The sequence below is a fragment of the Corynebacterium tuberculostearicum genome (assembly GCF_016894265.1).
GTDB lineage: Bacteria > Actinomycetota > Actinomycetes > Mycobacteriales > Mycobacteriaceae > Corynebacterium > Corynebacterium tuberculostearicum_D.
This window is the reverse complement of record NZ_CP069791.1, coordinates 223084-278521: the sequence shown is the minus strand read 5'-3', so window position 1 is coordinate 278521 and position 55438 is coordinate 223084. Positions and strand designations below refer to the sequence as shown.

The window sequence follows — 55438 nt, the reverse complement described above, 5'->3', positions numbered from 1 at the left end:
CTCAAGCAGCCGGGGGCCGCCGACGCGGACCTCCTGGCCGGCGACAGTCGCGGTGACTCCGACGGCGGGCGAGGATGAGAAGCCGCTGGCCTGCTGAAGGGCGAGGCCCTTGTCCTTGGCGGCGGCGACGATGGCCTTGGCGAGCGGGTGCTCGCTGTCGGCCTCGGCCGAGGCCGCGAGGGCGAGGACCTGGTCGGCGTCGAGGTCGCCGGTCGGTTCGACGCCGGTGACGGTGGGCTCGCCCTTGGTCAGTGTGCCGGTCTTGTCGAAGAGCACTGCGTCGACCTGCCGCATCGACTCCAGGGCGAGGCGGTCCTTGACCAGCACGCCGCCGCGGGCGGCGCGCTCGGTGGCGATGGAGACCACGAGCGGGATCGCCAGGCCGAGGGCGTGGGGGCAGGCGATGACGAGTACGGTGATGGTACGGACCACGGCCTCGTCGGGCATGCCGATGAGCGTCCAGACGACAGCGGTGACCAGCGCCGCGCCGAGAGCGAACCAGAACAGCCAGGCCGCGGCCTTGTCGGCGATCCGCTGGGCGCGGGAGGAGGAGTTCTGGGCCTCGGTGACGAGCCGGTTGATCCCGGCCAGGGCGGTGTCGTCGCCGGTGGCGGTGATTTTCACCCGCAGGCCGGAGTCGGTGGCGACGGTGCCGGCGGTAGCTGTCTCGCCCTCGCCCCGAGAGACCGGGCGGGACTCGCCGGTGATCATGGACTCGTCCATGTCGGCGCGGCCGTCGACGATGGTGCCGTCGGCCGGAACGCTGCCGCCGGGGCGCACGATCACGACGTCACCCACAACGAGGTCGGCTGGGGCCACCTTAACGACGTTCTCGCCCTCGACGCGCTCGGCCTCGTCGGGCAGCAGTGCAGCCAACGAGTCGAGCGCCGAGGTGGTCTGGGCCAGGGAGCGCATCTCGATCCAGTGGCCCAGCAGCATGATCACGATCAGCAGCGCCAGCTCCCACCAGAACTCCAGCTCGTGATGGACAAGCCCGAGGGTCGCGGCCCAGGAGGCGAAGAAGGCCACCGTGATCGCCAGAGCGATGAGCAGCATCATCCCGGGCTTGCGGGACTTCAACTCGCTGACGGCGCCGGTGAGGAAGGGCCTGCCGCCCCAGACGTACATGACGGTGCCCAGTACCGCGGCGACCCAGCCCGCCCAGCCGGGGACCTCGTAGCCCAGCAGCATGGAGAACATCGGCGAGAGGGTGACCGCGGGGATGGCGATGACGAGGTTGATCCAAAACAGCCGGCGGAACTGGCCAACGTGGTCCCCGTGGCCGCCATGGCCGCTGTGATCTCCGTGGCCGCCATGGCCGCTGTGATCTCCGTGGACACCGTTCTCATCGAGGCCCGTGTGGTCTGAGTGCTGCCCGTGGTTCATGGCGTGGCCCTGGTGTCCAGTGTGCTGGCCCTCGTGCGTGCCGTGCGCCTCCGCCGAGGCGTGTGCGGACACAGACCCGTGGTGATGCTCGCCGTGAGCGGGTGCATCGGTTCCGTGACCGTGGTGCTGGTGTGAGTTCGGGTCCGTCATCGTTCTTCTCCTTCGTCATCGAGCCATGCCGCTCACCCGGTCGCCGGGCAAGCGAACGTCGGCTCAGGGCGCTGGTTGGATCTCGCTCTCGACGACCCACTTGTGGTTCGTCATCTTCATGCCGTCCGTCTCGTAGTCGACCATGTAGACCGTCTCATCGGTGGACGAAGCGATGGTGGCCCTCGCGCCCTCCATGCCCTCCATGTGCTTGGCGAGCAGCGTCACCGCTGTGCCATCGGTCAGGCGCTCGTCGCCGGCATCCTCGATTTCTTCCTGCACGACCCACTTGTGGTCCGTGACGGGGTCGCCGCCACCTGCGTTAGTGTAGTTCACGGAGTACGTGTACGTGTCGAATGCGCCGGAGATCGTCGCTGTCGCACCGTCCATGCCTTCCATGTGGTCGGCCGTGAGCTGTACCTCTGTGCCGACCGGGTATGTGGGGTCACTGGCTTCGGCGATACCCTCGGGTGCCGGTCCGCCGTCCATCGGGTGCTCCATCGAGTGATCCATTTCCTCATCTCCGCTTTCTGCATTGTCGCCGCCGTGGCCCTGCTCCTCAGTAGCCGAAGGGTCGGTCTGCTGGTCTTCGTCTGCTCCGCTGCTGCAACCGGCGAGCACGAGTGTCACTCCGAGCACTCCTGCTGCCAGCCCTGCTCGCAGTCTCCTCTGCATGTCAGCTCCTTTCATCATGACACCTACCCTATACCCCCCAGGGGTACTAGTCAAGGATTGCGCGTTGTACCGGCGTGAATCGATCGAATTGTCCTTCTCAGAGGGACTGCTCATGTTGGATGGGCAATGCGGCGATGAGGGGATGGTCGAAGCCCGCCGGTCCGATCTTCGCGGCTCCACCGGGAGAACCAAATTCGTCGAAGAACTCGACGTTGGCCTTGTAGTAGTCAGACCATTCGTCGGGCAGGTCGTCTTCGTAGTAGATGGCCTCGACGGGACAAACCGGTTCGCAGGCTCCGCAGTCAACGCATTCGTCGGGATGGATGTAGAGCGAGCGTTCGCCCTCGTAGATGCAGTCGACAGGACATTCGTCGATGCAGGCGCGGTCCTTGACGTCCGCGCAGGGAAGCGCGATCGCATAGGTCATGGCTGCTCTTCTTGGTCGGGTGCGGTTCGGCGGCGAGAGTCGGTGGGGAGTTCGGAGAAGTCGTCAGTCTCTGCCGGATCTGCGGCCGGCTAAGGAATGCGCAGGCGTAGGACGGTGGCTGCAAGGCTGAGGGCGATGATGATCGCACCGAGGACTGTCATCGTTCCTGACAGGGTGAGTACCGGCACGAGCAACCCGGCGACGATGGTGGGCACGCCGAATGCCAGGTAGGCGACCGTGTAGATCACAGCCATCACGGCGGCGCGTTCCGACGATGCCGTGTGGGGCATGAGTGTGCGCAGCACCCCGAGGAACGCTGTGCCGAACCCGGAACCGACGATCGCGACCGACACGACGTAGGCCGGGTAGGAACCGAGTGCGAGGGCGACGATGCTCGCTGCGGTGCCGAATGCCAGGGCGCTGGTCGCATACAGGCTGATGGTGCGGGCGGAACGCCGCTGCAGGACGGACGAGGCGGTGATTCCGGAGATCGCCAGTGCGAAGATGACGATGCCCGCGTGGGTGTGCGTGGAGCCCCCGAGCTCACTGCCGACGAGGCCGGCTCCGAGCGCGAGGAAGAGTCCGTTGGTCGCCCACCCGGCGATAATCGCGGGCACACCGGCGGTGAACATGCGGCGCAGGTGCAGTGGCACCATAAACCGCGGGCGGAGGTCGCCACGTCGTATCCGGGTCTTGGGGACCAGTTCCGGTGTGCTCCACACCGTCGCTGCCACGGTGAGGAAGGCGAGCACGAGCGGGCCGAAGACCGCAGCTGTCGGTTCGGGGGTGAGATCGAGGAGCAGCGCAGCACCGAGTGCCCCGGTCCCGAGACCGATCATCGGCCCGATCGTGTTCCACAGGGCTGCGATGTTCGGATGCGACGGCGGCTCGAAGTCGATCATCATCGCCGACAGGGCCGGGATGAGCAGACCCGCTGCGAGTCCTTGCAGAGCGCGGGCGACCAGGAGTGTCGCGAGGCTGTCGGCGAACCAGAACATGGCCAGGCTGAGTGCCAGCGCCAGGGAACCGGCGGTTACGACCGGACGTCGGCCGATGTGATCGGAGAGCGGTCCGAGGTAGAGCAGCGCGGCCAGGAGGGTGAAGGTGTAGACCGCGAATACGAGTGTGGTGGCGACGGGGACGAGTCCGAGCTGTTCTGCGATCTGGGGGTAGAACAACGACGGCGCGCTGGCAGCCGCCATCATGAGAATGGTCGCTGCCATCGCGAGCGCGAAACCCCGCCGCGGGATCTGCCTCGTATAGTCGCCCGCCATCGTCTATGCCTGCAGGCCGTGGAGCTGCTGACCCCACTGGTAGACGGTGCCGACCGCGTCGATGCCGGTGACGCCGACGACGGTGCCGTCGGTCTCGTGGCGCACGATGAACTCCTCGCCGGCTTCCACCTGGGCGTCTGCACCAGCGGTGTACCCGACTCCGGAGATCATCTGACCGTAGACCAGCGCCATGTAGGGGCTGCGCGGCAGGTAGGTGCCCGGATCGTCGCTGATGTCGAGGTCGTGCAGTGCGGCCTGTGCGGCGTGCGTGCCCTGCGCGGCGGCGTCTTCCCAATGGTCGATGCGCCAGACGCCCAGTGCTTCGTCGTGATGCGTAGCTACACCTCCGGCGGCGTAGACGTGGTCTGCTGCGGCACGGAGGCGATCATCGACGTCGATGCCGTTCGTCCACGGCGACGGGGCTGCGGGCGTCGTGCCGAGCGCAACGAGGAGTAAGTCGGCCACGATGCGTTGATCGTCGTCGAGGGTGATGGCAACACCGGATTCTGTTTCGTCGACATGCTGGAGAGTGCGACCGAATCGAGTCTGCACCTTGGCGGCATGGTCAGCGGCGAGGCGCTCAGCCACCGGCGCCCCAAACGCTCCGATGCCGGGAACAGAACTGCGAGAGACCAGCATGACCATGTGTCCGTCGGCTTGCAGCGACGAAGCGGTCTCGGCTGCGATGATTCCGCCGCCATAGATCGTCACTCGCGCCGGCCGTGCCAGGCTGGTCAGCAGATCGCGGATACCCATGGCATCTTCCAAGGAGTGCAGAGCAGTGACCCGGCCTTGTCCGACGTCGTCGCCTTCGAGTACACCCGCGGGCAGAGAGCGGGGCACGCTCCCTGTCGCGACAATGAGCGCGTCGTAGGAGACCTGCGCGCCGGAGGTCAGTTGGACCCGCTTCGCCGTAGTATCGACATCGAGCACGGTGTCGGCGATGACCTCAATCTGAGGTAGCGGGAGCTTGATCATCTCCGGCGGGGTCGGGCCGAACGCGATTCCTTTGATGAGCATTCGCGTGTAAGGCGTCTCCCCGGTGCGGGTCACCATCGTCACCCGGACGTCGTCACGTGTGGCGAGAGTGCGGGCGGCTGCGGCTCCGGCTGCTCCTGAACCGAGGATGAGGACGTGTTGTGTGGTCATAGGGAAACTCCTGGGCTGCAGGTCGTGATCGATTTGGTGTGCGGGCGTCAGGAGCGAACGAGACGGGCGATGGCCTCGGATGCCTCGCCGAGCCTCTGCTCGCTGACTGGTCCACCGGCGAGGGCGGCGTCGAGGACGCAATGCTTGAGGTGATCGTCGAGCAGTCCGAGGGCGACGTTTTCGAGTGCCCTGGTGGCTGCGGAGATCTGGGTGAAGATGTCGATGCAGTAGCGGTCCTCATCGATCATCCGATCGATGCCGCGGATTTGGCCTTCGAGGCGCCGCAGGCGATTGCGGTACGTCGCCTTGTCGCTGATGTATCCGTGGACGGACGGATCGCCGTCGCCTCCCGCCGGGCAGGTGTCGATGTGAGGTTCGGTCATTGAGGTCGGGGTGGTCATGTCGGTTCGCTCCGATCAGGTGCCGGGGTGCCGCAGCGGTGCCGCGGCACCCCGGCACGCTGGTGGATTACGCCATGTTGGCGGCGTATTTGGCGGGGTCCGAATCAAATGCGGGGCCGCAGCCGGCGCAGCAGAAGTAGTAGCGCTCGCCCTTGAAGTCGCGGTAGAGGCCGGCGGCCTCGGCGGTCTTCTTGCTGACCGGGGTGCCGACCATGACCGGGCAGGTGGTCATGTCATCGGCGCCCCCGCCGAGCAGGTTCTCGCGTCCACCGTTCTCGGCGGCGGGGTTAGTCTCGTTCGTGCTACAGCAGTTGCTCATTTTCTGGTGTTCCTTCTGTATCGGATTCGTATGGATGGGTGGGTTCTGTATCGGATTGGTATGGATGGGTGGGTTCTCGTTCGTCACTTCGTGGCGACGCTCTTGAACCCGCGCAGGCGGAGGCTGTTGCCGACGACGAAGACGCTGGAGAACGCCATCGCCGCGCCTGCGAGCATGGGGTTGAGCATGCCCAGCGCTGCGACTGGGATCGCGGCGGTGTTATAGGCGAATGCCCAGAACAGGTTGGTCTTGATCGTCGAAAGTGTCTTCCGAGACAGACGGATCGCGTCGACCGCGGCCCGCAGGTCGCCGCGGACCAGGGTGATGTCGGAGGCCTCGATCGCGACGTCCGTGCCGGTGCCCATCGCCAGGCCCAGATCGGCCTGCGCGAGCGCGGGGGCGTCGTTGACGCCGTCGCCGACCATCGCGACGATCTTGCCCTCGCCCTGGAGACGGGTGACGACGTCGACCTTGTCCTTGGGCAGCACCTCGGCGATGACCTCCTCGATGCCGACCTCGGCGGCGATCTGGCGGGCCACGGCCTCATTGTCACCGGTGAGCAGCACCGGGGTCAGGCCGATCTCCTTGAGCCCGCGGATCGCCTCCGCGCTCGTGGGCTTGACGGTGTCGGCGACGACGAGGATGCCGCGCGCAGCACCGTCCCAGCCGATCGCGACGACCGTCTTGCCTTCACCCTCAGCTTGAGCCTTCGCCCGTGCGACCTCCGGAGAGAGCTTCTGTGACCAGTCGGCCAGCAGCGACTCGCGTCCGACGACGACCGGGGTGCCCTCGACGATGCCCTGCACGCCCTTGCCTTCAACATTGGCGAAGTCCTCGGGCGTGGGCAACTGGCCGACTTCCTGGGTGGCGCCCTTGGCGATCGCCTGCGCGATCGGGTGCTCCGAGGAGTCCTCCAACGCACCCGCGAAGCGCAGCAGCTCGGCACGGTCCACACCGGATTCGGTGATCACATCTGTCAGGGTCATCTTGCCGCTGGTGACGGTACCGGTCTTGTCGAGCACGACGGTATCGACCTTGCGGGTGGACTCCAGCACCTCTGGGCCCTTGATGAGGATGCCCATCTGCGCCCCGCGGCCGGTGCCGACCAGCAGCGCGGTCGGAGTCGCGAGTCCCAGCGCGCAGGGGCAGGCGATAACGAGCACGGCGACCGCTGCGGTGAACGCGGCGGCGACGGGGAATCCGGCTCCCAGCCAGGCGCCGAGGGTGATGAACGCGACGACGATGACGATCGGCACGAACACGCCGGAGATCGTGTCAGCCAGACGCTGCACCTCGGCCTTGCCAGTCTGCGCATCCTCGACGAGCTTCGCCATCTGCGCAAGCTGCGTGTCCGAACCGACACGGGTCGCCCGCACGACAAGGCGGCCGCCCGCGTTGACGGTGGCACCGGTGACCGAGTCGCCCTCGCGGACCTCGACCGGTACGGACTCGCCGGTGAGCATGGAGGCGTCCACCGCGGAGGAGCCGGAGACCACGATGCCGTCGGTGGCGATCTTCTCACCCGGACGAACGATGAACTCGTCGCCGACCTGGAGGTCAGAGGTGGGGATCTTCACCTCAACGCCGTCGCGGAGCACGGCGACTTCCTTCGCGCCGAGCTCCAGGAGGGCGCGCAGCGCGGCCCCGGCCTGGCGTTTGGAGCGCTTCTCGAAGTAGCGGCCGGCGAGGATGAACATCGTCACGCCCGCGCCAACTTCGAGATAGATGTTCGCCGCGCCATCCGAGGGAGCGATCGTGAACTCGAACGGGTGCGTCATCCCGGGTGTGCCAGCGGTTCCGAAGAATAGTGCGTAGACGGACCACAGCAGTGCGACCGAGGTGCCCATCGAGATGAGTGTGTCCATCGTCGCGGTACCGTGCTTGAGGTTCGTCCATGCGGCCTTATGGAACGGCCAGGCTGCCCAGATGATCACCGGGGCGGCAAGCGCGAGTGAGGCCCACTGCCAATATACGAACTGCAGTGCGGGGATCATGGCCATGGCGATCACGGGAACCGTGAGCACAATGGCGCCGACTAGCCGATGGCGCAGCGAGGTGAGCTCAGTGTCTTCCTCCTCCCCGGCCTCGGTCTCCGACGTGTTCGCCGTGGTGCCCTTGGGCTTGGGCAGCGCAGCCGTGTAGCCGGTCTTCTCGACCTCGGCGACCAGCAGGCCCGGATCGTAGCCGGCAGGCACGGTGACCTTGGCCTTCTCGGTGGCGTAGTTGACCGTGGCCGCGACGCCCTCGAGCTTGTTCAGCTTCTTCTCGATCCGGTTCGCACAGGAGGCGCAGGTCATCCCGCCGATCTCCAGCTCGATGTCCGGCCCACCGATGGGGGGCGCTAATGTACTCATCCTCTTCCTTCTCTCTTCATCTCTCGTGCGACGCCAGGCCCTGCGGGTCAGTGGCCGCCGGTATGCGAATCGTCTGTCTGCGAGCCGTCACCATGCTCGGCGTCGATCACGAACTCGGCGGTGTGCACCTGCCCATCGACCTGGAAGTCCAGGTAGAGCAGGTAACGGTCGGCGGTCGGGGCCTCCGCTGCGAATCCGATCTCGGGTCCGGCCGTGTCCCTGGCCTGGGGCTCGTCGCCCTCGGCGTGGACGTGCAAGTAGGCGAGGTCGCCTTCGCGCAGCGCCACCAGGTGGCCAAACGCGCCCAGGTAGGGCTCCAGCGTGGTCACCGGCTGACCGTCGCGCTCGACCGAGATGGTGAGCTCGCTTGAGGTGCCGGCGGTAAGGTCGCCATTCAGGGAGACGGTGTATCCGTCGACCTCGTCGGTGGTCTGTGACTCGGTCTCAACAGGGGCGAAGTCGCCCGCCACCTCGACGGCGCGAGTCAGGGTGATCCCTTCGGCTCCCTCGCCCTCGGGTGTGAAGTCGGCGTACACGCGGTAGGTGCCCGCCTCGTCCCAGGTCCACGGCACCGACCAAGTGCCTGTGCTCGTGTCAAGCTCGGGGTGCACGTGCTGGAAACCAGTACCATCGGTGCGAACGGCGATCAGATGCAGGTCCTTCTCGTGCGCGGTAGTGTACTCGGTCACCGCTTCGCCGGACTCGTCGAGGATCTGGAAACTCAGGTCTCCATCCTCGCCTGCAGCCGTGGGAGCCTGGACTGGGGAAAGTACGAAGCCGTCCGCGCTTGCGGAGACCCCGTTCAGAGTGGGCTCCGCAGTTTCTTGCGCAGCGCCGCCGTGTCCTTCACCGTGTGTGTTCACGTCACTTCCTTCTGCCCATGCTGCTACGAAGCTGTCAGGAATGACGGCGCCGGCAAGGCCGAAGGCCCCGCCGAACGCCACCACCAGCCCGGCCCCGTAGAGCGCAAGCCGTCCTCCGGCCTTCATCAGACACGCACCGCCGAGTAGCCGGCCTCCTCGACCGCCGCGAGGACCTTGGCATCGTCAATCTCGCCCTCGGCGGTGACGTTAAGCTTGCCGGTCTGCGCGCTGACCTGGATGTCCTGGACGCCGGGGATCTCACCGACTTCCTCGCGGACCGACATCTCGCAGTGCCCGCAGGTCATGCCCGTCACCTGGTAATTGTTCGAAGCCATTATGTATCCTCCTTGTGTCTCTGTAGTACCCCTACCGGGTACCTGTACAAGTCAACAGTATACCCCTGGCAGGTATTCCGCAAGAAGGGGGTGGTCGTATGAGCCACATCGCACGCGTGCTGCAGACGATGGCTGGAGCGTCCGACATGCGCCTCGTGGCGAAACGATGCTGCGGGGCGACCCGCTGGACGGTGTCGCTGCGCGTCGGAGAGTAGTGGTCCCGGTCTAATGAGAACCGTGGACTTCCTTGCCACGTCGGCGAAGGCAGTGACGACCGGTACGGGCCGGACACCACCAAACACCGATCAGTCGCTGGTGCTCATGGTACGAAGCCGGCCATGTCAACTGGATTCGCAGGCGTTCGAGATTGGTGAGTGGAACAGACGAATCCCAGCTGGAGTGCTCAGTTACGCCGGAGACAGTTAGCAGCCCCTGTGCAGGCATTAGTCAGGAAAAATAACCCCTCACAGGTTGCTGGCACTGACGCTTTTAAAAACAAAGGGTTCGGCGCACTCGTGCAGGCGGCCCGGGAGTCTCAGGAAGTCTTCGAAACCATCACGGCAGATCCAGGCAACCTCAATAAGTTCCTGGAGGTGCTAGCGCACATGATTGTCGCCGCCAAGGACGAGCAGCAGTCAAAGTAATCATCACGATAGGCACCCTGTATTAGTGATTACCGGTAGGGGTGCCCTCATCTAGTAGTTACGTGGCGAGAACGGATGATTACCGTAGGAGTTGCACTCTTAGTACTCTGAAGTGTTCGTATTCGATTGACTCAGAAATCATTAACGAGTTCTAGCCCTGCCTGAGGGGCGAGAGGCAGGGCTAGAACTTATACATAGTGGCCGTTCGGGGGGAAGCAGCCTATAACCATTGTGCGGAGCTTCGACAAAAGTCACAAGGGATTGTTCACTCCAGTGAGCATTGGCAGTGAGGAAGAAAGTACTGGGGTTTATCTATGTGGTTTCTCTTTAAAGGCTCTTTGGTTATCTGTAGTCCTGGAGGCTGTGGTGCTTGGAGTAGTCCTGGTTGCCTCGGTGACAACCAAGCCTTTGATTTGGACGGCAGTACACATGAGTACCGCTAACCCCTATGATCCATAGTCGATGTCTTGTATCTATGCAGGATACTCTGCGGTTTTAGCATTTGTTGCAATATATTTCAAACACTGTTACTGCAGGTAAAACATATCTTTATGTGTGTCTCGCACAAAATGACAGTCATGTGTTTTACAGTTGAGAGATACTAAAGACGAAAGAAGGCCACTCGGCGGCAACCAAGTGACCTTCGCTTATCACCCAGTAGTAGCTGGGGGAAAGCATGTGCATGATTCTATCTAATGATTCCTCTCCGGGCACTTTGACCGGTGCGCGTGTTGGTACGCCATCTAGAGTGCGCCAGGATTGCGCAGGTCTAGATGATACTCCGGCAAGTCAGCTTGACCGGGAAAAACTTCTCCAGCATCTTGGGCGTGATGCGCTACACGGTTCTATCAGCCGTGACTTTCAAAGTGCTTACCGTGTCGTGGTAGATGAAGAAACCGGTAAGAAGCGCAGCGTTCCGAGACTTTATCGCACTGATTCGGAGAAACTCGGTCGATGTGAATACGTCATGCTGACGAATAAGCAATATTCTGCGGTTATGGTTATTGATGTTGACCAGCCCGGAGAATCTGGAGGCCATCCAGTTCATCTCAATGCTTATGTTAAAAGCGTTATCTTCGCCCTTGTCCAGCGAGGCATTGGGCCAGCATGGGCCGGGATTAATCCGCTAAGTGGTAAAGCTCAGTTTATTTGGCTGATTGACCCGGTGTATACCGGCAAAAATAAGCATTCCAGCAATATGGAGCTGCTAAAAGCTACGAGCCAGGAGTTAGGCGCTCTTCTCGCACATGACCCGCACTTTGCGCACCGTTTTAGTCGTAGTCCTTTTTATACTGGTAAGTCAGTAGAGGCATATCGCTGGTATCACCAACACGATCGCGTCATTCGCCTCCAGGACTTTCTAAGGCAGGTGCGTGAGATGGCTGGACACCCTCAGTACGGTAAAAACATGCGTCAGCAATTTAGCTCTGGTCGTGAACTCATCAATGCAGTGAAGGCTCGTCGAGAAGAAGCCCAAGCCTTCAAAGCTCTTGCAGAAGATGTTGAAAACGAAATAGGCGCAGGACTTGATCAATATGACCCAGAACTGATCGACGGCGTCCGTGTCCTTTGGATTAGTCAAGGGTGCGCGGCCCGTGATGAAAGAGAGTGTCTGATGGTTTGTGTGTGGGTTCCCAACCTGCATGAGGAGATGGACCAGAATGACTACTGTGGCACGACGAGATCCGGCCGATAAGGCCAAGATTGATGCGATTGAAAAGAAGCTGCTTGCTAACCCTGAAATCGCGAAACTGATTGACGACCTAGGCACGTCCACAACGGATGCCAATGACCTGGTTCGCGGCATGCTGCAAGCCTCGATTACTAGGGGTTTGAATGCCGAGATGGATGCCCACCTCGGCTACGAGTCTGGTGATAGGAGCGGCAAAGCTGCAGCTGGGACAGACAATCACCGCAACGGGTCGTACACAAAGACCGTGGATTCTAACTACGGGCCGGTCACCGTGGATATCCCCAGAGACAGGACTGGGACGTTTATCCCAACTATGGTCCCTAAAGGCTCGAGACGTTTAACTGATGTCGATGACATGATTGTCAGCTTGTACGCCGGTGGGATGACAATCAGGGATATCCAGCACCACATGGCAACGGCGATGCGGGTTGATATCTCCCATGAGACGATTTCAGCGGTTACTGACGCCGTCTTGGATGAGGTTATGGTCTGGCAAAACCGCCAGCTAGATGAGTTCTACCCGGTCATTTTCCTGGACGCGCTGCGCATTAAAGTCCGCGATGGCGGCCGGGTAGTCAACAAGAGTGCGTACATGGCAATCGGTGTGGACCTTGACGGCATCAAACACATTTTAGGATTGTGGATTGCCAAAGAAGAAGGCGCTTCATTTTGGGCGCAGGTATGCGCCAATCTTTCTAACCGTGGTGTCAAAGACGTCTTTATCGTCTGCTGTGACGGGCTGAAAGGCCTACCAGAAGCAGTCGAGGCAACCTGGCCGAACTCTATGGTGCAAACCTGTATCGTGCACCTGATACGTGCCGCGAACCGGTGGGTAGCCTACGGGGATCGCCGGGCTGTATCAGCCGCGTTGAAGAAGGTCTACACCGCCACAGACGAGTCCACAGCTAGGGCTGCTTTAGCCGAATTCGAGGCTTCCGAGCTGGGTGAGAAGTATCCCCGCTCAGTCAAGGTCTGGCAGGACGCGTGGGCGCGGTTTGTCCCGTTTCTGCAGTTCCCACCAGCAGCTAGGAAGGTGATCTATACGACGAACTCCATTGAATCTTTTAACAATGAGCTGCGTAAAGCTACTCGCAACAGGGTGCAGTTCACCAACGATGAATCAGCCCTAAAGACGCTGTGGTTGATGATCTGCAATATTGAAGACAAGCGAGCCGCCAAGAGAGCAAAGCAAGGTAAACGAGTCTCAAGAACAGCCGGCAGACTCATGGAAGGAGCCCGAGTATCCGGCTGGAAACAAGCCATCAACCAAATGGCCGTGGCCTACCCCGACCGCTTCGACAAATACCTATAAACCCAGCCCCACACACAAACAACTTGACACGCTCGGCAGCCTAACGAGCCGTTAGGCCAGGCCCAATAATTGCTTGGCAAGGTCAATGGCGTCAATGAACGGGAAGAACTCGTCCGTGGCATCGTCGACACCGGACGTGCGGGCTGTTTCCGTGAGGATCAATTTTGAACTCGAAGAGGGCATTGACAGGCGTCCATAATTAATGAACCGAGTTCTAGCGAAAATGTGGTTTCCTGAACCCCTAGGTACTCTAAGACGCCTTCCAAGGAACCTGACTTCAGGATGATGCTCACATTCTTCGTTCATAAACTTAACTACTGAAGGCAGAGGTCGAGTGCTTTTAAGTACGCACTAGGCTTAATAGCCGAAATCCGAATACACCTTCCCAACCCAAGGAGAACTCATGACGCACCGCGCGGACGAAGGCCTCGAATCGGCAGCCGCATCGGCACTGGAGCCGGCATCGTCGGGTGCTGCTCCCGTTCCGCAGGCTGGCAACCAGGAGGCGCGGCGGGCGGATCTGCGCCGTTGGAAAGCGATTGCGCTGTCGTTCCTGATTGGTGCGGCGGTGATCTTTTTGGGGTGTTCGTGGTGGCAGGCGTCGGAAAGCGGGGCTCCCGTCTGGGTGGGCTACGTGCGCGCAGCGGCGGAGGCCGGCATGGTGGGCGGTCTGGCGGACTGGTTTGCGGTGACCGCGCTATTCCGCCGGCCGTTGGGGCTGCCCATCCCGCATACGGCGCTGATTCCGAATAATAAGGACCGCGTGGGCGATGCCTTAAGTGACTTTGTGGAGGAGAACTTCCTTACCGCGGATGCGCTTAGCGCCAAGGTGCGGGAGGCGGAGCTGCCGCTATGGCTGGCACGCCAGGGTGTGGAGCCCGGCAAGGCGGAGGAGGTCTCCGCGTGGATTGGCGAGCGCGCCGCCAGCGTGGTGGAGGATCTCGACCCCGAAGAGGCAGAGCAATTCATCCGCACCCAAGTCATGGACCGCCTGGCCGAACCAGAGTGGGGCCCACCGCTGGGTAGGTTGCTGGAGGGCTATATTGCTGACGGCAAGGCTCGTCCGCTGGAAGACGACCTCATTGAGTGGGCGCACGGCAAGATTCTGAGCATGGAGCCCACCGTGGTCACCGCCATCGACGAGCGCATGCCGGGATGGGCGCCGCGCTTTGCCCGCGAGATGGTGGGGGAGAAGGTCTATACCGAGCTCGTAGAATTCGCCGATGAGGTGCGCCGCAATGGCAACCACGAGGCCCGCCTGGCCATTCGCCGCAACCTGTCCAAGCTGGCCTCGGATCTGCAGTGGGACGAGGACATGCGCGGGCGCATTGAGGGCATCAAGCAAGAGATGCTCGCCTCCGACCAAGCCCAGCAGGCACCGGCGGCCATGTGGCGCACGGTATCCACCACGCTTATTGACCAGCTCAATGACCCAGAGTCCTTCCTGCGCCAGAAGATTACGGCGAAGGTAAAGGAGTTGGCGCACCGCCTGCTCGAGGACTCCGAGTTCTTGGCCCAGGCCAATGCGCTCGTGGACAAGGCCGCGCGCTACGCGGTGGAGAAATTCGCGCCGGAAATTATCGCGATTATCCCGGAGACCATCAAGCGTTGGGATGCGGAGGAAGCCTCCCACAATATCGAGCTCATGGTGGGCAAGGACCTGCAGTTTATTCGTTTAAACGGCACTATCGTCGGTTCCCTGGCAGGATTGGTGATATTCGCGATCAACCACCTTATCTTTGGTGCTTAGACACAAGGAGTAATGAGCAATGAGTGATAATAAGAAGATTTTCGATTCCCTGAAGGATGCCGGCAGCGCTGCTTTTGAGGTAGCCAAGGACTTCGGCGGCCGCCTGCAAGAAGAGCGCACCCAGCACGCTCATGGCGCGCAGGCACAAAGCCCCTACGGCGCCACCGGCAAGGATGGCCTAGTGGACAAGGCCACCGCCACCGCGAAGGAATTTGGTGCTTCCTTGAAGAAGGCCGCGGACGGCACCCGCGAGTCCGCGTCTTTCGCTGACGCCAAGGGCAAGTTCTCCACCGCCTATCAGGAGACCCGTGGGGGCGTTATGGATGCCTATAATTCCGCCCAGGCCCGTCGCGCGGAAAAGAAGAACGGCGCGCGCCCCGGCCAGAATTCGGCTCCTTCGCAGGGCGATAATATTATCGATGGCGAAGTAATCGATACCGACGACCCGAAGAATTAATCTGCATGGATATCCTTCTATATCTCGCATTCCGCTTTGATGCCATCATTTTCCAAATCCTCACCCTGACCGCCATCGTCGGTGCGGTGCTTGCCGCCGCCACGCGCGAGGATGCCTTCCGCGCCGGCGACCGTCAGGGCAAGTGGGTGTGGGTTGGCCTCCTGGCGGGCTCGGCCGTAGCGATGGCCACCGGCATGCCATTCCTGTCCTGGATCGGCACGGTCATTACCGGCGTGTACTGGTTTGATGTGCGCCCGCAGCTCAAGGCCATCATCAACGGCGATTACAGCTACTAATGCTTAACCTGCTTGCTGCCCCGGCCGCGTTGGTCAAGGACCGCGCCGCCGATAACACCGTCGTGGTCTCCCCGCACCATGTTTCCCTCGCCGCGGGGGCCGGCGCGGCCGATATCATCTCCGTCGCCGGTTATCCCACCGGCCGCCACCACACGCTCATCAAGGCCTCTGAGGCGCGCTTGGCCATCCAATCCGGCGCCAGCGAGGTGTGGGTCAGCCTCGATGAGACCGTGACGGATGCCAATGCCGTGCTCTCCGAGCTCATCGCCATCCGCGAGGCCTGCCCGGATCCGGCCCGCTTGGGCCTCATCGTGCCGGAGGCTGTGGGCGCAGATGCGGCCGAAGCCGCGGATGCCGCGGTTACGGCTGCACAGCAGGCCGGCTATCAGCGCCTCATTGTGCGCAGCTCTGCGGCCGGGGACCGCGCGGAATCCGGTGCCGGTGAAGAAGGCATGAAAAAAGGACCGGCGTTGGCCGCTGCCACGCTTCCGGTCCTCGAATTTCCCGTTGCTTTGGTTTAGGCGGCTTCCTTCTGCGCGTCCTGCTGCGGCGCGCCATTGTTGGCCCCACCATTGCCGGTGGTGCCCTCGCCGCCGGCCAGCTTATCCATGTCGTTCATCGGAACATCAGTGCCGGTGATGGTGAGCTTGAGCTCGCCATCGAGCACCTCCACGGAATCGACGTTCATGTCCGAGCCTACGAACTGATCCGACATGCCGTTTTGCAGCGCGGAGGAGATGGCTTCGGTGGCCTGGTCCGGCAGCTCGAGGCCGAAGATGGAGGCCTCGGTGGCGCGGATCTCCAGTTTTCCATCGTGGGCAGTGGGCTCCAGCGAAAGGTTGGCTAGGCCGCCGGCGAACTTCACGTCCAGCGCATGGTCCTGTTCATTGGCGGTGATCTCTGTAACCACCATATTGCCTATCTTCTCGCTGCCTGCCTGCTCGGAAATGCCCTTCTGGAAGGACGCCAGCAGGTAGTCATCCGGCACGGTGGTAGAAGCGCGCAGCTTGCCGGCCACCGGGTTGTCCTGGTCCGTGCTCATATCTTCCACGTGGATCTCGGAGGCAGGCTGGCCCTTGATCTCGGTGCCGTCGATTTGCAGGGTGGACGGCGTGGTCATATCCATCTGGGAAATGGAGCCCTGAAACAGCCCCAACAGGAGCGGGCTGCCGCCGAAGCTGACGGAGGGGTCCTCTTTGACCTGGATGCCCTCTTGCTCAGCGGCCTCGTTGAACTGCGAGGTCATCTGGTGGCCGATGAACCAGCGCAGGCCAAACTCGGCCAGCAAGATGAGCACGAGGAGTGCTACGAGGATGCCAATGATGATTTTCCAGGCGAGTGAACCCGCCGATTTCTTCGAAGCCATGCGTACCAGTGTGGCGCATGAGACGGCGCGGGGCAAAGTCTGCGGCGAAGTTAGCAGGACATTTTTAAGCTTGCGGCGCCACCGATTCCCAGTCCACGGTGAGCACATTATCGCGCAGGCGTCGGCGGACGGGGTGGATGTTAAAGGGGACGTCGGCAAGCATGGCGCGTGCCCTACGCCAGCGCACGCGCGGTCCGTAAGGCGCCCAGCCGGCCGCACGGTCCCAGGCCTCGTCGGCGGCCTGAAGTAGCTCGTGGATGGGCTCGCCGGGCACATTGCGGTGGATGAGGATTTTGGGCAGGCGCTCGGCAATATCGGAGGGGCGCGCCACATCGAACGGGTCCCACGCCAGGGTGAGCGTCCGCGGACCGTGGGCATCCAGGAGCAACCAGGCCGCGCGCCGGCCGAGCTCATCGCAGGTGCCCTCCACAAAGAAGCCGCCTGGGGCGAGGCGGGAGCACACCGTCTGCCAGGCCTCTTCCACCTGGTCCACGTCATACTGGCGCAGTACATTAAACGCGCGCACCAGCTGCGGCCGGTAGCCTGCCAGCTCAAAACCGCCCAGCTCGAAGCGCACGCCATCGCGCGGCGGCAGCACCCGGTCCGGGTGGATTTCCAACCCGCGCACGTCTACCTGCGGATTCGCCCGGCGCAGCCAGCCTGCCCACTCCACGGTGGTGGCATGCGAGGCCCCGTAGCCCACATCGAGCGCCAGCGGCGTATCCACATGCCGCAGCAGCGCGGAAATCTCCGGGTGCGCGAGCATCCACCTATCGCAGCGCCGCAGCCGGTTGTGGTTGGTGGTGCCGCGGGTAATAACGCCAAAAGGCCGACCCGCAGCTGCGCTGGCGCGCAGATTATGTGCGTGGTCGGCCATAGATTTTGGGTCTTTAGAACTTAGGCGTTCTCAGAGATCCACTGTTCGGTCAGCTTGCCCTCGTTATCGAAGAGCTCGCCCAGGGACTCGCCCACCTTCGGCTCGATGGCGGCGCCCATCATCGGGATATTGACGGAAATCTCGTTGACGTAGGACAGCTTGGTCACTTCGCCCTCGCCGGCCAGGGAGATATCGCCCTTGAAATCAACCGGGGTGCCCTTGACATCCGCGGTGTAGTTGACGTCAGCAGCCTCGCCGTTGAGCTCGCCCACGGTAACCACGCGCTTGACCTTCAGGTCCTGGGAGACCATGGCGCGCACTGCCTCTGGCAGCAGGGTGGTCGGCAGAACCTCGAAGAGGGTGGCTACGTTATCGCTGAAGTCGTGCACCTGGCCCGCCTCAGGGGAGAGGTTGGCCACGATGTACTCCCAGTATTCCTTGGTGAGCAGCGCCTTGTGAACCTTTTCGATGGGCTGATTGATGGTTACGGTGTTTTCACTACGGGTTGACATGCCTAACAGACTACCTTGGTAGGCGTGCTTGATAAATCTTTGACGCAACAGCTCACAGCGATCGACGGCGTGGAACTGGACCCCGCCGCCACCTTCGCGGACCTGACTACGCTGCGTGTAGGCGGAAAACCGCAGGCCGCACTGCGCTGCTCGCAGCCGGAGGCCGCCGTTGCCGTGGTGCGTGCCCTTGATCACGCCGAAGTGAAATTCATCGTCGTTGGCGGCGGCTCCAACCTCTTGGTGGCCGATGGCGCCGTGGATCTCGTCGCGGTCGTCCTCGACTTCGACGAGGTCTCCATGGACACCGAAACCGGCGTGGTGCGCGCGCAAGCCGGCGCCGTCTGGGATGACGTAGTGGCCCGCTCCGTGCAGCTCGGCCTGGGCGGCATCGAGTGCCTTTCCGGCATCCCCGGCACCGTGGGCGCGGTCCCCGTGCAGAATGTGGGTGCCTATGGCGCGGAGATCTCCGAGGTCCTTACCCGCGTGCGCCTTTATAACCGCCGCACCGATACCGATGAGTGGGTCCCCGCCTCCGACCTGGAGCTGGCCTATCGCTATTCCAACCTGAAATTCACCGGCCGCGCCGTGGTGTTGGAGGTGGAGCTGCAGCTCGATAACGAGGGCCTTTCCCGCCCGCTGCGCTTTGGCCAGCTCACCCAGAATCCCGGCGAGCGCCGCCCCGTGGCCGAGGTCCGCGAGGAGGTCTTAAAGCTCCGCCGCGGCAAGGGTATGGTGCTCGACCCCACCGACCATGACACCTGGTCCGCCGGCTCCTTCTTCACCAACCCGGTGGTGGACTCCGCGCTTGCCGACGCCGTCCAGGCCAAGGTCCGTGCCTCGCTTGGCGACGCCACCGCGGACTCCATGCCCCGCCACCCCTCTGCCGAGACCGGCCGGGAAAAGCTCTCCGCCGCCTGGCTCATTGACCGCGCCGGGTTTGCCAAGGGCTACCCGGGCTCCGGCCGGGCCACGCTCTCGACGAAGCACACGCTGGCGCTGACCAACCGCGGCGAGGCCACAGCCGCCGATATTGTGAACCTCGCCCGCACCATCCGTGACGGCGTCCACGAGACCTTCGGCGTGGAACTCGTGCCAGAACCCGTGTGGATAGGCCTTTCCCTCGACGAGTAGCGCGCGAGCGCGCTTTCGCCCCGAGTCTCTGGGGAATAAAACCTACAAAGCAGCCACGATAGCGCCCTTAACCACGCGGTTTTCGGGTCTATCGTGGCTGCTCTTTCAGTTCGGCGCCTCTCGCGCCGGCGACTCGCTTAGGCCGCCATGACCTGGAGCCACTCATCCTTAGCGCCCAGGAATGCGCGGGCCGCCTCCTGCGCGCCCTCCAAGCTGTGGTGCGCACCCCAACCGCACTGCTCTTCGTTGGCGGCCGGTACCTCGGTAGCGTTAAGAATATCGTTGAGCGCGCCTTCCACCGCGCGCAGCAGCTCGTCCTGTTCCATGCCGTTGGTGATGGCGTAGAAGCCGGTGCGGCAGCCCATCGGGGCGAAACCGATGAGCTTATCGGTGTAATTGCGCATGAAGTTTGCCATCATGTGCTCCACCGAGTGCAGCGCCTTGGTGTCCAGGTGGTCCTGGTTAGGCTGGCAAAAGCGCAGGTCATACTTGATGATTTCGACGCCGCCGCCCAAATCCGTGCGGTCGGCCACGCGGATATATGGCGCGCTGACTAGGCGGTGGTCGAGTTCGAAGGACTTAACGTTGAGCTTCTTTTCATTCTGGTCAGTCATGCTTCTCCAGTGTAATCACGGCTGAGTGTCACTTCCTGAAATAGATTCTTTACCGCATACGCTGGGATAATATGAGCACTCTCGACGACGCCGCCGAGGCCCCCGGCGCCGCACGCACCCCTGGGGACTTGCCTTCTGCCGAACAGCCTGAAGGTAAGCAGCCCGCCGGCGAACAGCCTGCCGGCCGCCCGCCTGCCGGCACTCCGTCGAGCGCCGCGGCCACTCCGGTGAGCGAATCCGAGTACGAGGGGGCGGATAAGATCGTGCCCAGCACCGCGCCCACCGTGGTCAAGATTGCGGGCCATACCGAGGAAGTAGATCCCCTGGCCCGCGGCAACCGCTTGCGTAAGGAAAGCTGGGGGCTGGTGGTGCGCCGCGTGTGGGCCGATTTCTTTCATGATGCCTTGATGGATCGTGCGGCCACGATGACGTACTTCACGCTCATGGCCTTTGCCCCCACGGTGCTGGCTGCCTATTCCATCGCCACGCTTATTTTCTCCTCGCGACGTGCCGAGGTGCACGAATTAACCTCGCAATTCATTGCGGACTACGTGCCCAGTTCCATGACGGAGCAGGCCGAAAAACTGGTGGGCTCCATCATTGGTTCCACGGCGCAAGGCACCTTCGCTCTGGTGGTATCCGTGCTGATTTCACTCTTTGCGGCCTCGGCCTATGTGCGCGCCTTCTCGCGCACGGCCAATACCGTCTATGGGCGAGTGGAAGGCCGTGGAATCATCCGCACCTGGGCGCTGATGTGGGGGCTGACCATTGTTCTCGTCATCGGTGCGGTCATCGTGCTCTTTGCTAACCTGCTGCGCGATACCATCGTGAGCAGCGTTATCGATCCCCTCGCGGGCAAGTTGGAGATGCAGGGCACCGCGGACTTTTTGGGTGGGATCTTCATGCCAGTGTGGAATTGGCTGCGCTTCCCGCTCACCGTGGTGATCGTGCTGAGCTTGATCGCCATCTTGTATCACTTTTCCCCGAACGTGCGGCCGGCGCGCTTTCGGTGGATAACCCTAGGCTCCGTCGTAGCACTGAGCACCAATGTTGTGGTGTGGGGAGCATTTGCGCTGTATACCCAGCGCTTTGCCGGAGCCAGCGTCTATGGCGCCTTCAGCCTCATCATGGCCGTATTCATGGCCGTGTGGCTTTCAAATACGATGCTCATTCTGGGCATCAAGCTCGATGCGGAGATCCTGCGCGCCAAGGAGCTGCAATTGGGCCTGCACGCCGCGCGGCATATCCAGGCCCCGCCGCGTTCCGACGCCGCCGCTAAGTCCCAAGCCCGCGCCCAGCACGACCTTGAGAAGCGTTCTGAGCGCATCTACCAACAGGCGGTGCGCCGGGGAGAGCGGGAAGAAGGCTAGCCCTGGCTGAGCAGGGCGAGGAGATCGCGCTGGACATCGCGGCGGCGCAGCTTGCCCAGCTGATCGCCGGCGAGCTCATCCATGGCAAAGAAGCGCTGCGGGACCTTATAGCGCGCCACCAACCCGCGGCAATGGTCGCGCAAGGCGGATTCGTCGAGCTGCGCGCCGGGGGCAAGGACTACGCAGGCGGCTACATCCTCAGAACCATCGGAGCGAGGAAGGCCCACGACCGCGGCCTGGGCAATATCGGGATGAGAGGTTAAAGCCTCCTCGACCTCGCCGGGATAGACATTGAAACCACCGGTGATGATGATTTCCTTGATGCGGCCCACCAAGCGTATATGGCCATCAGGCTCGCGCACGCCCATGTCCCCGGTGCGGAACCAGCCGTCGTGGAAGGCGGCGGTGGCGGGGGCGTCGGCAAGGTAGCCGCTAAAGACTTGCGGGCCGCGGGCGAGGATTTCGCCGGGCTCGCCATCCGGCTGGGTGCGGCTGAGATCGTGAGGATCGCCTATGCGCAGCTGCGTATCCGGCAGCGGCAGGCCGATGGTGCCGGCGCGCCGGGTGTCATCGAGGGGGTTGATAGTCAGCACGGGAGAGGTCTCCGTAAGCCCGTAGCCTTCCACCAGCATGCCGCCGGTGCGCGCCTCCCATGGCTCGATGATGCGCGAGGGGAGCGAGGCCGCGCCCGAGATGGAGTAGCGTACCCCGCCGAGGTCCGTGGAAGCGTCAGAAGCGGCTGTGTCTGCGGCCGCGGGAGTGGCCGCCATGGCGCGCTCGTAGATGGTGGGCACGCCCGGCATCCAAGTGGGGCGGCGGGCGGCAAGCGCCTTGGTCACCGCGTCGGTGTGTGGGGCAGGAAGCAGGATGATCTCGGCCGCGCAGCGCACCGCGAGGAGCACGCTCATAGTCAGGCCATAGGAATGGAACATGGGCAGCGCGGCCAGGAAGCGCTCGTGTCCGGGGCGCAGCGGGGCTTGGGTTTCTAGCTGCAGGCAGTTGGCCGCGAGGTTGCCGTGGGTTAAGACCACGCCCTTGGGGCGGGCGGTGGTGCCGGAGGTGTAGAGGATAAGGGCGGCGTCGGCAAGCGCGGCAGGATGCGGCTCCACCGGGGAGCCGCTGAGGGGAAGCGGCTCGCTGAGGGAAACGGGAATGGTGGTCTCTACCTGCGTGGAGATGGTGGGGGCGATGTCCTCCCAGGCAATCGCCACGCGGGCGCCATGGTGGGCAAGCAGCGGGGTAAGCTCGTGCGCGGTATAGCGCGGATTGTGCTCCACCACCACTGCGCCCAGGCGCAGGATGGCGAAGAATGCCACCACGTGCTGCGGGCAATTGGGCAGCAGGAGCGCCACGCGGTCGCCGGGGCGCACACCCATCTCGCGCAGGGCACCGGCCGCGGCCGCCACCTGGGCGTCGAGCTCGCCATAGGTGAGGGTGTGGCCAGCGAAGTGGGTGGCGGGGCGCTGGGGAAACCTGGCGACGGCGGACGCGAGGAAATCCGTCAAGGTAGCGCCATAATGAATATCTGCCATAGCCGCTAAGTTTAGGCCTTTGCCTCCAGCAGCTCGAGCAGGTCCTTGCGCACTTGGTGGCGGCGAATCTTGCCCAGATTGTCGCGCGCTAGATCCTCAAAGTGATAGAACGTGCGCGGGACCTTATAGCGAGTCAGCCGCTCGCGGCAGAATTCCTTTAAACCCTCGGGATCGAGCACGGCGCCATCGCGCAGGGTGACGCAGCCGACGACATCCTCGGAGCCATCCTGGCGCGGGCGGCCCACGGCGGCGACATCCACGACGTCGGGATGCTGGGCAATCGCCTCTTCCACCTCGGCGGGATAGACGTTGAAGCCGCCGGTGATGATGATTTCCTTGATGCGGCTGACCAGCTTGATATAGCCATCCGGTTCCATGAGTGCCATATCGCCGGTGCGGAACCAGCCATTGTGGAAGGTCTTTTCGGTAGCGGCGGCATTGCCAAAGTAACCCTGGAAAATCTGCGGGCCGCGCGCGAGCATCTCGCCCGGCTGGCCATCGGGTTGGGTTTCATCCAGATTCTCAGGGTTGGCAATGCGCACCTCCGTATCCGGGAAGGGTACGCCTACATAGCCGGGGCGGTGCTTGCCGTTCATGGGATTGGCCGTAAGAACCGGGGAAGTCTCCGTCATGCCGAAGCCCTCCACCAGCCGGCCGCCGGTCATGGCCTCCCAGCGCTCCACAATCTCTACCGGCAGCGTGGCGGCGCCGGAGAAGGCATTGCGGATGCCGCTTAAGTCGACGTCCTTTTCTTCCGCCGCGTCCATGATCTTCTGATACAGCGTGGGCACGCCCGGCAGCCAGGTAGGCGTGCGCTTTTTCACTATGTCCATAATCAGCGGCATCTGCGGGGAGGGCACCAAGATGAGCTCGGCGCCGAGGTAGATGCTGAAGATGCACAACGTGGTCATGCCGTAGGCGTGGAAGATGGGCAGTGCCGCGAGGAAGCGCTCTTGTTGCTTGCCCATCTGTGGCACCCAGGCCTTACCTTGGATGGCATTGGCAATGAGGTTGCCATGCGAAAGTAGGGCACCCTTGGGCTTTCCGGTGGTGCCGGAGGTATAGAGGATGAGCGCGATATCCTCCTGGGAGATTTCAGGGATATCGAGGTCCGAGCCATCGCCGCCAATGGCCGCGCCGATGAGGGTGGACCATTCCACGGTATTGGGTGCGGGGCTGGTGAGCTGCTCGCGCTTGGCGGCCAGTGGTGGGATTGGCAGGCGCAGCGCGAGGCGCTTGAGCGGTGGCATGGCATCGACCATGTTGACGGAGACGATGGTCTCCAGCGGGGTGGTCGAGCGCAGCCTTTCTAGCGTGGAGGCGGTTTTATCCCAGGAGATGGCCACGCGCGCGCCGTGGTCATTGAGCAAGCCTTCTAGCTCCGGGGCGGTATAGAGCGGGTTGTGTTCGACCACGGTGGCACCAAGCAGCTGCACCGCGTAGAAGGCCGCGACGTGCTGGGGGCAGTTAGGCAGCACGATGGCTACCTTGTCGCCGGGGCGAATGCCAAAAGCCTTGAGCCCGGCCGCAGCGGCGCGCACCTGGGTATCGAGCTCCGCGTAGGTCTGCGTCTTTCCAAAGAAGTAGGTGGCGGATTTATTGGCGTTGACCCGCAGGTTATTGCGGTAGTAGTCGACGATGGTTTTATCGCCATAGTCCAGCGTGTGTGGGGTCCAATCGCTGTAGTGCTCGAGCCAGGCTCGGGAGGGGGAAGCGGACACGCGGAAAACCTTTCGTTTGGCTACAAAAACTATTTCTGAGGGGATAGCATATCCAAATATGAGGAATCCCTCTAGTTTTCTTCTAGTGTCAGCAAAAAACGTTTGGCATCCAGACCACCCGCATAGCCACCGAGCCCGCCGTCGCTGCGCAGCACACGGTGGCATGGTCGCACGATGAGCAGGGGATTGGCGCCGCACGCACTGCCCACGGCCCGCGTCGCGCCGGGCCGGCCCAGCAGCTTGGCGACGTCGCGGTAGGTGACCGTCTCCCCATAGCCAATCTCGGCCAGTTGCGCATGCACTGCGGCGCGAAAGTCGGTCGTCGCAGGCGGGTCGAGGCGTAACTCGAAGGCGTGGCGCTGGCCGGCGAAATACTCCGCGAGCTGTGCCTGGGCGGCGTCGAGCACGTCCGCGCTGCGCTTATCGACGCCCCCTTCATCCACACCGCCCACCGCTTCCTGCGGGGTGCTGGCCGCAGTGATGTCGACGCGGGAAAGCCCCCGCGGGCTCGCCTGCAAGCACAGGGGTCCGAGGGGGCTATCGATAAGGCGGAACATGTTAATTCTGTTCGGCCTCGAGGCGGCGGATGAGGTCTGCTTGGACCTCGCGGCGGCGGATCTTGCCCATCTGGTCCTTGGCCAGCTCCTCAAAGTGATAGAAGGTGCGCGGGACCTTGTAGCGGGTCAGGCGCTCGCGGCAGTAGTCCTTGAGTCCCTCCGGGTCCAGGGCGGCGCCATCGGCGAGGTCGAGGCAGGCCACGACGTCCTCGGAGCCGTCCTCGCGCGGGCGGCCGACCACGGCGACGTCATCGATGCTCGGGTGCTCGCGCAGGATTTCTTCCACCTCGCCTGGGTAGACGTTGAAGCCGCCGGTGATGATGATTTCCTTGATGCGGCTGACCAGACGGATGAAGCCGTCTTCTTCCATGACACCCATGTCACCGGTGCGGAACCATTCGCCGTGGAAAGCGGCCTCGGTGGCCTCTTCATTGTTGAGGTAGCCCTTGAAGATCTGCGGGCCGCGGGCCAGCACCTCGCCCTCAACGCCGTCCGGCTGGGTCTCGTCCAGGTTATCCGGGTTGGCAATGCGCACCTGGGTATCCGGGAACGGAATGCCCACGTAGCCCGGGCGGCGGTCGGTGCTCATGGGGTTGCCCACAATAATCGGCGAGCACTCCGTGAGGCCATAGCCCTCCACCAAGAGGCCGCCGGTGTAGTTCTCCCACTTGTTGACCGTGTCCGAAGGCAGGGTAGACGCACCGGAGAAGGCCGCGCGCACACCCTTGATGGGGATTTCCTGATCCTCGGCGGCCTTCACGATGCGCTCGTAGAGCGTCGGCACGCCCGGTACCCAGGTCGGGGTGTGCTTCTTCATCAACTGCATGATGAGCGACATATCCGGCTTAGGCAGGATGACAAGCTCGCCGCCGATGAACTGCGCAAGGGTGACGTTCATAGTTAGGCCATAGGCGTGGAAGAAGGGGAGGGCGGCCAGCATACGCTCCGGCTTATCGCCCAAGCCAGGAACCCACGCCTTGCCCTGCATGATGTTAGAAAACAGGTTGCCGTGCGAGAGCATGGCGCCCTTGGGTTTTCCGGTGGTGCCAGAGGTGTACATAATCAGCGCGATGGTGTCTTTGTCCACGTCCTCCGGCGTGGTGATATCGCTGCCGTCGCCGCCGATGGCATTGCCCACCAGGGTCTCCCACGGCACGGTATTGGGCGCCGGGGACGATAGCTGCTCGCGCTTGGATTTCAGTGGCGGGATGGGCAGGCGTAGGGCGGCGCGCTGCAAGGTAGGCATGGCGTTGATCATGTTGATGGACGCGACCGTTTCCAGGTTGGTGGTCGCACGCAGCTTCTCCAAGGTCGGCGCTGCCTTATCCCAGGCAATGGCGATGCGCGCGCCGTGATCCTGGAAGAGCCCTTCCAGCTCGTGGGCGGTGTAGAGCGGGTTGTGCAGCACCACCTGGGCGCCCAGCTTCAAGATGGCGTAGAACGCCGCGATGTACTGCGGCGAGTTCGGTGCCACGATGGCGACTCGGTCACCGGGGCGCACACCGAAGGCCTTCAGGCCAGCGGCCGCAGCGCGAACCTGCCGGTCCAGCTCCGCATACGTTTGGGTGCGTCCGAAAAAGTAGGTGGCCGGCTTATCGCCGTTGACCTCAAGATTATTGTCGTAAATGTCCAGCAGCGTGGTCTCGCCATACTCGAGGTGGTGCGGTGTCCATTCCGGGTAATACTGGAGCCAAGCCTGTGATTCGTATGCGGACAAAACTATACCTTTCGGTAGCGTAGGTTTCTGGCAGGGGCCAGTATAGCGCCGGTAGAATTGAGCGCCATGCGCATCGCCATGATCTCTATGCATACGTCCCCCATTGAGCAGCCCGGCTCGGGGGACGCCGGCGGTATGAACGTCTACGCCCTCAATATCGCCCGCCAACTAGCCCGCCGGGGAATCGAGGTGGACGTCTACACTCGCGCTACCCGGCCTAGCCAGGGCGAAATCATTGAGGTTGAGCCCCACCTGCGCGTCATTAATATCGTCGCCGGGCCGTACGAGGGCCTGGATAAAGAGGATCTGCCTACCCAGCTGGCCGCTTTCGCGGGCGGCATGGTGCAATTTGCCAAGTGGCAGGGCAAGAAATATGACCTTATTCACTCCCACTACTGGCTCTCCGGCCAGGTGGGCTGGCTGCTACGGGATCTCTGGGGCATTCCGCTCATCCATACGGCCCATACCCTCGCTGCGGTGAAAAACGCCTCCCGGACCGCGGATGACACCTTGGAGTCCGAGGCCCGCCGCATCTGCGAACAGCAGCTGGTAGATAATGCGGACCTGCTCGTGGTCAATACCGAGCAAGAAGCCCGCGACCTGGCCGAGCACTACGACGCCGAACGCGACATCATTCGCGTAGTCTCGCCCGGCGCCGACGTCGAGCTTTTTACCCCTGGCACAGACCGCAATACCGAACGTTCCCGCCGCGAGCTGGGCATTCCGCTGCACACCAAGGTGGTGGCCTTTGTCGGGCGCTTACAAAAATTCAAAGGCCCGGAGGTCCTTATCCGCGCCACGGCCGAGCTCTTCCGCCGCGAGCCGGCTCGCAACCTGCGGGTGGTTATCTGCGGTGGCCCGTCGGGGGCCAATACGGCGCCGGAGGCCTATAGGGAGTTGGCGCGCGAGTTGGGCGTCGATAAGCGCGTGCGCTTTTTGGGCGCCCGCCCGCCAGAGGAGCTGGTGGGGATCTACCGCGCGGCCGATATCGTGGCGGTGCCTAGCTATAACGAGTCCTTCGGCCTAGTGTCGCTGGAGGCCCAGGCTTCTGGCACGCCGGTGGTGGCCGCGGCCGTTGGCGGGCTGCCCATCGCCGTAGCAGACGGGGAGACTGGCCTGCTGGTGCACTCGCATGACCCGTCCGACTGGGCCGATGCTCTAGCCCGCCTGCTTGACGACGACCCCATGCGCATCACCATGGGCGAAGCCGCCGTCGCCCACGCCGCGCGCTTTAGCTGGGCTGGCTCCGCCGCCGCACTCGCAGAAATCTATGACGAAGCCAGCCGCATCAAGGTCCCGGATTGCCATCAACGGCGGGCGATTGGGGATTAAACCCCGACGCCGGTAATAATTTCGTGGCATGCTGGAGGCATGACTAACGGAAAACTGATTCTTCTTCGCCATGGCCAATCCAAGTGGAACGAGTCCAACCAGTTCACTGGCTGGGTCGATGTAGATCTGACCGAAAAGGGCGAGGCAGAAGCCAAGCGCGGCGGTGAGCTGCTCGCGCAGGAAGGCGTTATGCCCGATGTCCTCTATACCTCTCTTCTGCGCCGCGCTATCCGTACCGCAAATATCGCACTCAACGCCGCCGACCGCCACTGGATCCCAGTGGTGCGCGATTGGCGCCTCAACGAGCGCCACTACGGCGCCCTGCAGGGCCTGAACAAGGCCGAGACCAAGGAAGAATACGGCGAGGAAAAGTTCATGGCATGGCGCCGCTCCTATGACACGCGCCCGCCGGAGCTGGCCGATGACTCCGAGTACGCCCAGACCAATGACCCGCGCTACGCGGACCTGGACAAGGTCCCGCAGACCGAGTGCCTGAAGGACGTCGTCGCCCGCTTCGTGCCGTACTTCGAGGAGGAAATCCTCCCACGCGCCAAGAAGGGCGAGACCGTGCTCATCGCCGCACACGGCAATTCCCTGCGCGCTCTGGTTAAGCACCTGGACAATATTTCCGATGACGATATTGCCGGCCTGAATATCCCGACCGGCATCCCGCTGGTATATGAGATCACCGAGGACGGCTCCGTAGTAAACCCAGGTGGCACCTACCTGGATCCGGAAGCCGCCGCTGCCGGTACCGCTGCCGTTGCTGCGCAGGGCGGTAAGTAAGAAACTGCGCCACAGTCCCCGGGGAGTATTCCCTGGGGACTTTGTGGTGGATAGGGTAGACACGTGGAATTGATTCTTTCCTTCGTTGCCGGCGTGGTGGCCTGCGGGTTGGCGCTGCCGGCGATTTCTTGGCTGCGCGGGCGCATTGCGCACTACCGCCAAGCCACCGATGCCGAGGCCAACCAGGTCACGACGGTCAGCCAGGTACTGCACTTGGCCGTGCAGGGCTCGCCGACGGCCCTGGCGGTGCTGGACCGCAGCCAAGAAATCGTCATGTCCAATCCCGCCGCCCACGAGATGTCCCTGGTGCATGATCGCGCCGTGAACCCGGACGTGTGGCAGACCGCGCAGGAGGTCTTCGAGGACAAGGAGACCCGCACCGTCGATCTGGCCATTCCCAAGCGCCGCACGGGCCACCGCGTCACCCAGTTCAAGGCGGTTATTAAGCCGCTGACGCTTAACGACGGCCGCTTTGTCATCATCTACGGCACCGATGAGAGCGAAAACGTCCGCATGGAATCCGCCCGTCGCGATTTCGTGGCAAACGTTTCCCACGAGCTCAAGACCCCCGTCGGCGGCATTGCCCTGCTGGCCGAGGCCCTGCTGCAAGACCCCGGTGACCAGGAAACCGTGGAGTACTTTGGCAATAAGGTTTACAAGGAAGCCAACCGCATGGCCGATATGGTCAGCGAGCTTATTTCCTTGTCCAAGCTGCAAGGCGCTGAGGCGCTGCCAGAGATGGAACCGTTGGCAGTCGATGACCTCATCGAGGAAGCACTCTCGCGCAACCAACTGGCTGCGGAGGCCCGCTCCATCGAGCTCAACCGGGGCGCCTCCGCCGGCGTGCAGGTCAAAGGAGATAGGTCCCTGCTGGTTACCGCACTATCTAACCTCATCTCCAACGCGATTAACTATTCGCCGGAGAAGATGCCGGTATCGGTCTCCCAAAAAGTCGTGGACGGTGGGGTCGTGCTCATCCGCGTCACCGACCGCGGCATCGGTATCGCACCGGATGATCAAAAACGTGTTTTTGAGCGCTTCTTCCGCGTAGACCAAGCCCGGTCGCGGCAGACCGGAGGCACTGGCCTAGGATTAGCAATTGTTAAACACGTGGTGGCCAACCATGGCGGCAACATCAAACTGTGGTCCCGGCCCGGTACGGGTTCTACATTCACTATTGAGTTGCCTATCTACAGAGAAGAAAAGCCAGCGCAGGATGCTGGCATGAAGGATAATGAGAAAAAGGATGCCGTCACTGCGGCGGCGCCTGGGCTCCCGCGTGCAGTAGCACGCGTCGCAGCACGTCGAAAGGATAAAGCACAATGACCACCATCCTCATCGTTGAAGATGAAGAGTCGCTGGCAGATCCGCTGGCATTCCTCCTCCGCAAGGAGGGCTTCGAGCCGATCATCGCGCACGATGGCCCTACGGCGCTGGAAAAGTTTGCCGCTAACGACATCGATATCGTCCTTCTAGACCTCATGCTGCCCGGCATGTCAGGCACCGAGGTATGCAAGCAGCTGCGCACCACCTCGTCCGTGCCGGTCATCATGGTGACCGCGCGCGATTCCGAGATCGACAAGGTCGTCGGCCTCGAGCTGGGCGCCGATGATTACGTGACCAAGCCTTATTCCTCCCGCGAGCTCATCGCCCGCATCCGCGCGGTGCTGCGCCGCGGCCACGATTCCGGCCCCGGTGCCGATACCGAGGCAGAGGAAGACGTAGCCGAGCAGATCCTCGAGGGCGGCCGCGTCAAGATGGACGTGGAACGCCACACCGTTACCGTTGCGGATGAGCCGGTATCCATGCCGCTCAAGGAATTCGACCTCTTGGAGTACCTGCTGCGCAACGCCGGCCGCGTACTTACCCGCGGCCAGCTCATTGACCGCATCTGGGGCGCCGATTATGTTGGCGACACCAAGACGCTCGACGTCCACGTCAAGCGCCTGCGCTCCAAGATCGAGGAGCAGCCCTCCCGCCCGAAGCACCTGGTTACGGTGCGCGGCTTGGGCTATAAATTCGAGCTCTAGCTCTCCGCCTGCTGGCTTCCTGCCTGCAGGCTCTCGGCCTTCACGCTGGCCGGGTGCTGCGTGAGCTGGACGCCGTGCTCGGCCGCCGCGGCGCGCGCCTTGCAGTGCGCGGCCAAAATCTCATAGGACTCTCGGCCCATGAGCGCTACCAGCTCGTCCTCGTGCGATTGCCACATCGGCAGCGGGTTGGCGTGGCAGGCGGCATCGGCCGAGCAATACCAATCGAAATCCTCGCCGCCATTACCCCAACCGCGGCGGTCGTACTCGCCAATCTGGGTGCGTAGAATCTCCTGCCCATCTGGGCGCTCTTCATAATCCTCGTAGCGGCGCAGCGGCAGCTGCCAGCACACCTCGGGTTTGACCACCGTGAGCTCCTCGCCGGTATCGACAGCCCACTGGTGCAGCGCGCAGCCCGTACCCGTTGCCCAGCCGGCGCGGTTGGCAAAAATGCACGCGCCATCCACGATGGGTGTCTTCAGCGCCGGTTCCGGTTCGCCGTCCTCGCCGTCGAGCTCGTCCCACTCTAGCCATGGCTCCAACTCGTCCGTAGCGTCCTGCGCGAGGAACTCATCTACCCCCGCTGGGCGCAGCTGCCAATACTTGGCGGGCATGCGCGAGACGGCGTCGTAAAGCTGGTCGCGGTCTTCCTCATCGGCCATATAGGCGCCATGCACGCAGCAGCCCACCTCGGGCTGGCTCTTATCGATGCCTCGGCATGCCGACGTCCCAAATTGGCAGCTGTAGTGCGATTCCACCCATGTTAGGTCGATGGAAAAGACGTGGTGTGGGTCGTTCGGGTTGGTAAATTCGAACCACTCCCGCGGGAAATCGAGGGCCTCTTCGCGGCCCGCTCTTATCGACGCCGCCGCGGGCGAGCTCGCGGGAAAACCTAGGTATACCGTGTCAGATTTTGGGCGATTCACACCTAACCACGGTAGACCTACTACGCTATTAGTGTGCGATTAGGTGTATTAGACGTCGGAAGCAATACCGTCCACCTCGTTGCGGTCGATGCCGCGACGGGCGGGCGGCCCACTCCGATGAGCGATTGGAAGACCCCGCTCCGGCTGGTAGAACAGCTGGACAAGAAGGGCAACATCCATGAAAAGGGTGTAAAGAAGCTGGTCAGCGCCGTAGCGGAGGCGAGCGAGCTAGGCGATAAGCTGGGCTGCGCGGAATTTATCGCCTTTGCTACCTCGGCGGTGCGCTCTGCACCCAATTCCGAGGCCGTGCTCGATGAGGTGGAAAAGCAGACCGGCGTACGCCTGCAGATCCTCTCCGGCGTGGAAGAAGCCCAACTGACCTTCCTCTCCGCGCGCCGCTGGTACGGCTGGTCCGCCGGCCGCATTACCAACCTGGACATCGGCGGCGGCTCGCTAGAGCTGTCCACCGGTACCGACGAGCACCCCGACCTTGCCTTCTCCCTCGACCTGGGCGCTGGCCGGTTGACCCATAATTGGTTCGACACCGACCCGCCAGAGAAGAGAAAGGTAAGCGCGCTGCGCGATTTTATTGATGCGGAGCTTGAGGACGCCGCCCAGCAGATGAAGGCTATGGGCCCCGCTGGCCTTGCCGTGGGTACCTCCAAAACCTTCCGTACGCTGGCCCGCCTGACCGGCGCCGCACCTTCGTCTGCCGGCCCATACGTCAAGCGCACGTTGACTGCACCGGGTCTGCGCCAGTTAATTTCCTTCATCTCTCGCATGACTGCGGCAGACAGAGCGGACCTAGAAGGTGTAAGTTCTAACCGATCGCACCAAATCGTTGCCGGCGCTCTGGTAGCCGAGGCATCCATGCGAGCCTTGGACATCGAGAAGCTGGAAATCTGCCCGTGGGCGCTGCGTGAGGGCGTCATTTTGCGCCGGACCGACAAGGGATTGGAATAGGAAGAGATCATGGCTGACAAGAACAAGTTGACCGTGGCAGAGCTGCTGGCTCGCGATAAAAAGGCCCGCGGCGAGAAGGGCGGCAAGGACGAAAAGCGTTCGCGCCGCCACCGCCGCAGCCTCGATGAAGGCGGCATCTCCGTTGCCGAGCTAACCGGCAACCTCAAGAAGGTCAAGGCTTCCCCTGCCGAGGCCAAGCACACCTCCGTCTCCATCGACGAGGGTGCCCCCGTCATCCGCGCCCCCAAGGCTGCCGACGCGACCGATGCCGACTCCGCAAAGAAGTCCGCCGACAAGCCTGCTTCCCAGCCCACAGCCACGACCGCTGCTCAGCCTGCCGCGCCGAAGGCCGCATCGAAGGCTGCACCAAAGACCGCCGCAAAGGCAGAACCAAAGGCTGCTCCTAAATCCGCGGAGAAGCCCGCAGCCAAGGCTGCCGCCAAGCCAGCGCAGACCGCACAGCCGGCCGCGTCCGCCCCATCGGCTGCACAGCCCACCGCAAAGAAGAAGCAGCCTTCTGCCGATGACACCGCGGTAATCCAGCGCGTGGATAAGGCGAAGACGGACGACGCCAAGTCTGCTGCCACCAAGCCTGCAGCGGAGAAGCCGACCGCAGACAAGGCCAGCGCGGACAAGATCACCGCAGCGAAGCCCGCTGCTGAAAAGCCGAAGGCCGACAAGGGCGCAAAGGCAGCCGGAGCGGGAGCTGCGGCAGCCGGCGCTGGAGCGGCCGCCGCGGCGGTGCCGGCGTCGAAGAAGGCGGGCGTCGCTAAGGATGCCGAGGAAACCGGCAACCTGCCCAAGGTCGAGGACGACAAAGAGTGGATCGAGGAAGAGCACGAGAAGCTCAACCCAGTATCCATCCTGCTGATGATTGTTGCGGGCATCCTGCTGGCGATTGTCATCTTCAAGGGCTTTGAAATTCTGTGGGATAGCTTCCCACGCCTCGTCGTTGCCGTCCTGGCGGTGTGCGTGACCGCAATTATGGTCGGCGTGACGCACGCCCTGCGCACCGCGCGCGATGGGTTCTCCATGTTCCTGGCCGGCTTTACCGGCCTAATCCTGACCTTCGGCCCGCTGCTGTTGGTTATGCTCTAAGCCCCTCGCTTGTCGACGCCCCGGTTACCCCACGTGGTAGCCGGGGTTCCGCATTTTTGGCATGGTGGAGACTATGACAAAGATTGCAATTTTAGGCGGCGGACAAATCGGTGAGGCTTTGACCTCGGGACTCGTAGCTTCGGGCTTTGCGGGCTCGGATATCACGGTCACCAACCGCACCGAATCCCGCAGCCAGAAACTCAAAGAGGCCTATGGCGTCGCCACCACCAGCGATAATGCGGCGGCGGTAGACGGCGCGGATTATATCTTCGCGTGCGTAAAGCCCTACGCCATCCTGGACCTGCTCGAAGGCCTTGAGCCGGCCAAGGATGCCGTGGTCGTGTCCATGGCCGCGGGCCTGACGCTGGAGCAGCTGCAGGGTGCGGCGGGCGAAGGTGTGCCGGTGGTGCGCGTTATGCCCAATACCCCCATGTTGGTGCGCCGCGGCATGTGCACCTGCGCGGCCGGTGAGCACGTGAGCGACGCCCAGATGGACGGCGTGCGCGAGCTGCTGGAGGCCGTCGGCGAGGTTGCGGTCATCCCGGAGAAGAATATCGACGCCGCCACCGCACTGGCGGGATCCTCCCCGGCCTATTTCTTCCTCGTGGCAGAAGCACTTGTCGATGCCGGCGTGCAGCTCGGCCTACCCCGTGACGTCGCCGAGAAGCTTGCCGCCCAGGCCGCAGCCGGCTCCGGTGAGATGCTGGCTAGCTCCGGCCGCTCGGCCACCCAGCTGCGCGCTGGCGTAACCTCCCCGGGCGGCACCACCGCGGCCGCCGTGCGCGAGCTGGAGGAGTCCGGCCTGCGCGGCGCGTTCTACCGCGCGGCAGAGGCCTGCTCCGATAAGGCCAAGGAGCTCGGCTAGCGCCGCCGTGTGCGACCTCCCCGTGGTGGGGGTGTACCCACCCGGGAGTGTTGGGGCGGGTGTTAAGCAGCGCTTTTAGGGGAAACCCTAATGAATGCTGTGAAAAAATTTGGCACTTGGGTCGCATTAGTCACATGTTTCACGATAGGCTAGGGCAAGCACGTGCGTGAAGTCCTGTGGGAGGGGAAGCCTACAGCGCGTAACGAGCTGAAGGGTTAGATATATATGGCAAATGAAGATAAGGGAACCTTTCTGACGATCGCGGAGGTCGCCGAGATTATGCGCGTCTCCAAGATGACCGTCTACCGTTTGGTTCACGCAGGCGAAATGCCGGCTGTTCGCGTCGGACGCTCCTTCCGCGTTCACGAGTCTGCCGTCAACGAGTACCTGGAGGCTTCCGTCTACGGAGCCTAGGCTCGCGCCGCACAGACAGCGCCCACCTCTGTTGGCCCTCGTGGTCAGCGGTGGTGGGCGCTGTTGTTTCTCACTGTTGTTGTCGCGGGCCCTTTTTGGTCACGGGCTGGGTGCTGGGTAAGATGGTGTGCATTCGTGTCGGCTCGCTGATGTGGCCCGCGGTCCGTGTGGCCACGGCGGCAAGAGTGCACCTTCGCCGTTTTAGCGCTGACAAGTTTGACAGTACGTACTACACGAAAGTGAGGACTCCATGGGTTCCGTCATTAAGAAGCGCCGCAAGCGCATGTCCAAGAAGAAGCACCGCAAGATGCTGCGCCGCACCCGCGTGCAGCGTCGTAAGCTGGGCAAGTAAACCCCAGCCCGCTTCTTGCCCTCCGCCCTTGCGCGGAGGGTTTTTGCATGCTTGCCGACGTCCCCCAGCGCCCGCTCCCGCCCTCGCTACCGCCGATAGTAGCGCCAGCCGCCATAGGAGAAGGCGGCGGTGGCCAGCGCCGGGAGGCCATAGGTGCGGATGGCGCGGCGCACGGAGCGATAGTCGCGCACGAGCCAGCCGCGGTCGCCAGCGATATCGCGCAGCTTGCGGTCTGGGTTAATGGCCACGGCGGTGCCGACCATGGACAGCATCGGCACATCGTTGGCCGAATCCGAGTATGCGGTGCAGCGCGAGAGATCGAGGCCCTCGATGGTCGCGAGCGCGGCCACGGCGTGCTTCTTGCCGGGCCCGTGGAGGATATCGCCGACCAGTCGTCCGGTGAACTTGCCGTCCTTGACCTCCGCGACGGTGCCGAGCGCGCCTGTAAACCCGAAGCGCCGGGCGAGCACCTGTGCCAGCTGGACCGGGGTGGCGGTGACCAGCCACACCTGCTGGCCGGCGGCTAGGTGCATCTCCGCCAGCTGCGTGGTGCCGGGGTAGGCGCGGCGGGCCAGCGAGGCGTCCACGATTTCCTCGCACAAATCCACCAGCTCGTCGACGCTGCGGCCTTTGACAAACTCCAGTGCCTGCGCGCGGCCCACGGCCACGTCCTTGGCATTTTCGCTGCCGGAGACGCGGAACTTGAGCTGCTTCCACGCTATCGGCAGGATTTCAGAAAGCCGGAAGTAGCGCTTGCGCGCCAAGCCAAAGGCGAATTCCACGAGGGAAGAGCCTTGGATGAGGGTGTTATCGACGTCGAAAAACGCTGCCGCGCCCACATCCACCGGTACGTCTGGGTCCTGGGCGGTGATGCGCTGCGCACCGGCCGCGTCATAGGAGCCGGTGACCGAGTCCACGCCGGAAGCAAAGTCCTCCAACTCCAGCCCGAACTCCTCCAGCGCCGCAGCCGCCGCGGCTTCACCGGCGGTGCGCTGCGATTCCTCGTCCAGCGGGGCGAGCGCTTGGGTCTCCAAGAAATTACGCAGGTTACCGCGCGAGGCGGTCCAATTGGCCAAGAAGTCGCGGGGGGATTCGGGGAACCCTGGGGGAGTGGTAGCGGACACGAGTGAGACAAACAGCTTTCGCAAACGCGGGGTGGACTAACGTGTCCATAGTAATGGTTTCGACCGCCGCCGTCCTTGTGAGGAGAATATGTCTCAGCATCTCGTCGAGCTCATGGTGCGCACCACCTGCGGTTCTTGTGCGCGCGTGAGGGAGCAAATCACCCCCGTCGTCAAGCGGGCAGGCGCGGAGCTTGCTGTGCGTAACGTGGATGAGGACGCGGAGCTGGCCATGGAGTTCGGTGACCGCGTGCCCGTTGTGGTCATCGACGGCGAAGAGTTTGCCTGCTGGGAAGTAGACAACGAGGAGTTGGCGGCCGAGTTGGCCGGTTGATTCGGGATCCGCGACACCGACGGGTAGTCTTTTGGAGGATTAAAATCAATCAAAGGGTTGAGGAGTGTTGTGCATGAGCGTGCTCGTCGTGGGCATGTCCCACCAGTCGGCGCCGGTGGCGCTGCTGGAAAAGCTGAGCATGGATAGTGCGGTCCAGGATTCCGCCTGCGGGCAACTCGTGGCGGCCGAGCCGCTGTCAGAGGCGATGATTATCTCCACCTGCAACCGCATGGAGGTCTACACCGTCACCAACTCCTTCCACGCCGGCGTGCAGGAAGTCGTGCGCGTGCTCACCCAGGTGTCGGGCGTGGGCGAGCAGGAGCTGCGCAACTACCTCTACGTGCGCTATGCCGACGCCGCGGCCGAGCACCTGATGTCCGTGACCTCCGGCCTGGATTCCATGGTGGTGGGCGAGCAGCAGATCATCGGCCAGGTGCGCAGCGCCTACCAGTCCGCCTCCGAGCAGGGCACGGTCGGCCCGCGCATTCACGCGCTGGCGCAGGCCGCGCTGCGGGCGGGCAAGCGCGTGCACTCCGAGACCGATATCGACGAGGCCGGCGCCTCCATGGTGTCTTTCGCCTTCGACCAGGCCTTGCAGCGCCTCGACGCCGGGGACCTGACCGGCAAGACTGCGCTGATCCTTGGTGCGGGCGCCATGGCGTCCCTCGCCGCCACCCACGCCGGCCGGCTGGGGGTTAAGGAGCTGGTGCTGGCCAACCGCACCCGCGAGCGTGCCGAGCGCCTGGCCAGCCACGCCGAGGAGGCGGGCGTTGCCACCCGCGTTGTGGACTTTTCTGAGCGCGCCGCCGCGCTTTCCGACGTCGACCTTGCCATCTCCGCCACCGGCGCCGATAACTTCACCATCGAGGCCGCCGACCTTCCCGCCGGCCGCGATCTCATGCTCATCGATCTCTCCCTACCGCGCGATATCGACGATGCCGCCGCCGCGGCCGAGGGCGTGGACTTGGTCAATATCGAGCGCCTGAGCAAGTCGCTTTCGGCCGCCGATACCGATGTCGCGGCCGGCACCAGCCCGCACGCGCAGGCCCGCCACATCGTCGACGAGGAACTTGCGGCCTATACCTCGGCCCAGCGCGTGCGCGACGTCGCTCCGGCCGTAAGCGCCCTGCACCGCCGCGCGGCCGATCTCGTCGAGTGCGAGGCCGCGCGCCTGCAACACAAGCACCCCGAGCTCGCGGGCAAGCAGCTCGAGGACGTGCAGCGCGCGCTCAAGCGCGTGGCCGATAAACTGCTGCATGAACCGACGGTTAGGGCGAAGAAGCTGGCGGCGTCGGAAAGCAGTGTCAGCAGCGAGAACGCCCTGCAGGAGCTCTTTGGCCTGCAGCTGGAAGGCTCCGGTGTGTCCGTGGCCGTCAATGAATTGCCCACCATGACTAAGGAGGCCTAAATGTTTCAGATTGGTACCCGCGGCTCCAAGCTCGCCACCACCCAGGCCGGCCATGTGCGCGATTGGCTTATCGACGCCGGCTTTGACTCCCAGCTCCACATCGTCACCACCGCCGGCGACGTCAATATGGCGCCGGTCGAGCGCATCGGCGTCGGCGTATTTACCCAGGCGCTGCGCGAGGCGCTGTATGCCGGCGAGTGCGATATTGCCGTGCACTCGTTTAAGGACCTGCCCACCGCCCCCGATGAACGCTTCCGCCTCGTGGTGCCGCAGCGCCAGGATTCCCGCGAGGCGCTCGTCGCCCGCGATGGCCTGAGCCTGGCACAGCTGCCGCAGGGCGCGCGCGTGGGCACCTCCGCACCGCGCCGCATCTCCCAGCTGGCCGCCCTCCGCCCGGACCTGGAGATTCGCCCGCTGCGCGGCAACATCGATACCCGCATGTCCAAGGTCACCGACGGCGAGCTCGACGCCGTTCTGCTGGCCTACGCCGGCCTGCTGCGCGGCGGCTACGCAGACCGCGCCACCGAAATCTTCGAACCCTCCGTCTTCATGCCGGCGCCGGCCCAAGGCGCACTCGCCATCGAGGCCGTGGCCGGCACCGAGGCCGCCGCAGCCCTAGACGCCATTGTCGACGACCGTGCCTCGGCCGCCGCTGCTGGTGAGCGCGCCGTGCTGGCCCGCCTCGAGGCCGGCTGTACCGCGCCGGTGGCCGCCACCTCGCGCTGGGACGGCGACCAGCTCACCGTGCGCGGCGGCGTCTTCGCGCTCGACGGATCCCGCCAGCTCACTGCCACCGCCTCCGGCTCCGCGGCCGAAGCCGCCGATCTTGGCGCGCGCGTCTCGGACGAGCTTTTCGCCGGTGGCGCGGCCGAGCTGCTGGGCAAGTAATTTCGCCTTTAGGCGCTAATAATTTAAGGTGTAGATACCACAGATCATTGTCCCGCAATGATCCGGCCCCCTTTAAGGGCATCCCAGGACGCAAGGCCTGGGATTTTGGCCGTTAAGACCGTGTCACCCACCGCCGGCGCGGGGAACCACACCGCATGCGATCATGTCCGTGCGCGGTGCCGCGCGCCCGATTTTAGAAAAGAACTTTATGAGCAATGCCGCGCCAGACACCCAATTGGGCAAGATCGTCTTTGTGGGCGCTGGTCCAGGTAATCCCGACCTGCTGACCGTCCGCGCCCGCGAGGTTCTGGCAAATAGTGCCATCGCCGTGACCGATCCGCAGGTCATGCAGGGCGTGCGCGATGCCGTCGCCGCCGCGCTGCCCGTTCCGCAAGAGCTTCTCGACGCCGCCGAGGCCGAATACGCCCAAATGTGCGCCGATGCCAAAGCCAAGGGCGCGCGCCGCAAACCGCCGCGCCCCGCGCCGCCAACGGCCGCGGTGTTGTACGAGCCGGCCGAAGATATCGTCGGCCAGCTGCGCGAGTGCTTGGTCGAGGCCGATGGTGAGGATGTCATCCGCCTGGTCACCGGCAACCCGCTGCACCGCGAGTCCATCAAGGCCGAGATCAACGCCGTGGCGTCCGCCGGCCTGGAATTCCAGGTGGTGCCGGGCATGTCCCTGCCATCCACCGTGCCGTCCTTTGCCGGCATTGCGCTCGGCTCGACCTATACCGAGGCCGACGTTACCGACGGCGCCGATTGGGACGCGCTGGCCAACGCCACCCAGCCCATCGTCCTGCAAGCCACCAAGGAAGACCTGCCGGTCATCTCCGACGAGCTGCAGCAGCGCGGCATGCCGGCCGAGACCGAGGCATTTGTCACTGTCCACGGCACCACCCGCCTGCAGCGCACCTACGAGACCACGCTGGGCACCATGGGCAAGCTCGACGCGGACCTCACCGGCCCGCTCGTCGTCACCCTCGGCCGCAGCATCGACGACCGCACCAAGTACTCGTGGTGGGAAAACCGCCCGCTCTATGGCTGGCGCGTGCTCGTCCCACGCACCAAGGAGCAGGCCGGCCCGATGTCCGCGCGCCTGGCCGGCTACGGCGCTATCCCGCAAAACGTGCCCACCATCTCCATCGAGCCGCCGCGCAATCCGGCGCAGATGGACCGCGCCATCAAGGGCATCGTCGAGGGCCGCTACAAGTGGATCGTCTTCACCTCCGTCAACGCCGTGACCGCGGTGTGGGATAAAATCGCCCAGCTCGGCCTCGACGCCCGCGATTTCGCCGGCGTCCACCTCGCGGCCGTGGGCACCAAAACCGCGGCCGCCATCCGCGCCAAAGGCATGGTTCCGGAGCTTCTGCCACACAAGAAGAAGCAGAACGCCGAGGGCCTGCTCGATGTCTTCCCCAACTTCGTAGAAGACATCGACGCCGTCGGCCGCGTCCTGCTCCCGCGCGCCGATATCGCGGCCGATACCCTAGTTGACGGGCTCAAGGCCCTCGACTGGGAAGTCGATGACGTCGTGGCCTACCGCACCGTCCGCGCCGCCCCGCCTTCGGCCGAAATCCGCGACATGATCAAGACCGGCGGCTTCGACGCCGTCGCCTTCACCTCCGGGTCCACCGTGCGCAATCTGGTGGGCATTGCGGGCAAACCGCACCAGCGGACGATCATTGCGTGTATCGGGCCGTCGGCAAGAGCGGCCGCGGAAGAGATGGGCCTGCGCGTCGATGTCGTGCCCGAAGTCGCGGACGTGCCCGCGCTTGTCGACGCCCTCGCAGACCACGTCGCCGCCCTCCGCGCCGCCGGAAACCTGCCCGCGCCGCGCAAGAAACGCCGCTCGCGCAAGAAGGCTACTAAGGTCGACAAGGCATAAGTTTTAGTCTCGCTCTAAGGAGTACCCAATGAGCACCTTCCCAGCCCGCCGCCCACGCCGCCTGCGCACCACCCCGCAGATGCGCAACCTCGTGGCCGAAACCGAGGTCCGCCCCTCGGACCTGATTCTGCCCATGTTTATCGTGGACGGACTCGACGCCCCGCGCGAGATTCCCTCCATGCCGGGCGTCTACCAGCACACCTTCGACTCCCTGCGCCGCGCGGCCGAGGAGGCGTTGGAGGCCGGCGTGCCGTGCATCGACCTTTTCGGCGTGCCGCTCGATGAGGACAAGGATGACACCGGCTCCGTCGCCTGGGACCCGCAAGGCATTTTGAACCGCGGCATTTCCTGCCTGCACGAGGAATTCGGCGACGACCTTATCGTTATGGCCGATACTTGCCTCGACGAGTTCACCTCCCACGGCCACTGCGGCGTGCTGGATGACAAAGGCCGCGTGCTTAACGACGAATCCGTCAAGCTCTACCAAGACATGGCCCGCTCCCAAGCCCGCGCTGGCGCCCAGATCGTCTCCCCGTCCGGCATGATGGACGGCCAGGTCGGCGCCATCCGCGCCGATCTCGACGAGGCCGGTCACGAGGACGTGGCCATCATGGCCTATTCCGCCAAGTACGCCTCCGCCTTCTTCGGCCCGTTCCGCGACGCCGTCGGCTCCTCCCTCGAGGGCGACCGTCGCACCTACCAGCAGGATCCGCGCAACGTCCGCGAATCCCTGCTCGAGGCCGAGCTCGATATCGAAGAGGGCGCTGACTTCGTCATGGTCAAGCCCGGTCTGCCCTACCTGGACGTGCTTTCGGCCGTGGCGGAGACTTCTCCCGTGCCGGTTGCGGTCTACCAGGTCTCCGGCGAGTACGCGATGGTCAAGGCCGCGGCCGCCAACGGGTGGATCGACGGCGAAGCCATCATGCTCGAGTCCCTGACCGCATTCAAGCGCGCCGGCGCCGATCAGATTCTGACCTACTTCGCTACCGAAGCCGCCCGCCTGCTCAAGTAAAGGACCCCTGTGACTGCTACGCCCCCGTCGCCCGCCCCTGCCCCTCGCACGCAACGCCCGCCGCGGCAGCAGCAGCGGCCGGAGTCCGTGACGTACATGCTGTGGCTGTGGCTGGGCGCGCTATGCGGCGAGGCCGTGCACCAGGTGCTCAACGTGGTGCTCACGCTGCTCAACCACGACGTACTCATGTCGCAGGCCAAGGAGATGGCGAAGTCCGCACCGGCCGGCGTGGATGAAGCCCAGCTTTCCGACGCCTTCCTCCGCACCGCCGCCTACGGCTCCGTCGCCCTTTCGGCTGCCATATCCTTGGCGATTATCGTGCTGCTGGCCTTCCTGTTGCGGTCCCTTGCTAAGCGCAGCAAGCGGGCCGGCACCTCGCGCCGCGTGTGGTTCGCCTTCTCGCTCTACTTCGGATTCCGCATCCTGCTGACCTTTATGCTTACCCCGGCCGGCGCGGACGTGCCCGATTGGCTCTTTGCCGCCGATGGCATGGTGCAGATCCTTGTCGGCGTCGCGGCGGTGCTCGGCCTGATTTTCTCCGTGCGGGCCGAAACCTTGGACTACACCGGCGAACTCGAGCAGATGCGCGAGCTGGAAAAGGAACTCGAGCAAGCGCAGCGCGAGAAGAAGCGCGCCGAAGAAGAGCGCACGCGCTCCAAGGACGACCAGCGCGGCAAGCGTGACGACAGCAAGCGCGAACACCCCGACCGCACCAACCGTGCCGACCGCGCCGACCGTGCCGACAGGGAGGACAAGCGATGAATAACACCGAGCGGCCCGGACCCCGCGACTATAACCGCGCGGCCCGAAACACCTCCGCCAAGGAGAACCTCGACGCGTGGCCGCGGCCGCTGCGCTGGGCATATTGGGTGCTCGTCGTCAGCGCCGTGATCATGCTGGTCAGCGGCATGGTGGGCATCTTCGGCTCGGGCGGGCCACAGGTGGAGCCGCAGAATGCGCAGGTCGCGGAGTACCTCCACTCCAATCGCCTGTTTGTCGCGGTGACCAACTCCGTCGGCGCTATCCTGCTTGCGCTCTTCGCGGCGCAGCTGGCCGGCGGGTCCAAGTGGGCGCGCCGCATCATTACCGTGGTCATCGCGTTCGCGCTGTTTACCAATATCGCCGCCCTCGCGCTCGGCATCGGTGGGCTCGGGTTGCTGATTATCCCCATCACCTTGATCGTCGCCCTCGCGCTGCTTTTCCAGCCGCAGTCTAACCGCTTCATCAAGGACCGCAGCTTGCGTGGCTAATTAGCCCTCACTCCAACTTTTGATTCATAATTGGGGCATGTCTCGACTCAATCGTGCCCCGCTTATCGACGCCGCCCTCGGCCGCACCCCCTCCCGCCCTCCAGTCTGGTTCATGCGCCAGGCCGGCCGCTCACTGCCGGAGTACCGCGCCGCCCGCGAGGGGATTAGCATGCTCGATTCTTGCTTCATGCCGGAACTGCTGGCAGAAATCACCCTGCAGCCGGTGCGCCGCCACGACGTCGATGCCGCCATCTTGTTCTCCGATATCGTCGTCCCGCTCAAGGCCGCGGGCGTCAAGGTCGATATTGTGCCGGGCCGTGGGCCGGTGATGGAGCAGGCGGTGCGGAGTAGGGAGGACGTCGGCAAGCTGCCGCTGCTGGAGACCGACGTCCCCGAGGTCACCGAGGGCATCGCCGGCATCCTGGCCGAGCTCACCGAAACCCAAGCGCTCATCGGCTTCGTTGGCGCGCCGTTCACGCTGGCCAGCTACCTCATTGAGGGCGGGCCATCCAAGAACCACGAGCGCACCAAGGCCCTCATGCACGCCGATCCGGAGACTTGGCACATGCTCATGCGCCGTCTGGTGCCGACCATCACCCGCTTCCTGCAGGTGCAGGTCGACGCCGGCATTGACGCCATGCAGCTTTTCGATTCCTGGGCCGGCTACCTCAACGAGCGTGACTACCGCGAATTCGTGCTGCCGTACTCCCGGGAGATCCTGGCCGGCGTGACTATCCCGCGCATCCATTTCGGCGTCGGCACCGGCGAGCTCTTGCCGGCCATGTCGGAGGCAGGATCGGAGGTAATGGGCGTCGACTATCGCGTGCCCATGGATGCCGCGGCCGAGCGCGTGAGCGCCCGCGTGCTGCAGGGCAACCTTGACCCGGCCATGCTTTTTGCCGGCGACGATGCCGTGCGCCAGGCCGTACGCACCATCCGCGGCGAGGTCAGCCGGGCGCGCGAGCGCGGCGATATTGACGGCCACATCTGGAACCTCGGCCACGGGGTCTTGCCAACTACCGACGCGGAGGCCATCACCCGCGCCGTATCCATCATCCACGAGGAGGGCTAAATGCGTATTGCGATTATTGGTGCCGGCCTGGCGGGCTTGACGGCCGCTTACGAGCTGCGCAACCACGACGTTGAGGTTTTCGAGGCCGCCGGCCGTATCGGCGGCAAGCTGTACTCCGTGCCGTTCAATGACGGCCCGACCGACATGGGTGCCGAGGCCTTCCTCGCCCGCCGCCACGACGCCGTGGAATTCATCGAATCCCTCGGCCTGGGCGACAGCCTGGTTGAGCCCTCCGGTCTGCACTCCCTGGTGTACTCCGGCGAGCTTAAGCCGCTGCCGCGCGGCGGGATGATGGGCATTCCTTCGCACTCGGAGCCGGTCGCACACCTGGTTTCGGCCGAGACCGCCCGTCGCATCGACAACGAGGAGCCCTTCGAGTGGACGGCCGGCAGCGACGTCTCCGTCGGCCGCCTGGTGCGCCAGCAATTTGGCGACGACCTCGTTGACCACGTCATCTCCGCCCTCCTCGGCGGCGTGTACTCCTGCTCGGCCGATGACCTGGGTGTGCGCGCGACCATCCCGGCGCTGGCCGAGACGCTCGACGCGCTCTCCGCGCGCGGCCCGGTCACCCTCTCGGCCGCGGTCCGCTCGTTGGAAGAAGCGCGCGCGGCCAAGCCGAGCAGCGGCGGACCCGTCTTTCAGACCTTCCGCGGCGGCTACGCAGAACTCTACGAGACGCTGGCCGATAAATCCCGCGCCAAGATCTACCTCGATACCTTCATCTCCGGCATCACTCGCGAGGGCGAGAAATTCCGCCTGGCCGGCGCACCCGGCGATACCGTCCCCTTCGACCGCGTGCTGGTGGCCACCCCGGCCCCGACCGCAGCGCGCCTGCTCCCCAAGGTGTCCCCGCGGGCGGCGGAGCGGTTGAAGAGCGTGAAGCTGGCGGCGTCGGCAGTCGTGGGCCTGAAGTTCGAGTCTGACACGGACCCGGCCGGCAATGCATTGCCGCAAAATTCCGGCATCCTCGTGGCCACCGACCAAGACGACGTGCACGCCAAGGCCTTCACACTGTCCTCGCGCAAGTGGCCGCACCTGGCCGAGCGCGGCGGTGCCTTGGTGCGCGCCTCCTTCGGCCGCTTTGGCGACGACGCCATCGTCCGCGCCGAGGAAGACGACCTCGTCGACTACGCCCTCGATGACCTTCAGCGCCTCACCGGCTTCGACGGCCGCGCCGCGGGCGTTGCCGAGATTTTCACCCAGCGCTGGTTCGGCGGCCTGCCACGCTTTGATGCCGGCCACCTGGAAACCGTGGCCGGCACGCGCGGCGCCCTCGCGGCGACGCCGGGCATCGATGCCACCGGCGCTTGGGCCGGCGGGGTTGGCGTACCCAATGTCATCGCGGATGCCCGCGCCGCTGCGGCTCGCATCGCTCGCTAGCTGCGGGGCTCGCTAGCTGAGGGCACGCCAATGCGGCAGCAGGGCATCCTGCTGCCTGGCGGTTTAGGGGGCTAGTGGGCCGATGGCGGTGCTGGCGCGGTGTCAGCCCAGGGTGGCTGCCACACCACGCGGCCTCGGCGCCGAACGAGGCGCCCGCGCACCGGTGGGGCATTCGGGTCATCGTCATTGACGCCGTTGTGGTACGGGCAACAGGTGGCGAGGTTTGCCATATTGGTATCGCCGCCGTGCTGCCACGCCTGCAAGTGGTGCACCTGGCATTTATCCGCCGGATAGTTGCATTCGGCCCACGGGCACACCGGATTTTCCGCGGCGGCCATGAGCCGCTGCTTCTCGTTGGCCATGCGCTCCGTGCGGTAGAGGTTGACCGCGCCCTCGAAGGGGTGAACGAGGGTGATAAGGCCGCGCTCTGCCAGCGTGCGCGAGACGAGTTCCGCGCCGGTGAGGCGGGCGCCGTTGGTGAGCTGGATGGTGATTTCCTCGCCGTCGCCATCGATGATGCGGTCAAGCTCGTCGAGCGTGATGATCGCGTTGGTCGTAATGGTTGGGCGGGCAGCCGGGGAGGCGCCAGAAGGGGAGAAGAGCTCCGCAACGGAATCGAGGGGAGCATCCTCATCCAGGCTGGATTCCAAATCCGCGATGAGCGAAGAGGGCCCGGTAATCGCGAGGGTCCACGGCGCGTCCTTGCGGCGGCGGATGCGCACGCCGGGGCGCGGCGGGGCCGGGGGATTGAGCTCGCGCAGTTTCTTGCGCGCCAGCTTTTCCATCTCATCGGTATCGGCGGCGGTGCGGCACAGCTCCACGCGCAGGCGCCAGGCGTCGCGCTTGGTCTTGGCGCGGGATGCGTAGCGCTCGATTACCTCCAGCGTGGGCAGCGGGTGGGCGCGGTCGCGGGCTGCGGTAACCGCCTGGCGCTGCAGGCGGGCAAAGGAGGTGGGGGCAAAGAGGGCGTCGGCAAGCGTGAGCAAAGTGCGGGCTGTTTTATTGGGAGCACCGGCAGCGCGCAGCTGTTCTTCAGACATGCCGACGCACCCGGCAACGATGTCGATGCCGGGCGCCAAGGCCGCGAGATAGGTCTGAAGAGCTGTCATGCCCCGCAGCCTAAGCCACCGCACGCAATCCGTGCGAGGGTGAGTGCGCGAACCTGTGGATAACTAGGGCCCAAAGGGTAAATTTCGACCCGCAGGCCCGGCGGGGCTGTGGATAACTAGCCCTTATTGCGGAATACGAAGATGGAGGAGAAGTCCTGATTGCCGTGTCCCATGGCCTGCATTTCTTCGAAGCGGCCGATGGCGGCGGTAAGGGCGGGTAGCGGCTTGGTGGAGGTCATCTCCATAAGTTTGGCGTCCTTGGCAAGGGCGTCGACGGTGAAATCGCCCGGGTCGGTATTGCGCTCGCCGGTGATAAATGGAGCCTTCATATTGGCGATGAAGGACAGACCGGTGATATCAAGCATTTGCAGCACCACCTCGGAATCCAACCCTTCGGACTCGCCGAGCTGCAGGGCTTCGAGTAGGCCCTCGGCGGTGACGGCGAGTGCCAGATTAGCAAGCAGCTTTCCGATGGCCGCCGTGGCCGCCGTCTCCACCCCGATGAGCTTGTCTTCGCCCGCCCAGGACTCGGCGAGGGACATGGCTTGCTCGCGGCGGGCGTCGTCGGGAGTGCCGACATAGACGCCGAGGTTTCCCTCGCGCGCCGGGCCGAGCGTGCCGACGACCGGGGCGTGCACATAAGTCTCCACGGCGGCGGCGAATTCGCGGGCATCGTTAGGGGAGACGGTGGTGGTATCGATCCAGGTTACGCCCGCGGGGATGAGCTCCGGCTCGATGACGACTTCACGGACGTCGTCGGGGCCAAAGAGCGAGGTGATGACGACTTCTGCGTCCGCCACGGCCGCGGTGGGCGTGGCGGCGAGCTCGGCACCTTCCTCCACCAGGGGCTGGGCGCGCTCGGCGGTGCGGTTCCAGACGGTCATTTCGATGCCGTCCTGCTCGTTGAGCAGGCGGCGGGCTAGTTCGGTTCCCATGCGGCCAGTTCCAAGAAATGCAATCCTCATGGTTTCCCAGTGTGCCATCATTGGGTGCAGGTTCGCCGAAGATTGCGCGAGCCCCGGACGAGGGAGCCGTACCCGGCGACGCGACAAGACGGCCAGGAAGCAGCTATGGCTTGGTTTATTTTGATTTTCTCCGGTGCGTTCGAGGCCGTGTGGGCGGCGGCTTTGGATAAGTCCGCAGGCTTTACCCGCCTGTGGCCCTCCGTCATTTTTCTTGTGACCTGTGCGATTTCCATGGGAGGGCTGGCGTGGGCGATGCGCAGCATCCCGGTGGGCACGGCCTATGCGGTGTGGGCGGGTGTTGGCGCCTCGGTGGCGGTTATTTATTCCTTCGCTGCCGGCCACGAGGCTGCCACGGTGTGGAAGGTGGTCTTCCTCGCCATGATTATCGGCGGCATTGTGGGCCTGAAAGCGGTGAGCTAAAGGCTCGGCATCCGCGGCGCGGGCGGTAGCGGAAGCGGCGGGGGAGCTGGTGCAGGCACGACGGGTGCAGGTGCAGGCACAGCCGGCATTTCTGGCACAGCATCTTCGATGCGACCGCGAATCTCGTGCGGGGGAATATTGAGGTTTGGCAGGCCACTTTTATCCCGCGCGGGTGGGCGTGGCGCCGCAGGTTGTGGGCGGGGTGCGGGTGCGGGCGCGGGCGCGAAGCGCTGTTGGGGAGCGGGAGCAGGGCCCCGATGCGGGCTAGGTGCAGTTTTAGACGCAGGCACGGGCGCGGCGCTCGAGGGAGAAGGCTCCTCGGGCGACGGCGCGGGCGGCGTGGTGTCATCCTGTGGCAGGTCGCGTGGAGCAAGCGGGTGGGGAGGAGGCTGCCAGGAGGGGACGTCGGCAAGCGGGGCGGCACCCACCGAGGTAGGCAGCGGCCGTTCGGGCGCGGGCTGGGCGCAGCCGACGAGGCAGATAGCGGTCAGGATGGCGAAAATGACAGTGCGCTGCATTGAAAATCCCCCCGAATTGAAAAGTGCAACGCCCCGAAGTTTAGCGGCTGACTGTGAATCGCGCAGTCCAACTTTTGTATAGCGCGCGAATCGCTAGAATGTCAGACATGCCTAATACTTCCCAGTCGCAACAGTGGTTTGAGCGTTCCTCCAAGGTGATTCCGGGCGGGGTGAACTCGCCGGTGCGCGCATTTGGCTCCGTGGGCGGCCAGGCCCGCGTGATTGAGCGGGGTGCGGGCTCGCTCCTGTGGGACGTCGACGGCAATGAGTACGTCGACTTGGTCAGTTCCTATGGTCCGATGATTCACGGCAACGCGCACCCGGAGATTGTGGAGGCCGTGCAGCAGGCCGCTGCGGGCGGTTTGAGCTTCGGCTCGCCCACGGAAGGCGAGGCCCTGCTTGCGGAGGCCATCGTTTCGCGCACCGCGGCCGATAAGGTGCGCATGGTCAACTCCGGCACCGAGGCCACCATGTCTGCGGTGCGCCTGGCCCGCGGCTATACCGGCCGCGCCAAGGTGCTGAAGTTCGAGGGCTGCTACCACGGCCACGTGGATGCGCTGTTGGCCTCGGCCGGCTCCGGCGTGGCGACCTTTGCGCTGCCGGATTCCCCGGGCGTTACGGGCGCGACGGCGGCCGATACCATCGTCGTTCCTTATAACGATATCGAGGCCGTGCGCGAGGCATTTGCGCAGCACCCAGGCGAGATTGCCTGCATTATCGCGGAGGCCTCGGCCGGCAACATGGGCACCGTGGCACCAGAGGAAGGCTTCAACGCCGCGCTTGCCGACGTCGCTCATGAAGACGGCGCCCTCCTCATCCTCGACGAGGTCATGACCGGCTTCCGCACTTCCTATAAGGGTTGGTACGGCGTCGATGGCGTGGCGGCGGACTTGGTGACCTTCGGCAAGGTCGTCTCCGGTGGCCTGCCGGCCGCTGCTTTCGGCGGCCGCGCCGAAGTTATGGACTACCTTGCTCCGGACGGTCCGGTCTACCAGGCTGGCACGCTGTCCGGTAATCCGGTGGCTATGGCCTCCGGCCTGAAGTCTTTGGAGTTGGCCGATGAATCGCTCTACGAGCGCCTGCAGGCCAACGCGGATCGCCTGACCGGCATGATTTCTTCCGCGCTGTCTGCCGAGGGAGTAGCGCACCACATCCAGCGGGCGTCTTCGATGTTCTCCATCCGCTTTGCCGAGGGCGAGGGCCGCAACTTTGCCGATATGCAGGCGGCCGAGACCTTCCGCTTCACCCCGTTCTTCCACGCCCTGCTGGATAACGGCATCTACGTCGCGCCGAGCCCATTCGAGACCTGGTTTGTCTCGGATGCTCTTACCGACGCCGACTTTGAACTCATCGAAGCCGCCCTCAAGCCCGCCGCGCAGGCGGCGGCCGCCGCGCGTCCCGCACATTAAGTCCCGCACACCAAGGAGAGACATGACACGCACCATCGTTCACCTCGTGCGCCACGGCGAGGTCCACAACCCGGAGAAGATCCTCTACGGTCGCATCCCGGGCTATCACCTGTCCTCGCGCGGGCATTCCATGGCGGCGCGCACCGCGGAGTCTTTCCGCGACCACGACGTGACCTACCTGGCGGCCTCGCCGCTGCAGCGCGCCCAGGAAACCGCGCGGCCGATTGCGCAGGTAACGGGGCTAGACGTGGACGTCGATAAGACGCTCATCGAGTCCGGCAACCGCTTCGAGGGCCTGCGCACCAAGGGCCTGCGCTCCGCGCTGTGGAACCCGCGCCGCTGGCCGCTGCTGGTCAACCCGCTGGAGCCCTCGTGGGGCGAGCCCTATGAGCAGATTGCCGAGCGCATGCTGGGCTCCATCGAACGCGCCCGCACCGCCGCGGCCGGCCACGAGGCGATCTTGGTCAGCCACCAGCTGCCCATCGTGATGGTGCAGCGCACCGTGCTGGGCCAGCGCCTGCCGCACGCGCCGTGGAACCGCCAATGCGACCTGGCCTCGGTTACCTCCCTGCTTTTCGATGACAACCAGGTCACCGACATCTTCTACTCCTCGCCGGCCCAGGAGATTTAATGGCACTACAACGCAAACGCGCGATTGGCGCGGTGCTAGCGGCGGTCGTCGCCCTGCCGCTTGCCGGTTGCTCGCAGGACGCCGATAACGCGCAAAACGCGGTGGCTACCGGCGGCAACTTCGAATTCATCACGCCCGGCGGCGAAAAGGTCATCAACTACGAGGAATCCGAGCGCAAGCCGCTGCGCACCTTCTCCGGCGAGGATGTGCGCGATACGGATAAGACCATTTCCCTGGAGGACTATGAGGGCGAAATCGTCGTGCTCAACTCCTGGGGCCAGTGGTGCGCTCCGTGCCGCGCCGAGGCCGATGACCTCCAAGAAGTCCACTCCGAGCTGCAAAAGCGGAAGATTGGCACTGTCTTGGGCATCAATGTGCGCGACTATAACCCGCAGGTGTCCAATGACTTCCTCGAAGACAACGGGCTGAAGTATCCCTCCATCTACGATCCGCCGTTTAAGACCGCGGCGGCCCTGGGCGGCGTGCCCACCTCTGTGGTCCCGACCACCATCGTCTTGGACAAACAGCACCGCCCGGCTACGGTCTTTTTGCGGTCCATCACCGCCCAAGATGTCATGGACGTAGTGGACAAACTAGAAAAGGAATAAATGGATAACGCAGCGAGCATCGGCAACTCCTTTGCCGAGGCCGCGACCTCCGGCCCACTCATTCTGGGCCTGTTCGCGGCCGCCGTGGCGGGGCTGGTGAGCTTCGCCAGCCCGTGCGTGATCCCACTGGTGCCTGGCTATATTTCTTACCTAGCCGGCGTGGTGGGCGGCGAGGTTACGTTCGACGGTGAGTTGGGGGTGGGCGTCGGCAAGCGCAGGCAATGGGCCGTGGTACTGGCCGCCGCCTTGTTCATCCTGGGCTTTACCGTGGTTTTCCTGCTGGCGACGGTCTCCGTATTCGGCGCGATTTCCGCGCTTCGGCTCAATGAGGAGACGCTCATGCGCATCGGCGGCGGCGTGACCATCCTGATGGGTGTGGTTTTCCTCGGCGCGATCCCGGCGCTGCAAAAGGATACCCGCATGGCACCGAAGCGCTGGACCACCTGGCTGGGCGCGCCGCTGCTGGGCGGGATTTTCGCGCTGGGCTGGACGCCGTGCCTGGGCCCAACGCTGGCCGCCATTATTTCCGTATCGGCCGGCACCGAAGGCATGACGGCCGCGCGCGGCGTGCTGCTTATCATTTTTTATTGCCTGGGCTTGGGACTGCCGTTCCTGCTGGTGGCGCTGGGCTCCGCGCGGGCGATGCGCTCGATTTCGTGGGCCCGCAAGCACTCGCATACCATCCAGGTCATCGGCGGCATGGCCATGATCCTCGTCGGCCTGGCCCTGGTAACCGGCCTGTGGGGCGAGTTTATTAGCCTCATCCGCCAGTGGACCGGCAACTTTGGCGCAACCCTGATTTAGGAGAGACGTGAAATACTTCCGCAAAGCCTGGCATTGGCTGACCAGCATGCGCACGGCGCTGGCGCTGCTTTTCTTGCTGGCGCTCGCCGCGATTCCCGGTTCCTTGCTGCCGCAGCGCGACCTCAACGAGCAGAACGTGCAGGACTTCATCGAGTCCAACGGCAACGTAGCGAAGATCTACGACAAGCTGCAGCTTTTCGACGTCTTTTCTTCCGTCTGGTTCCAGGCCATCTTCATCCTCTTGGCCATTTCCCTAGTGGGCTGCATCTTGCCGCGCTCCTGGGATCACTACAAGGCGTGGAAGACACCGCCAACGCGCGCGCCGAAATACCTCCACAAGCTGCCGCTAGCGGCCGAGGGGCACTCGGACAAGAGCGAGGACGAGCTATCCGCGGAAATTAAAAAGCGCCTGAAGAAGTGGCGCGTGGCCGAGTACTCCCCAGAAGAGGACCGCGCCGGCGTGCACACGTTCTCCGCGGAGCGCGGCTATGGCCGCGAGCTGGCCAACCTCATCTTCCACGTGGCGCTGGTGGCCATCTTGGTTACCGTCGCGGCCGGCAAGCTAGTCAACTACGAGGGCCAGGTCATCGTGGTCACAGAGTCCGGCTCCCAGGGCGGCGGCCAGACCCTGGACCAGTCCACGGAGTTCTGCAATACCTCCACGTCTAACTTTGATTCCTTCCGCGCCGGCCCGCTTTTCGACGGCACCGGGCTCCACCCCTTCTGCCTCATCGCCCATGATTTTGCGGCCGAGTACCTGCCCAACGGTCAAGCGGAGATGTTTACTTCCAACGTCTCCTACGCGGAGGGCGATGACATCTACAAGGATGACTCCGAGTGGAAGGACTATGAGCTTAAGGTCAACCACCCGCTGCGTTTGGCGCACAACCGCGTCTACTTGCAGGGCCACGGCTACGCGCCGACGGTTACTGTGGAATGGCCCAATGGTGAAAAGCGCACCCAGACCATTCAGTTCCAGCCGAATGACACGACCTTCTTCCTGTCCTCCGGCGCGATGCGCTTTGACCCACCGGCCGGCATGCATCCAGACCTCTATGACCGCCGTCAGAACCAGATCGCCATCCAGGGCCTCTTCGCGCCTACGGCCGAGTGGGCCGGTGAGAACGGCAAGCTGCTGCAGTCTTCGTACCCAGGTTTGCAGGATCCAGCGATGGCCATCGATATCTACCGCGGTGATGCCGGCCTGGACACCGGCACCCCGCAGTCCTTCTTCTCGCTGGACCCGAACCTGGTGCAGTCCGGCCAGCTGCAAAAGATCGACCGCGTGAACCTCAACCAAGGCGAGGACGTCACCTTGGACGATGGCACGAAGATCACCTTCGACGGCGCCAGCGAGTTCGCCAATTACCAGGTCTCTTATGATCCTTTCCAGAAGTGGGTGCTGGCCTCCGCGCTGGTGATGCTCATTTCTCTGGTGGGATCGCTGGTGATTAAGCGCCGCCGCGTCTACATCCGCCTGCGCCCGAACGCGGCCGGCGGCACCGACGTGGAAATGGGCGGGCTTGCCCGCACCGACCGCGCCGGCTGGTCCGAGGAGTTCCACGAGCTGCACCGCGCGCTGCTGGAGCTGCCAGACCCAGACGAGGTCGAAGAAGACGAACTTTATACCGATGACTAGCGCCCCGGCCCGATCCAACAAAAGTTGGATCGGGTCGTTTCGCTGAGTAAGGTAATCAGCACTTATCCCGCACGTGTGAAGGCTAGGAGCATTCATGCAGATTGATCAGAATCTGTCTAATTTCTCGGATATCGCGGTGCAGACCGCCTTTGTGGTGTACTGCGTCGCGCTCTTTATGTCGCTGTTCTACTACGGCCGCATGCAGGGAATTATTGAGGGCCGCCGTGCCGTGAAATCCCAGGCCGCGAAGGTCTTGGTGGGGGCGGGTGCTGGGGGCGTCGATAAGCAGAGCTATGCGGGCGAGGTGGCTCAGTCCTCTTCCGGTATCACGGACGGTGAGCTAAAGGAAAAGGAGCGCAAGGCCGATAAACTCGGCGGCATGACCAGCTCGCTGATGTGGGTAGGCATTGCGCTGCATGCCGCGGCGATTGTGCTGCGTGGCCTGGCTACCGGCCGCTTTCCCTTTGGCAACCTATACGAGTACGTGCTGATGGTGAGCTTTGGCGTGCTGCTGGTGGGCAATATTGCCATGCAGCGCAAGGAGTGGCGCACCGTGTGGCCATGGCTGCTCACCCCGGTGTTGGCGCTGATGTTTTATGGCTCCACCAAGCTCTATGCTGAGTCTGCCCCGGTGGTGCCGGCGCTGCAGTCGCACTGGCTACCCATCCACGTCACCGTGGTTTCTTTGGGCGCGTCCATTGGTATTATCTCCGGCATTGTCTCGCTACTGACGCTGTTCCGTATGGCGCAACCGAAGCATGCCGAGCACGGCTTTTTCGGTGCGGTGGCCCGCCCGCTGCCTTCGGCCGCGAAGATTGACCAGCTGGCTTATCGCCTGGCCGTGATCACCCTGCCGACCTTGGGTCTGGGCATTATTTTGGGCGCTATCTGGGCCGAGTCCGCCTGGGGCCGCTTCTGGGGCTGGGACCCGAAGGAGACCGTGTCCTTTGCCACCTGGATCCTGTATGCCGCTTACCTGCACGCGCGTGCGACGCCGGCTTTCCGCAAGGCGGCGCCGTGGATCAACGTTATGGCGATGGCGCTGATGGTCTTCAACCTGTTCTTTATCAATATGGTCGTCTCCGGCCTGCACTCCTATGCGGGGCTGAACTAGATGGCGGAGCATACGAGCCCGCGCCATAAACAGGGAAAGCCGGCCGGCGATAATGCGGTGATTCTGGGCCTTGGCGCCCAATTTGCCGAGCGGCGCCGCGAGTTGGGCATTTTGCAGCAGCAGCTTGCCGACGCCGCCGGGGTCTCCCGCTCCACCCTCCACACCATCGAGCACGGTGGTGCGGGCGTGCGTTGGGAAAAGATTACCGCCGTGGCCGAGGCCTTAGGCC

Annotated in this window: 59 protein-coding genes and 1 riboswitch (2 of these 60 running past the window's edge); of the genes, 35 read left to right on the top strand and 24 right to left on the bottom strand. The window is 63.9% G+C overall.

Features of this window, described 5'->3' with window-relative positions:
- The 10 genes from I6J28_RS01440 to I6J28_RS01395 form a co-directional block, all read right to left on the bottom strand.
- Positions 1–1386, bottom strand: partial view of a heavy metal translocating P-type ATPase gene (locus I6J28_RS01440; RefSeq protein WP_202032245.1) — the 5' portion only. It extends 702 nt beyond the left edge of the window; only the first 1386 of its 2088 coding nucleotides appear in the window; its start codon is at positions 1384–1386; the stop codon falls past the left edge of the window.
- A 213-nt stretch (positions 1387–1599) separates the two neighbouring features.
- Positions 1600–2208 (bottom strand): YdhK family protein, encoded by a 609-nt coding sequence (locus tag I6J28_RS01435; RefSeq protein ID WP_070478521.1) that lies wholly within the window; start codon positions 2206–2208, stop codon positions 1600–1602.
- A gap of 97 nt (positions 2209–2305) precedes the next feature.
- Positions 2306–2635 (bottom strand): ferredoxin, encoded by a 330-nt coding sequence (gene fdxA, locus I6J28_RS01430; protein ID WP_070478519.1) that lies wholly within the window; start codon positions 2633–2635, stop codon positions 2306–2308.
- An 89-nt stretch (positions 2636–2724) separates the two neighbouring features.
- A complete protein-coding gene (locus I6J28_RS01425; protein ID WP_144690930.1) occupies positions 2725–3909 on the bottom strand; it encodes an MFS transporter in 1185 nt (394 codons plus the stop codon).
- A gap of 3 nt (positions 3910–3912) precedes the next feature.
- On the bottom strand, positions 3913–5058 hold the full coding sequence (locus tag I6J28_RS01420; RefSeq protein WP_070478515.1) for an FAD-dependent oxidoreductase: 1146 nt from the start codon (positions 5056–5058) through the stop codon (positions 3913–3915).
- Between the two features lie 47 nt (positions 5059–5105).
- Positions 5106–5441, bottom strand: coding sequence for a metal-sensitive transcriptional regulator (locus tag I6J28_RS01415; protein WP_070478537.1), 336 nt, complete (start codon positions 5439–5441; stop codon positions 5106–5108).
- Positions 5442–5526: 85 nt separating this feature from the next.
- Positions 5527–5778 (bottom strand): YHS domain-containing protein, encoded by a 252-nt coding sequence (locus I6J28_RS01410; RefSeq protein ID WP_070478513.1) that lies wholly within the window; start codon positions 5776–5778, stop codon positions 5527–5529.
- An 83-nt stretch (positions 5779–5861) separates the two neighbouring features.
- Positions 5862–8132 (bottom strand): heavy metal translocating P-type ATPase, encoded by a 2271-nt coding sequence (locus I6J28_RS01405; RefSeq protein WP_070478511.1) that lies wholly within the window; start codon positions 8130–8132, stop codon positions 5862–5864.
- Positions 8133–8179: 47 nt separating this feature from the next.
- The gene (locus tag I6J28_RS01400) at positions 8180–9121 is read right to left on the bottom strand and encodes a hypothetical protein (protein ID WP_070478510.1); all 942 of its coding nucleotides are present in this window, start codon (positions 9119–9121) and stop codon (positions 8180–8182) included.
- The gene (locus I6J28_RS01395; protein WP_070478508.1) at positions 9121–9330 is read right to left on the bottom strand and encodes a heavy-metal-associated domain-containing protein; all 210 of its coding nucleotides are present in this window, start codon (positions 9328–9330) and stop codon (positions 9121–9123) included. The genes I6J28_RS01400 and I6J28_RS01395 overlap by 1 nt, the downstream gene beginning before the upstream one ends.
- Before the next feature lie 515 nt (positions 9331–9845).
- Between I6J28_RS01395 and I6J28_RS11885 the strand changes: the two genes are divergently transcribed.
- From I6J28_RS11885 to I6J28_RS01385, 3 genes are all read left to right on the top strand, one after another.
- On the top strand, positions 9846–9974 hold the full coding sequence (locus tag I6J28_RS11885; RefSeq protein WP_255510501.1) for a hypothetical protein: 129 nt from the start codon (positions 9846–9848) through the stop codon (positions 9972–9974).
- A gap of 682 nt (positions 9975–10656) precedes the next feature.
- On the top strand, positions 10657–11670 hold the full coding sequence (locus I6J28_RS01390; protein ID WP_204610389.1) for a replication initiation protein: 1014 nt from the start codon (positions 10657–10659) through the stop codon (positions 11668–11670).
- Positions 11636–12979: an IS256 family transposase gene (locus I6J28_RS01385; protein ID WP_204608743.1), complete on the top strand. Its 1344-nt coding sequence runs from the start codon at positions 11636–11638 to the stop codon at positions 12977–12979. Before I6J28_RS01390 ends, I6J28_RS01385 begins: the two co-directional genes overlap by 35 nt.
- Before the next feature lie 51 nt (positions 12980–13030).
- Here I6J28_RS01385 and I6J28_RS11880 read toward each other — a convergent pair whose 3' ends face one another.
- Positions 13031–13162 (bottom strand): hypothetical protein, encoded by a 132-nt coding sequence (locus I6J28_RS11880; RefSeq protein ID WP_255712345.1) that lies wholly within the window; start codon positions 13160–13162, stop codon positions 13031–13033.
- Positions 13163–13382: 220 nt separating this feature from the next.
- Here I6J28_RS11880 and I6J28_RS01380 point away from each other — a divergent pair, with 220 nt between their 5' ends.
- The 4 genes from I6J28_RS01380 to I6J28_RS01365 are packed head-to-tail and all read left to right on the top strand — an operon-like array spanning position 13383 to position 16003.
- Positions 13383–14729: a DUF445 domain-containing protein gene (locus I6J28_RS01380; protein ID WP_204610387.1), complete on the top strand. Its 1347-nt coding sequence runs from the start codon at positions 13383–13385 to the stop codon at positions 14727–14729.
- Positions 14730–14748: 19 nt separating this feature from the next.
- Complete coding sequence (locus I6J28_RS01375; RefSeq protein WP_204610385.1) at positions 14749–15186, top strand: CGLAU_01105 family protein; 438 nt, start codon at positions 14749–14751, stop codon at positions 15184–15186.
- A gap of 5 nt (positions 15187–15191) precedes the next feature.
- Positions 15192–15482, top strand: a complete 291-nt coding sequence (locus I6J28_RS01370) for a DUF2516 family protein (protein WP_204610383.1) — start codon at positions 15192–15194, stop codon at positions 15480–15482.
- A complete protein-coding gene (locus tag I6J28_RS01365) occupies positions 15482–16003 on the top strand; it encodes a deoxyribose-phosphate aldolase (protein WP_204610380.1) in 522 nt (173 codons plus the stop codon). Before I6J28_RS01370 ends, I6J28_RS01365 begins: the two co-directional genes overlap by 1 nt.
- Here the strand turns inward: I6J28_RS01365 and I6J28_RS01360 are convergent.
- From I6J28_RS01360 to I6J28_RS01350, 3 genes are all read right to left on the bottom strand, one after another.
- Positions 16000–16848, bottom strand: a complete 849-nt coding sequence (locus I6J28_RS01360) for an LmeA family phospholipid-binding protein (protein ID WP_204610378.1) — start codon at positions 16846–16848, stop codon at positions 16000–16002. The two genes, I6J28_RS01365 and I6J28_RS01360, sit on opposite strands and share 4 nt — an antisense overlap.
- A gap of 64 nt (positions 16849–16912) precedes the next feature.
- On the bottom strand, positions 16913–17725 hold the full coding sequence (locus I6J28_RS01355; RefSeq protein ID WP_204610376.1) for a class I SAM-dependent methyltransferase: 813 nt from the start codon (positions 17723–17725) through the stop codon (positions 16913–16915).
- 20 nt (positions 17726–17745) lie between these two features.
- On the bottom strand, positions 17746–18237 hold the full coding sequence (locus I6J28_RS01350; RefSeq protein ID WP_040424907.1) for a DUF2505 domain-containing protein: 492 nt from the start codon (positions 18235–18237) through the stop codon (positions 17746–17748).
- A 24-nt stretch (positions 18238–18261) separates the two neighbouring features.
- On the opposite strand from I6J28_RS01350, the gene I6J28_RS01345 reads away from it, so the two are divergent.
- Positions 18262–19368, top strand: coding sequence for a UDP-N-acetylmuramate dehydrogenase (locus I6J28_RS01345; RefSeq protein ID WP_204610374.1), 1107 nt, complete (start codon positions 18262–18264; stop codon positions 19366–19368).
- A 137-nt stretch (positions 19369–19505) separates the two neighbouring features.
- Here the strand turns inward: I6J28_RS01345 and I6J28_RS01340 are convergent, their stop codons facing one another.
- On the bottom strand, positions 19506–19982 hold the full coding sequence (locus tag I6J28_RS01340; protein WP_086588932.1) for an S-ribosylhomocysteine lyase: 477 nt from the start codon (positions 19980–19982) through the stop codon (positions 19506–19508).
- A 71-nt stretch (positions 19983–20053) separates the two neighbouring features.
- Between I6J28_RS01340 and I6J28_RS01335 the strand changes: the two genes are divergently transcribed.
- Positions 20054–21352: a YihY/virulence factor BrkB family protein gene (locus I6J28_RS01335; protein WP_204610372.1), complete on the top strand. Its 1299-nt coding sequence runs from the start codon at positions 20054–20056 to the stop codon at positions 21350–21352.
- Here I6J28_RS01335 and I6J28_RS01330 read toward each other — a convergent pair.
- The 4 genes from I6J28_RS01330 to I6J28_RS01315 form a co-directional block, all read right to left on the bottom strand.
- On the bottom strand, positions 21349–22884 hold the full coding sequence (locus I6J28_RS01330) for an AMP-binding protein (protein ID WP_204610370.1): 1536 nt from the start codon (positions 22882–22884) through the stop codon (positions 21349–21351). The genes I6J28_RS01335 and I6J28_RS01330 overlap by 4 nt on opposite strands.
- Positions 22885–22895: 11 nt before the next feature.
- Complete coding sequence (locus I6J28_RS01325; protein ID WP_204610368.1) at positions 22896–24605, bottom strand: long-chain-fatty-acid--CoA ligase; 1710 nt, start codon at positions 24603–24605, stop codon at positions 22896–22898.
- 71 nt (positions 24606–24676) lie between these two features.
- Positions 24677–25162, bottom strand: a complete 486-nt coding sequence (locus tag I6J28_RS01320; RefSeq protein WP_204610366.1) for a methylated-DNA--[protein]-cysteine S-methyltransferase — start codon at positions 25160–25162, stop codon at positions 24677–24679.
- A 1-nt stretch (position 25163) separates the two neighbouring features.
- Positions 25164–26879 carry a long-chain-fatty-acid--CoA ligase gene (locus I6J28_RS01315; protein ID WP_204610364.1) on the bottom strand — a complete coding sequence of 572 codons (1716 nt, stop codon included), beginning with the start codon at positions 26877–26879 and terminating at the stop codon, positions 25164–25166.
- Positions 26880–26945: 66 nt separating this feature from the next.
- Between I6J28_RS01315 and mshA the strand changes: the two genes are divergently transcribed.
- The 4 genes from mshA (at position 26946) to I6J28_RS01295 (ending at position 31027) form a co-directional block, all read left to right on the top strand.
- Positions 26946–28211, top strand: coding sequence for a D-inositol-3-phosphate glycosyltransferase (mshA, locus tag I6J28_RS01310; RefSeq protein WP_204610362.1), 1266 nt, complete (start codon positions 26946–26948; stop codon positions 28209–28211).
- A gap of 39 nt (positions 28212–28250) precedes the next feature.
- Positions 28251–28997, top strand: coding sequence for a phosphoglyceromutase (locus I6J28_RS01305; protein ID WP_204610360.1), 747 nt, complete (start codon positions 28251–28253; stop codon positions 28995–28997).
- A 63-nt stretch (positions 28998–29060) separates the two neighbouring features.
- The gene (locus tag I6J28_RS01300) at positions 29061–30323 is read left to right on the top strand and encodes a sensor histidine kinase (protein WP_204610358.1); all 1263 of its coding nucleotides are present in this window, start codon (positions 29061–29063) and stop codon (positions 30321–30323) included.
- Positions 30320–31027: a response regulator transcription factor gene (locus tag I6J28_RS01295; RefSeq protein WP_204610356.1), complete on the top strand. Its 708-nt coding sequence runs from the start codon at positions 30320–30322 to the stop codon at positions 31025–31027. The genes I6J28_RS01300 and I6J28_RS01295 overlap by 4 nt, the downstream gene beginning before the upstream one ends.
- Here I6J28_RS01295 and I6J28_RS01290 read toward each other — a convergent pair.
- On the bottom strand, positions 31024–31950 hold the full coding sequence (locus I6J28_RS01290; protein ID WP_204610354.1) for a hypothetical protein: 927 nt from the start codon (positions 31948–31950) through the stop codon (positions 31024–31026). The genes I6J28_RS01295 and I6J28_RS01290 overlap by 4 nt on opposite strands.
- Positions 31951–31983: 33 nt before the next feature.
- Here I6J28_RS01290 and I6J28_RS01285 point away from each other — a divergent pair, with 33 nt between their 5' ends.
- From I6J28_RS01285 to I6J28_RS01265, 5 genes are all read left to right on the top strand, one after another.
- A complete protein-coding gene (locus I6J28_RS01285) occupies positions 31984–32913 on the top strand; it encodes a Ppx/GppA phosphatase family protein (RefSeq protein WP_204610352.1) in 930 nt (309 codons plus the stop codon).
- A 9-nt stretch (positions 32914–32922) separates the two neighbouring features.
- Positions 32923–34011 (top strand): tripartite tricarboxylate transporter TctB family protein, encoded by a 1089-nt coding sequence (locus I6J28_RS01280; protein WP_204610351.1) that lies wholly within the window; start codon positions 32923–32925, stop codon positions 34009–34011.
- A gap of 73 nt (positions 34012–34084) precedes the next feature.
- Entirely contained in the window at positions 34085–34876 is a 792-nt protein-coding gene (proC, locus tag I6J28_RS01275; RefSeq protein ID WP_239454637.1) for a pyrroline-5-carboxylate reductase, read from the top strand.
- 225 nt (positions 34877–35101) lie between these two features.
- Positions 35102–35290: a helix-turn-helix domain-containing protein gene (locus tag I6J28_RS01270; RefSeq protein WP_005527601.1), complete on the top strand. Its 189-nt coding sequence runs from the start codon at positions 35102–35104 to the stop codon at positions 35288–35290.
- Positions 35291–35540: 250 nt separating this feature from the next.
- Positions 35541–35642 carry a 30S ribosomal protein bS22 gene (locus I6J28_RS01265; RefSeq protein WP_003855542.1) on the top strand — a complete coding sequence of 34 codons (102 nt, stop codon included), beginning with the start codon at positions 35541–35543 and terminating at the stop codon, positions 35640–35642.
- An 86-nt stretch (positions 35643–35728) separates the two neighbouring features.
- Here the strand turns inward: I6J28_RS01265 and I6J28_RS01260 are convergent, their stop codons facing one another.
- Complete coding sequence (locus I6J28_RS01260) at positions 35729–36766, bottom strand: HAD family hydrolase (protein ID WP_204610349.1); 1038 nt, start codon at positions 36764–36766, stop codon at positions 35729–35731.
- A gap of 88 nt (positions 36767–36854) precedes the next feature.
- Between I6J28_RS01260 and I6J28_RS01255 the strand changes: the two genes are divergently transcribed.
- The 9 genes from I6J28_RS01255 to I6J28_RS01215 all read left to right on the top strand — a co-directional run bounded on the left by I6J28_RS01255 (position 36855) and on the right by I6J28_RS01215 (position 45992).
- A complete protein-coding gene (locus tag I6J28_RS01255; RefSeq protein WP_198492452.1) occupies positions 36855–37097 on the top strand; it encodes a glutaredoxin family protein in 243 nt (80 codons plus the stop codon).
- Between the two features lie 73 nt (positions 37098–37170).
- A complete protein-coding gene (locus I6J28_RS01250; protein ID WP_204610348.1) occupies positions 37171–38505 on the top strand; it encodes a glutamyl-tRNA reductase in 1335 nt (444 codons plus the stop codon).
- Positions 38506–39393, top strand: coding sequence for a hydroxymethylbilane synthase (gene hemC / locus I6J28_RS01245; protein WP_204610347.1), 888 nt, complete (start codon positions 38506–38508; stop codon positions 39391–39393).
- Between the two features lie 208 nt (positions 39394–39601).
- The gene (locus tag I6J28_RS01240) at positions 39602–41278 is read left to right on the top strand and encodes a uroporphyrinogen-III synthase (protein WP_234447402.1); all 1677 of its coding nucleotides are present in this window, start codon (positions 39602–39604) and stop codon (positions 41276–41278) included.
- Between the two features lie 28 nt (positions 41279–41306).
- Positions 41307–42290, top strand: a complete 984-nt coding sequence (hemB, locus tag I6J28_RS01235) for a porphobilinogen synthase (RefSeq protein WP_204610345.1) — start codon at positions 41307–41309, stop codon at positions 42288–42290.
- Between the two features lie 9 nt (positions 42291–42299).
- Positions 42300–43052: a hypothetical protein gene (locus I6J28_RS01230; protein ID WP_204610343.1), complete on the top strand. Its 753-nt coding sequence runs from the start codon at positions 42300–42302 to the stop codon at positions 43050–43052.
- A complete protein-coding gene (locus I6J28_RS01225) occupies positions 43049–43540 on the top strand; it encodes a tellurium resistance protein TerC (RefSeq protein ID WP_204610341.1) in 492 nt (163 codons plus the stop codon). Before I6J28_RS01230 ends, I6J28_RS01225 begins: the two co-directional genes overlap by 4 nt.
- A 37-nt stretch (positions 43541–43577) precedes the next feature.
- Positions 43578–44612: a uroporphyrinogen decarboxylase gene (hemE, locus tag I6J28_RS01220; protein ID WP_204610339.1), complete on the top strand. Its 1035-nt coding sequence runs from the start codon at positions 43578–43580 to the stop codon at positions 44610–44612.
- The gene (locus I6J28_RS01215; protein ID WP_204610337.1) at positions 44613–45992 is read left to right on the top strand and encodes a protoporphyrinogen oxidase; all 1380 of its coding nucleotides are present in this window, start codon (positions 44613–44615) and stop codon (positions 45990–45992) included.
- A gap of 71 nt (positions 45993–46063) precedes the next feature.
- On the opposite strand, the gene I6J28_RS01210 is transcribed toward I6J28_RS01215, so the two are convergent.
- Complete coding sequence (locus tag I6J28_RS01210) at positions 46064–47101, bottom strand: HNH endonuclease signature motif containing protein (RefSeq protein WP_204610335.1); 1038 nt, start codon at positions 47099–47101, stop codon at positions 46064–46066.
- A gap of 116 nt (positions 47102–47217) precedes the next feature.
- Positions 47218–48066, bottom strand: coding sequence for an NAD(P)-dependent oxidoreductase (locus I6J28_RS01205; protein ID WP_204610332.1), 849 nt, complete (start codon positions 48064–48066; stop codon positions 47218–47220).
- A 26-nt stretch (positions 48067–48092) separates the two neighbouring features.
- A riboswitch (guanidine-III (ykkC-III) riboswitch) is annotated at positions 48093–48163 on the top strand.
- Positions 48164–48171: 8 nt separating this feature from the next.
- On the opposite strand from I6J28_RS01205, the gene I6J28_RS01200 reads away from it, so the two are divergent.
- Positions 48172–48486 (top strand): DMT family transporter, encoded by a 315-nt coding sequence (locus tag I6J28_RS01200; RefSeq protein ID WP_204610330.1) that lies wholly within the window; start codon positions 48172–48174, stop codon positions 48484–48486.
- Here the strand turns inward: I6J28_RS01200 and I6J28_RS01195 are convergent.
- Positions 48483–49004, bottom strand: coding sequence for a hypothetical protein (locus I6J28_RS01195; protein WP_204610328.1), 522 nt, complete (start codon positions 49002–49004; stop codon positions 48483–48485). The two genes, I6J28_RS01200 and I6J28_RS01195, sit on opposite strands and share 4 nt — an antisense overlap.
- Before the next feature lie 107 nt (positions 49005–49111).
- On the opposite strand from I6J28_RS01195, the gene hemL reads away from it, so the two are divergent.
- The 7 genes from hemL to I6J28_RS01160 all read left to right on the top strand — a co-directional run.
- Complete coding sequence (gene hemL / locus I6J28_RS01190) at positions 49112–50413, top strand: glutamate-1-semialdehyde 2,1-aminomutase (RefSeq protein WP_430516384.1); 1302 nt, start codon at positions 49112–49114, stop codon at positions 50411–50413.
- Positions 50414–50435: 22 nt separating this feature from the next.
- Positions 50436–51044, top strand: coding sequence for a histidine phosphatase family protein (locus I6J28_RS01185; RefSeq protein ID WP_204610324.1), 609 nt, complete (start codon positions 50436–50438; stop codon positions 51042–51044).
- On the top strand, positions 51044–51652 hold the full coding sequence (locus I6J28_RS01180) for a TlpA disulfide reductase family protein (protein WP_204610322.1): 609 nt from the start codon (positions 51044–51046) through the stop codon (positions 51650–51652). The genes I6J28_RS01185 and I6J28_RS01180 overlap by 1 nt, the downstream gene beginning before the upstream one ends.
- Positions 51653–52456: a cytochrome c biogenesis CcdA family protein gene (locus I6J28_RS01175; protein WP_204610320.1), complete on the top strand. Its 804-nt coding sequence runs from the start codon at positions 51653–51655 to the stop codon at positions 52454–52456.
- A gap of 7 nt (positions 52457–52463) precedes the next feature.
- Positions 52464–54095, top strand: coding sequence for a cytochrome c biogenesis protein ResB (locus I6J28_RS01170; protein WP_204610318.1), 1632 nt, complete (start codon positions 52464–52466; stop codon positions 54093–54095).
- A gap of 94 nt (positions 54096–54189) precedes the next feature.
- A complete protein-coding gene (gene ccsB, locus I6J28_RS01165) occupies positions 54190–55209 on the top strand; it encodes a c-type cytochrome biogenesis protein CcsB (protein ID WP_204610316.1) in 1020 nt (339 codons plus the stop codon).
- On the top strand, positions 55210–55438 hold the 5' portion of the coding sequence (locus I6J28_RS01160) for a helix-turn-helix domain-containing protein (RefSeq protein ID WP_200436254.1). Its footprint extends 32 nt past the window's final position; 229 of the gene's 261 nt are visible here — the first part of the coding sequence; its start codon is at positions 55210–55212; the stop codon falls past the right edge of the window.

Coding starts and splice junctions, on each gene's coding strand:
- I6J28_RS01435 (WP_070478521.1), bottom strand. CDS start 2,208: ATGCAGAGGAGACTGCGAGCAGGGCTGGCAGCAGGAGTGCTCGGAGTG.
- fdxA (WP_070478519.1), bottom strand. CDS start 2,635: ATGACCTATGCGATCGCGCTTCCCTGCGCGGACGTCAAGGACCGCGCC.
- I6J28_RS01425 (WP_144690930.1), bottom strand. CDS start 3,909: ATGGCGGGCGACTATACGAGGCAGATCCCGCGGCGGGGTTTCGCGCTC.
- I6J28_RS01420 (WP_070478515.1), bottom strand. CDS start 5,058: ATGACCACACAACACGTCCTCATCCTCGGTTCAGGAGCAGCCGGAGCC.
- I6J28_RS01415 (WP_070478537.1), bottom strand. CDS start 5,441: ATGACCGAACCTCACATCGACACCTGCCCGGCGGGAGGCGACGGCGAT.
- I6J28_RS01410 (WP_070478513.1), bottom strand. CDS start 5,778: ATGAGCAACTGCTGTAGCACGAACGAGACTAACCCCGCCGCCGAGAAC.
- I6J28_RS01405 (WP_070478511.1), bottom strand. CDS start 8,132: ATGAGTACATTAGCGCCCCCCATCGGTGGGCCGGACATCGAGCTGGAG.
- I6J28_RS01400 (WP_070478510.1), bottom strand. CDS start 9,121: ATGAAGGCCGGAGGACGGCTTGCGCTCTACGGGGCCGGGCTGGTGGTG.
- I6J28_RS01395 (WP_070478508.1), bottom strand. CDS start 9,330: ATGGCTTCGAACAATTACCAGGTGACGGGCATGACCTGCGGGCACTGC.
- I6J28_RS01390 (WP_204610389.1), top strand. CDS start 10,657: ATGATTCTATCTAATGATTCCTCTCCGGGCACTTTGACCGGTGCGCGT.
- I6J28_RS01385 (WP_204608743.1), top strand. CDS start 11,636: ATGACTACTGTGGCACGACGAGATCCGGCCGATAAGGCCAAGATTGAT.
- I6J28_RS11880 (WP_255712345.1), bottom strand. CDS start 13,162: ATGCCCTCTTCGAGTTCAAAATTGATCCTCACGGAAACAGCCCGCACG.
- I6J28_RS01380 (WP_204610387.1), top strand. CDS start 13,383: ATGACGCACCGCGCGGACGAAGGCCTCGAATCGGCAGCCGCATCGGCA.
- I6J28_RS01375 (WP_204610385.1), top strand. CDS start 14,749: ATGAGTGATAATAAGAAGATTTTCGATTCCCTGAAGGATGCCGGCAGC.
- I6J28_RS01370 (WP_204610383.1), top strand. CDS start 15,192: ATGGATATCCTTCTATATCTCGCATTCCGCTTTGATGCCATCATTTTC.
- I6J28_RS01365 (WP_204610380.1), top strand. CDS start 15,482: ATGCTTAACCTGCTTGCTGCCCCGGCCGCGTTGGTCAAGGACCGCGCC.
- I6J28_RS01360 (WP_204610378.1), bottom strand. CDS start 16,848: ATGGCTTCGAAGAAATCGGCGGGTTCACTCGCCTGGAAAATCATCATT.
- I6J28_RS01355 (WP_204610376.1), bottom strand. CDS start 17,725: ATGGCCGACCACGCACATAATCTGCGCGCCAGCGCAGCTGCGGGTCGG.
- I6J28_RS01350 (WP_040424907.1), bottom strand. CDS start 18,237: ATGTCAACCCGTAGTGAAAACACCGTAACCATCAATCAGCCCATCGAA.
- I6J28_RS01340 (WP_086588932.1), bottom strand. CDS start 19,982: ATGACTGACCAGAATGAAAAGAAGCTCAACGTTAAGTCCTTCGAACTC.
- I6J28_RS01335 (WP_204610372.1), top strand. CDS start 20,054: ATGAGCACTCTCGACGACGCCGCCGAGGCCCCCGGCGCCGCACGCACC.
- I6J28_RS01330 (WP_204610370.1), bottom strand. CDS start 22,884: ATGGCAGATATTCATTATGGCGCTACCTTGACGGATTTCCTCGCGTCC.
- I6J28_RS01320 (WP_204610366.1), bottom strand. CDS start 25,162: ATGTTCCGCCTTATCGATAGCCCCCTCGGACCCCTGTGCTTGCAGGCG.
- mshA (WP_204610362.1), top strand. CDS start 26,946: ATGCGCATCGCCATGATCTCTATGCATACGTCCCCCATTGAGCAGCCC.
- I6J28_RS01305 (WP_204610360.1), top strand. CDS start 28,251: ATGACTAACGGAAAACTGATTCTTCTTCGCCATGGCCAATCCAAGTGG.
- I6J28_RS01295 (WP_204610356.1), top strand. CDS start 30,320: ATGACCACCATCCTCATCGTTGAAGATGAAGAGTCGCTGGCAGATCCG.
- I6J28_RS01280 (WP_204610351.1), top strand. CDS start 32,923: ATGGCTGACAAGAACAAGTTGACCGTGGCAGAGCTGCTGGCTCGCGAT.
- proC (WP_239454637.1), top strand. CDS start 34,085: ATGACAAAGATTGCAATTTTAGGCGGCGGACAAATCGGTGAGGCTTTG.
- I6J28_RS01270 (WP_005527601.1), top strand. CDS start 35,102: ATGGCAAATGAAGATAAGGGAACCTTTCTGACGATCGCGGAGGTCGCC.
- I6J28_RS01265 (WP_003855542.1), top strand. CDS start 35,541: ATGGGTTCCGTCATTAAGAAGCGCCGCAAGCGCATGTCCAAGAAGAAG.
- I6J28_RS01255 (WP_198492452.1), top strand. CDS start 36,855: ATGTCTCAGCATCTCGTCGAGCTCATGGTGCGCACCACCTGCGGTTCT.
- I6J28_RS01250 (WP_204610348.1), top strand. CDS start 37,171: ATGAGCGTGCTCGTCGTGGGCATGTCCCACCAGTCGGCGCCGGTGGCG.
- hemC (WP_204610347.1), top strand. CDS start 38,506: ATGTTTCAGATTGGTACCCGCGGCTCCAAGCTCGCCACCACCCAGGCC.
- I6J28_RS01240 (WP_234447402.1), top strand. CDS start 39,602: ATGAGCAATGCCGCGCCAGACACCCAATTGGGCAAGATCGTCTTTGTG.
- hemB (WP_204610345.1), top strand. CDS start 41,307: ATGAGCACCTTCCCAGCCCGCCGCCCACGCCGCCTGCGCACCACCCCG.
- I6J28_RS01225 (WP_204610341.1), top strand. CDS start 43,049: ATGAATAACACCGAGCGGCCCGGACCCCGCGACTATAACCGCGCGGCC.
- hemE (WP_204610339.1), top strand. CDS start 43,578: ATGTCTCGACTCAATCGTGCCCCGCTTATCGACGCCGCCCTCGGCCGC.
- I6J28_RS01215 (WP_204610337.1), top strand. CDS start 44,613: ATGCGTATTGCGATTATTGGTGCCGGCCTGGCGGGCTTGACGGCCGCT.
- I6J28_RS01210 (WP_204610335.1), bottom strand. CDS start 47,101: ATGACAGCTCTTCAGACCTATCTCGCGGCCTTGGCGCCCGGCATCGAC.
- I6J28_RS01205 (WP_204610332.1), bottom strand. CDS start 48,066: ATGAGGATTGCATTTCTTGGAACTGGCCGCATGGGAACCGAACTAGCC.
- I6J28_RS01200 (WP_204610330.1), top strand. CDS start 48,172: ATGGCTTGGTTTATTTTGATTTTCTCCGGTGCGTTCGAGGCCGTGTGG.
- I6J28_RS01195 (WP_204610328.1), bottom strand. CDS start 49,004: ATGCAGCGCACTGTCATTTTCGCCATCCTGACCGCTATCTGCCTCGTC.
- hemL (WP_430516384.1), top strand. CDS start 49,112: ATGCCTAATACTTCCCAGTCGCAACAGTGGTTTGAGCGTTCCTCCAAG.
- I6J28_RS01185 (WP_204610324.1), top strand. CDS start 50,436: ATGACACGCACCATCGTTCACCTCGTGCGCCACGGCGAGGTCCACAAC.
- I6J28_RS01180 (WP_204610322.1), top strand. CDS start 51,044: ATGGCACTACAACGCAAACGCGCGATTGGCGCGGTGCTAGCGGCGGTC.
- I6J28_RS01175 (WP_204610320.1), top strand. CDS start 51,653: ATGGATAACGCAGCGAGCATCGGCAACTCCTTTGCCGAGGCCGCGACC.
- ccsB (WP_204610316.1), top strand. CDS start 54,190: ATGCAGATTGATCAGAATCTGTCTAATTTCTCGGATATCGCGGTGCAG.